This is a genomic window from Rathayibacter sp. AY1E2 (genome assembly GCF_002932325.1).
Classification (GTDB): domain Bacteria; phylum Actinomycetota; class Actinomycetes; order Actinomycetales; family Microbacteriaceae; genus Rathayibacter.
Genome location: NZ_PSVO01000008.1, coordinates 1 through 55,091 on the forward strand (window position 1 = coordinate 1; position 55,091 = coordinate 55,091).

A 55,091-nucleotide genomic window follows, 5' to 3' on the forward strand; every position below is an offset into this window, starting at 1 on the left:
GGATGGGGGTGCGGGGTAGGGGGGTGTGTGGCGGGCTCCACGATCGGTAGGCCTGCCCTTGCCGCGTGCCGGGCCGGATCGTGGGGTGCCCCTGAGCGGGGCCGCTGTCTCTATCCGTCCGGCCGCCGCTCTTGACACACGAGCGAAGTAAGTGTTCGATCAGTCACATGCCTTCCCCCTCCTCCCGCTCCACCGCCGAGGCGCAGCGCGAGCGGATCACCGCGGCGGCGCTCCACGTGTTCGCGCGCACCGGCTACGCCGCGACTCCGATCACCGAGGTCGCGGCCGAGGCCGGCGTCTCGCCCGCCTACGTCTTCCGCCTGTTCCCGGGCAAGCTCGGCGTCTTCGTCGCAGCGGTCGACCGCTGCTACGAGCAGGTGGCGTCCACGCTCGCGGCGGCGGGGAAGGCCTCGCCCTCCTCGGACCCGGCCGACCGGCTCGAGGCGATGACCGTCGCCTACATCGACCTGATCGCCGACCGCGACCTGATCATGCTGCAGTCACAGGCGCAGAGCGCGTGCGAGGTCCCCGAGATCCGCGAGGCGGTGCGCCGCGGGATCTCCGCGGTCGTCCGAACGGTCACCGTCGTCTCCGGAGCCGACGGCCCGGCCGTGCAGCGCTTCGTCGCCTACGGGCAGCTCTGCCACCTGATCGTGCAGACCGACCTCGGCGGCGTCGACTCCGAGTGGGCCCGCATCGTCTCCGACGGCATCCGGCACCGCGACTGAGCCCGCGGTCCTCCCGCCTGCTCCTCTTCTTCCTCCCCTCCTCCTCTTCGCCACCCTCTTCCTCATGCCCGCCGTTGTGACTGTCCAGTCACTCACTACAAATTCCAGGAGCCCCTCATGTCCACCACCCTTCCCCGCACCACCACCCGCGTCGTCCTCCCCGGGATCGTCGAGCCGTCCGGACTGCTCCTCGAGCAGGCACCGGTCGAGCCTCCCGCGGCCGGCGAGCTGCTCGTCGCCGTCGAGGCCACCGGCATCTCGTTCGCCGAGCAGTCGATGCGCCGCGGCCGCTACTTCGCCCAGCCGCCGTTCCCCTTCACGCCCGGCTACGACCTCGTCGGCCGGGTCCTCGCGGTCGGCCCCGGCGGCGACGCGTCGCTCGGGGGCCGCCGTGTCGCCGCCCTCACCAAGACCGGCGGCTGGACGGGTCACGCCCGCGTCGCCGCCCGCGACTGCGTTCTCGTCCCCGACGGAGTCGCGTCGGAGGACGCCGAGGCCGTCGTGGTCAACGGAGTGACGGCGTGGCAGATGCTGCACCGCTCGGCCCGGGTCTCCCGCGGTGACACGATCCTCCTGTTCGGCGCGAACGGCGGAGTCGGCGGCCTCGTGCACCGCCTCGCCCGCCTCGAGGGGATCCGCGTGATCGGCGCCGCCTCGCCCCGCCACCACGAGGCCCTCCGAGCGGCCGGAGTGGAGCCCGTCGACTACGCCGATCCCGACCTCGCCGCTCGCGTGCGCGAGCTCGCTCCCGGCGGAGTGCAGGCCGTGTTCGACAACGTCGGCGGAGCGACGACCCGGCTGGCGTGGTCGCTGCTCGCGCCCGGCGGCACCCTCGTCGCCTACGCGATCGTCAGCGCGAGCACCGGGAGCATCTGGCCCCCGTTCCTCCGCCAGCTCGCGCGGATCCAGGCCTACCAGCTGGCCCCCAACGGCCGGCGCGCGGCCTTCTACGACCTCTGGGCGGGCCACTCGCTGCGCCCCGCGCGCTTCCGTGCGCGGCTCGAGGAGGACCTCGGCCGCGTGCTCGGACTCCTCGCCGACGGCTCGCTGACGGCCAACATCGCCGCCCGCTTCCCGCTTACCGGGATCGTCGAGGCGATGGAGCTCGCCGAGTCCCGGACGCTCGACGGCAAGGTGATCCTGCTGCCGTGAGCGGGGTGCGTCCGGGGGAGGGTGATTCCGGCGCGGAGGCGCCCGGGCGGCGAGCAGGGGAGAATGGCGCGGTGGACACGGGACTGGTCGAGGTGCTGAAGGCGCTGGGCAATCCCACGCGACTGCAGATCATGGAGTGGCTCCGCTCTCCCGAGGCGTCGTTCAGCGAGTTCGAGCCGATCGCCGACCGCGCCGAGTTCGGGGTCTGCGTCACCCATCTCGCCGCGAAGAGCGGTCTCGCGCAGTCGACCATCTCGTCGTACATGGGATCCCTGGAGCGCGCGGGCCTCGTCCGCTCGACGCGCGTGGGGAAGTACACCCACTACCGGAGGAGCGACGCCGACGTCGACGGGCTCCTGAAGCGGCTCGGAGCCTCAATCTAGCGACATATCGCGAATCGTCGATATGATCGGCGGCATGACCGATGCTTCCGAGGCTGCTCCCGCTCGCCGCGCTCTGCTCGTCCACGCCCATCCCGAGGAGCGGTCCTTCTCCTCGGCGCAGGCGGACGCGGTCCTCGAGCAGCTGAGGGCCGACGGCATGGAGGTGCGCCGGCTCGACCTGTACGCCGAGGGCCGGGACCCGGTGCTGCACCGCGACCAGTTCGCGCCCGGCTCCGGCTACTTCAAGCCGCAGGCGCAGCAGATGACCGCGGTCCTCGAGAAGACGCTCGGGGAGCCCGTCACGAGCGATCTCGACGAGCTGATGCAGGCGGATCTCCTGGTGCTCTCGTTCCCCCTGTGGTGGTTCTCGATGCCGGCGATCATGAAAGGCTGGATCGACCGCGTCTTCGTGATGGGCGCGACGTTCGGAGGCGAGCACGGCGTCTTCGCCGAGGGCGGCCTGCGCGGCAGGAGCGCGATGCTCCTGCTGACGACGGGCGGCGGCGAAGCGGCCTTCGCGCCCGGCGCCGCCGACGGCTACGGCGACCTGCAGTCGTTCCTCTTCCACATCCATCGCGGGATGCTCGAGTTCGTCGGGTACGACGTCCTGCCCCCGGTGGTCACCTACGGTCCCGCCCGCCTCGACGCGGCCGGACGCGAGGACGCCCTGCAACGGGCTCGAGCGCAGGCGTCCGCATCGTCGGCCCGGCTGCGCGGCGCCTAGCATCCGTCGCGCGCCCGGCAGGAGTCAGCTGCCCGCTCGAAGCGCCGCCACGAGCTGATGCAGTTCGGACGCGTGGTCCCGCTTCCACTCGCGGAACGCCGGAGTCGTGCTCGAATCCTCGGCTACGGAGACGTACTCCACCACGGCCACCTCGAGGACGGTGGCGAGCACGTCGTCGTCCGGCTCCGTCGACGTGCCGGCGACACCGACCGTCGCGGTGCGATCGATGCCTGCTCCGGAGAGGGTGATCCTCCACAGCTGGATCGGGCCGTCGGGAGTCCGGGTCGCGTCACCGGTCCTCGAGTGGACGACCTCGATGACGACTCCGCCCACCGTGCGCTGCATGTCCCGAGCGTACTCAGCGGATCCGCGCGCGGCCGAGCGTCTCGGGCGGCCGACCGCCGATGCCGCGCCGGGAACCCGGTGGCCGTCCGGTCGCGACGCCTCCCCTGCGATCATTGCCCTCGCACTCGACGCTCTTCGGAAAGGCTGGACATGGCAGAGAACCGATCGTGGACGGGATGCGTGTTCATCGGCACGAGTCTCGACGGCTTCATCGCGCGACCGGGCGGAGACCTCGACTGGCTCACCGATCCCGCCCCGCGACCTCACACCGCGGAGACGACGGCCCACCCCGCGCTCATCTGGGAGACGTTCTTCCCGACGATCGACACCCTCGTCATGGGGCGCTCCACCTACGAGACGGTCCTCGGCTTCGACGCCTGGCCGTTCGAGGGGAAGCGGGTCGTCGTGCTGAGCACCACGATCGAGGCGGGCGGCAGAGTGGGGGTGGCTCACTCCGTCGAGGAGGCGGTGCTGCTGCTCGACGCCGGAGCGGCAGACCGCGTCTACATCGACGGAGGCCGCACCATCCAGGCGTTCCTGAGGGCGGGCCTCGTCGACGAGCTGACCGTCTCGATCGCTCCCGTCCTGATCGGAGAGGGTCACCGCCTCTTCGGCGACCTCACCGGCGACGTGCTCCTCACTCTCCGAGGCCATCACAGCAGCGAGGGGGACGGGCTCCTCCGGGTCACCTACGACGTGCGACCCCGCTAGCTCGACGGCGTCCGCCTCCAGGCCGCCCTCAGTCCCGCGACCGGCTCGCGTGCGCCCGGGCCTTCATCCGGTTGCCGCACGTCGCCATCGAGCACCACTTGGCGGTGCCGGGGCGGCTGCGGTCGAGGAGGAAGAGGTTGCACTCGTCGTTCGCGCAGGCGCGGAGCCGCCCGGGGAACCGGGCGTTCACAGCGGACCAGGCGAGGACCGCCTGCACCGCGAGGCGATCCGGCTCGGGAGCGCTCAGCTCCCACACGACGCCTTCACCGGTGATGCGCGGGGTGCGCACGGCGTGCGCGACCAGGTCCGCGAGCTCCGCGACGGCCGCGGGCGCGCCCGAGCGCACGACGGCCTGGAGCGCGTCGCGGGCGCGGCGCAGCTGCTCGAGCTCGTCCTCGGTGCCGACTCCGCCCCACCGCCGGGCGAGCTCGCGACCGGCCGCGTCGCCGAGGTCGTCCGTCGGCCGTCCGTCCACCACCGGCGCGCTGTTCAGCACCGCCAGGAGCAGCTCCTCGTCCCGATCCATCGCTCCCCGTTCTCCCGCCGTGCGGCCCGTTCGATCCATGCTAGCGTCCGGCTAACCAGTAAATCTATCGTAAAGGGTTAGCCATGGTCGTCGTCCATCACCGCACCGTGTCCGTCGACGGACTCGACGTCTTCTGGCGGGAGGCCGGTCCCGTCGACGCGCCCGTCCTCCTGCTGCTGCACGGGTACCCGAGCAGCTCGCACATGTTCCGCCACCTCCTCCCCGCCCTCGCCGGCCACTACCGCGTCATCGCCCCCGACCACATCGGCTTCGGACGCTCGTCCGCGCCCTCCGTCGACGACTTCGACTACACGTTCGCCGCCCTGACCGCGGTGACCGGCCGCTTCCTCGAGACCATCGGGGTGACCCGGTACACGATCTACGTCCAGGACTACGGCGCCCCCGTCGGCTGGCGCCTCGCCCTCGCCGATCCGTCCGCGGTCGTCGCCGTGATCTCGCAGAACGGCAACGCCTACGAGGAGGGCTTCGTGCCCGGCTTCTGGGACCCGATCTGGGCCGACGCCGCCGAGCGGACCGCCGGGACGCACGACGCCCTCCGGCCGGCTCTCGGCCGGGAGGCCGTCGAATGGCAGTACACCCACGGTGTCCCCGACTCCAGCACCGTCGATCCGGACGCCTGGGAGCACGACCTCGCGCTCCTCGCCCGCCCCGGCCAGGACGACGTGCAGCTGGCGCTCTTCCGCGACTACGCCACCAACCGCGAGCTCTACCCCGCCGTGCATGCGTGGATCCGCGAGTCCGGAGTCCCCGTCCTCGCCGTCTGGGGCCGGAACGACGAGATCTTCGCCCCCGCCGGCGCCCAGGCGTTCCTCCGCGACGCGCCTCACGCGCGCATCGAGCTCGTCGACGGCGGGCACTTCCTGCTCGAGTCCCACCTCGACCGCGTCGTCAGCGCGATCACGGACTGGCTGCGCCCGGCGTGATGCCCGAGGACGGGCGGGAGGGTCTCGTCGCCCGCCCGACCCTCCTCAGCGGACGGTGGTGGCAGCGGTGTCGGCGTTGCTGCGGATCGACGGATCCGGAGTCCTCACGGAGAAGGTGGTTGCGAGCGCTGTGCCCGTGCCTGCGCTCACGGCCGTGACGGTGATCTTCTCGGTGGATGTCCGCCCGTTGCCGAGGCTGGAGCGCTGGAAGACCACGACGCTGCCGATGCGGGTGTACTTCCCCGTCGCGGAGACGAACCGCACCCCCGGCGGGAGGATCACCTTCGAGTAGACGGACGTCGACGCGGAGGGTCCGGCGTTCCTCGTGATGAGCGTGTACGTGAACGTCCTCCCCTTCACCGCGGTGGTCGGAGCGGAGACGTCGATGCGAAGGTCGGCCTTCGCGGTCGCGGACGCAGGGGACACGGTGAGAGTGCTCTGCGCGGTCGCGGTTCCGGCGGTGCTGGCGGCCTGCACGGTGAAGACGTAGGCGCCGGTCCTGGTCGGAGTGCCGGTGAGGCGCCCCGTCGGATCGAGGGTGAGACCCGGGGGAAGGGCGCCCGACGACACGGTCACGACGGGCGCCGGAGTTCCCGCGACCGCGTAGGTGAAGTCGTAGGCCGAGTCGACGACGCCGGCTGCGACGGTTCCGCTGATCGTCGGCGTGACGGGTGCAGGCGGGGCGGCCTCGACGGTGATCCGCCGGGAGGCGGTGGTGGTCGTTCCGAAGGAGTTGGTCGCGGTGACGGTGAAGTCGGAGGTTCCGGGTTCTGCGGGCGTGCCCGTCACGAACCCCTCGGGAGTCAGGGTCAGTCCGGGCGGGAGCGTCCCGCTGGCGAGGGTGTGGTCCGCGAGGCGCGCATCCCCTCCGAAGGCGAAGGAGAACGGAGTGCCGACCGTCGCCGTGGGAGGCGCGGCAGCCGTGAGGACGGGACGGGTCCCGGTGGCGAGGGTGAAGCCGTAGCCGGCGTCGATCGAGGTGACCCCCTTCAGTCCTGCGGGAACCGTGGACTGGCCGGCACCGTCGTCGCCCCAGGCGGCGACGGTGCCGTCCTCGCGGAGCGCCACGCTGTGCCCGTACCCGGCGGCGACCGCGACGACACCGGTCAGCCCGGCGGGGACGTCGCTCTCTCCGTCCCTGTCGCTCCCCTCGGCGACGACGCTGCCGTCGGCGCGGACGGCGAGGTCGTGGGTCCGTCCCGCCGCGACCGCGACGATGTCGGAGTAGCCCGCGAAGATGTCGTCGGGGCCGTCGTAGCCCCAGCTCACGACGCTGCCGTCGCTCGTGACGGCGAGGGTGTGGAAGGACGCGGCGGAGATCGCCACGACGTCGTCCAGACCGGGAGGCGCCTCCAGCACTCGCCCCTGGTCGTATCCCCAGATCGCCACTGTCCCGTCGTCGCGGAGCGCGACGCTGTGGGTGCCGCTCGAGTCGATCGCGGTGACGCCGCTCAGCCCCGCCGGCGGCTCGGTGTACCGGTCCTCCGGGGGGAAGAGCGGCGCGACGGTGCCGTCCTCGAGAAGCGCCAGATCGGGGGAGACGGCCGCGACGCCGCGGAGGTCGTCCGCCGGGATGGGGCCGCCCTCGAGATTGTCACCCCAGACGGCCACTGTGCCGTCGCTCCTCGCCGCGACGCCGTAGTACTGGCCGGCCGCGATGGAGACGGCGTCGGTCAGATCCTCGGGGGCGCTCGCCCGACCGTCCTCGTCGTATCCCCAGCCCACGACGCGCCCGCCCGCGACAGGAGCGTCGGCCGCGTGAGCCACGGCCGCGGTGCCGGTGAGCGGCCCGTCGAGGGCGGCGAGGCCGGTCCCGAGGAGGAGGGCGCCGGTGAGGAGCGCAAGCGGGCGGACAGTGCTTCGGAGGCGCATGGGGTCTTCCGGTCGGGTCGGCCGTCGTCGGCCGCCCTGCGACCGTGACAGCTGCGAGCGCCGTGGGCAACGCCCTCTTCCGGCCATGTCCGGAAGAGGGCGCCCGGGCGGACGTCCTTCGTCGGCCCCGCTCGGCTGATCCTGTTCACGACGGAGGAATGATGAGGCTCCGGCGCCCGTTCCGCGCGGATCGCGGGGTCCTGGAGCAGATCCATCCTTCGTTGTGAACACCGTCTGGACGAGGTCCTGCGTCGGCGATGCTCCGAAGCCCGGCTTCGACCTCGTCAGGACCCGAACCCGGCTCCCGTCGGCTCCTCGGCGTTCCGGATGACGGTGAGCAGGAGGTCGTTCAGCTGCTGGGCGGCGGGGGCGCTCAGGCCGACGTCGCTGAGGTCGTTGGTCGCGAGCGCGACCGCGCGCGCCGCGGTGAGGACGCGCTCCCCGTCGGCGGTCGTACGGATGGGTGTGCGTCGGCCCTTCCCGCGGACTCCGACACGCTCGATCAGCCCTCGCCGCTCCATGCCGTCGAGGACCTCGGACATCGTCTGCGGGCGGACGAAGACCGCGCGGGCGATCTCGGCCGAGGTCAGCTGCGCTCCGCCGGTGAGGCAGGAGAGGACGCCGAACTGCACCAGGCTCACGTCGTGCTCCGCGAGCCCGGCGGTGATGCGCGCGCCGATGATCCGCGCGACCTTGACCGCGTTCCAGCCGAGGACGGCCTCGAGTCCCTCGTCGTCGTCCACGCCGACATCCCTCCCGGGTGATTCGAAGAAACAGGAACCTGCTTCACGAGGTAGCCTGCAGGGACCTGCTTCTCCAGTCCCCTCCCTGGAGTGTGCACCACACCCCGGACCAATCCGAAAGGACATCCCATGACCGGCACGAAGCTCCCCGACGACCGAGGCCGATGGGGCGCGGAGGACGAGCTCGGCACGCTCACCCTCATCGACGACGCCGCACGGCGACGTGCCGCGGAGGAGGTGAGGACCGGCCGCTGGGTCTCGCTCGCCCTCCCCGTGGCTCCCGCGTCGATGCTGGGTGGCCCCTTCGCGCCCGCCGCTCCGCCGTCGCCCCCGGTGCAGCAGGCGCTCCTCTACACCGGTACCCCTCCGATGGGCATGTCCGAGGTGCTGATCGTGACTCCGCACCACCCGGCGATGACCCACCTGGACGCGTTCGCGCACCTGCCCGTCGACGACGGAGTCGTCTACCCGGGCCGGCCTCTCGCCGAAGCCGTCACCGCCGGCGGAGTGATGCACGGATCCACCTCCTCGTTCGCCGAGGGCATCGTCACGCGCGGAGTCCTCCTCGACCTCGCGCCGCAGGGGAGGCTGCCGGCGGCGCACGCGATCGTCGCCGCCGACCTCGACGCGGCCGAGCGCCGGGGAGGCGTCCCCCTGCAGTCCGGCGACGCGCTCGTCGTCCGCAGCGGGTGGGGCTTCTCCTGGGACTCGGAGGAGCAGGCCCCCGGCATGACCGTCGACGCCGTGACCTGGATGCACGAGCGGGGCGTAGCGCTCTACGCGGGGGACGTCGGCGACAGCTTCCCCCCTCACGATCCCGAGATGCCGATGCCGATGCACATGGTCGCGCTCGCACGGCTGGGCATGCCCCTCATCGACAGCGCGGACGTGGAGCAGCTCGCCGTGGTCTGCGCCGAGCTGTCCCGCTGGTCGTTCCTGCTCAGCGTGGCCCCACCGCGCCTGCTCGGGCTCACCGGCGTTCCGGTCAATCCGATCGCCGTCTTCTGAGGTGCCGCCGCCCCGCGGATCGCCGCGAGGTCCGCCGCTCGCCCCTCAGCGGCTGAGGAGGGCGACGAGGTCGGTCGCGATGCGGTGCTCGACGTCGGCCGGGACGGGCTGCACGACGGCGTCGAGGTCCGCGGTGACGACAGCGGCGAGGCTCCGTGCCTGGAGGGTCAGGCCGAGGTCCATCGCCTGGATCGGATTCCCGCCGGCGGCGGTGAGGTTGATCATCCGGCCGTTCTCGAGGCGGACGATCCGCTTGCCGTTCTTCAGGCGGATGCCCTGCCGGCGCTGTCCGTCGGCGAACTCGGTGGTCGACTCGGTGGCGGCCGCGAGGGCCTCCTCGTCGATCTCCCACGGGAAATGGCCGACGCCCGCGATCACGGCGCCGTCGGCGAACGCGTCGATCTCCGCGGCGCCGATGACGCCGGGTGCGCCGGTGGCGGTGAAGACGAACTGCGCGTCCGAGAGGACGTCGGCGACGGGTCCGACGCGGTGGCCGCGGAGGATCGCCTGCAGCGAGCGGATCGGGTCGACGTCGGCGACGGAGACCCGCGCTCCGAGCTGCGCCAGGGTGTCGGCGACTCCGCGTCCGCACGGGCCGTAGCCGATGACCGCGGCGCGCGTGCCGGGGATCATGAGGTTCGTGGCGTTCATGAAACCCTGGACGACGCTCTGGCCGACCCCGTACTCGTTCTCGACGATCAGCTTGAGGGGCGAGTCGTTGATGACGACGACCGGTCGTGAGAGAGTCGCGCTGTTCTCCCGCAGGCGGATGCCGCCGGTGGTGGTCTCCTCGGTACCGCCGAGGTAGTGGTCCGGGACGCCCGAGTCGATGAGGCGGAGAGTCAGGTCGGCGCCGTTGTCGAGGGTGAGGTCGGGGTCGTGCTCGAGCACCTTCTCGATGTTGCGGAGGTGCTCCGCCTCGCCGTCGCTCTGCTTCGTGTGGACGTGCACGCCGAGGGCGCGGAGGTCGTCGGCGACGTCGTCCTTCGTGGTTCCGGGCGAGCCCGTCAGAGCGATGTCCATCCCGGCCTCGACGAGGAGCGACACGAGGGCGGCGGTCTTCGGTTCGACGTGGAGGCAGATCGCCAGCTTCTTCCCGGAGAGCACCGGAGCGAGCTCCCGGACCGCCTGCGCGGTGAGGGGCATGTGGTCGAGAGCCCAGCGGCTCGCCGGGTGGGAGAGGGAGGAGGTCATGGCGGGTCCTGTCTGGAGTGGGTACGTGGGCGTCGAGTGGGGGCGTCGTGTGGCCGGCGGCGCGGGAGTCGCGTCAGGGCGCTCGGCCCCCGGCGGGCTGCCGTCGCGCCCGGCGTCCCGCGTGCGTCGAGTGCGCTGCCCGGTACGGAAGGTCTTGAGGAGGCCGATCGCCGGGGACGGCCGCGAGAGGCCGCACTCGCCTGCTCGCTGCGAGATGGAGCCTGAGGTGCATCTCCTCACGACGGGCCGAGGTCGGCACGGCGCGGATCGTCATCGGTGAGGACACCAACCCAGTCTGTCGACCCGGACGAGCCCTCGCTCGGATGATCGTGCTCGGCGGCGGCACCTCGGGAGAGGTCGACCTGTCGTCAAGTGACGTCCTGCGCGGCCCCACCAAACGCCACCGCTACCCTGACGCCATGCGCCGCAGCCTCGACGACCCTCTTCGGAACCGCGTCCGCACCGGCTCTCCGTCCGTCGCGTCCGTCTGATGGAGCGGCGACGGGCGGACCGCTCGGAGCCGGTTCGCGAGTTCCGGCCCTCGAGGGCCCGGCAGAAGAACGAGTCGCGACGGCTGAGGCCCGTCGCCGTCCTCCCCGCGCTGGTCCTGCTGGCGGGGAGCGTCTGGGGAGTCGTGATCGCCGACGACCGCGGTGCCGCGCTGGCCGTCTACCTCGGGCTGTTCGGCTTCGCCACCGCGGTGGCTCTGGTGATCGTCGGAGTGCTGGCGCTCCGCAACCGGCGCTTCCTCGCCACCGCGTCCCTCCGGATCTCGGACCGGGCGATCGAGTGCACAGACGCTCGAGGCAGGGTCGTGACCTTCGAGCGCGCCGACCCGTCGGTGAAGGCGCTGCTCGCGTGGGTGCCCGCCGGCCCCAACAGTGAGGGGATCAATCTCCCCCCGTCGCTGATCCTGTTCCTGTCGGACGGGAGCCGGTCGCTGCGGCTCCGCGGGGCGGACTGGGAGCTCGAGGATCTGCGGGCCGTCGTCGCCGCCGTGACGACGCCGCTCCTGCCGGCGGCGCGTGGCGTGCACACCGGTAGCCGGAGCGTGTGGGCGCGCCTGACCGGAGCCGCTCGTCGGCAGGAGATCGAGGCGCCGCCCGCCGCGGAGAAGACGCTCAGCCCCTCCGAGATCAACGAGCTGATCCCCGGCACGATGAGCTTCCGCGAGACCCGTCCGCTGACGTTCGCCCTCCTGATCGGGTTCGGCTCGGTGGCTCTCGTGCTGGGCGTCGTCGTCGGGGTCGCCTTCGTGGTGGTGCCCGGGTAGCGGAGGAATTCGGCGCCGTGCCGGGGACCGCTGAGCGGGAGACGCGGGCGACAGGCCCACGCCCCCGACCGGCGACCCCGCCGGGGGGATCCTCCCCGCGCCCTAGGCTCCACGCATGACACTCACCCAGGACTCCGGTTGGATCTGGTTCGGACTCGCGATCGTCACCGCCGGTCTGGCCGAGCAGAAGGGCCGCTCGCGCTGGCGCTGGTTCGTGCTGGGGCTGCTGCTCGGGCCGATCGCGACGGCCCTCGTCGTGCTGTGGGCGCGTCCCGAGGGCGGAGTGGCGACGGATGTGCGCTGGAACTTCGCGATCGGCGCCGGCGTCGCCGCGGCGGCGCTCGTCCTCGTCGCCGTGACCTCGGCCCTCTGGTTGCTTCTCATTCCGGCGGCGATCGCGGCGCTCGCCGCCGGGCTGCTCGCCTGGCTGAGCCGCCGCGTCCCCTATGAGCACCTGCCCCGCTGACGACCGCCGCCTGGTCGAGCCTCGGAACTCGAGATCTCGCGGCCCGAGGCGGGAGGCGCCTCACTTTTCGGACAAGGTCGATGACCTCGCGAGGATCGGCCGGCCGCGGCGTCAGCGTTCCGGCCAGGCCTCCCACACTCGACTGAAGGGCGCGGTCAGCTGCTGCCCGTCGTGGCCGATCCTGTGATGCACCCCGACGTCGTTGCTGTAGCCGCTCGACCAGCCGAGCTCACTGCCGCTCCCGATGCGGTAGCCGACGATGATGCCGTCCTTCCCGGCGGCGATGCTCTCCTCGTAGCGGCCCGCGACGACGTCGAAGACGGTGCGCTCGAGGTCGTCCGCGAGGGCGGTCCACTCGTCGTCGCAGGCGTCGCAGCCGCAGACGGGGTAGTTGAAGCGGTGCAGTGCTCCGGCGCGGAGGAGGACGCCGGGGAAGACGGTCCAGACGATCGTCAGAGGTGCGGCGTCGACCGACCGCGGCGTCACGCGGACGGCGCGGGCGGCCCAGGAGATCTCCGCTTCGTCTCGTGAGGCCAGGGCCGGGTCGTCCTCGACCGTGACGTCGTAGGTGCGCTCGAGGTGCTCGAGCAGGGCGTCCGCGACGGTGTGCAGCGGCTGGAAACGCTCGAGATCTCTCGTGACGGAGTAGCTCTCGTCCGGAGGCGACTCACCCTGCCAGCGAGTGCCGTAGGGGATGGGTCGGCCGTCCTCGCCGATGAAGACGCGGTCCGCGACTGCCGGTCGGGCGTAGTCCGTCATGGACGAGAGGGTACGACGCGAGCCGTCCCGCCGTCAGGCCGGCGACTTCCTGCCGACGGGTGCCGCGCCACCCAGCCGCACATCCCCCTCCGGATACGCGTCGTGCGAGAAGCGCAGCCGCACCCCCGCCGCCTCCACCCGCTCCAGCATCTCGGATGTCCGCTCGTGCGCCCGCGCGTCATCGCTGATGAACCGCGGCAGCCGGCGCAGGCGCCCGGACCAGCCGAGGAACTCCCGCCCCCACGCCGCGTCTCCGGCCACCAGCACGCGCCCCTCGACGAGCGCCCCCAGGTGCCCGCGTGCGTGCCCCGGGAGCGGCACCACGAGCAGCGATCCGTCGCCGAACAGGTCGAATCCGGTCAGCCCCTTGATCGTCGTCGCAGGCTGCTCGTCCGCCACGATCCCGGCCGCGAACCACGGCGGCAGCAGCGCGCGGAAGATCCCCTCGCGCACCCGGTTCCGCCGTACGGAGGCGACCTGGCCCGACGACAGCACGAACGTCGCATCCGGGAACCAGCGCACGCCGCCCACGTGGTCCGGGTGCAGGTGCGTGAGCACCACGAACTCCACGTCGGCCGGGGTCAGGCCGAGAGCGAGCAGCCGCTGGTCGACGGTCTCGTCGTCCGGCACCGTCGCGGGCAGGATCCGCTCGTACAGCCGTCCGACGAGGCCTGTCCCGCGGAACGTCGGCGGGTAGCCCGTGTCCACGAGCACCCGTCGGCCGCTCGCGTGCGTGTAGAGGAAGACGTTCGAGGGGAAGACGCGGCGGGGGAGCCCCTTCCCGCGGAACACCCGGGACAGCGGGAAGACGGTGCTCCCGCACGCCATCACCTGCAGCGACGACTCAGCCACGCGTACCCCTCAGGTGCTCGCCGACCCGGCGGATGCCCTCGGCCAGCGGCACGGTCGGCTCGTAGCCGAGCTCGGTCCGCGCCCTCGTGATGTCGAGGGTCTGCGCGTAGGCGAGGGTCGCCACGGTGTAGCGGGTGAACGGCGGCTCGCGGCCGGGCAGCAGCCGGTAGACCCGCTCCAGGGTCTCGGCGAGCGCGGTCAGCACGCGCAGGTCCACGCGGATGAAGCGCGGCTCCTCGCCCATCGCGGCGAAGAAGCGTTCGAGGAGGTCGCCGAGCGGAGCGGGCTCGCCGTTGGTGATGTTGTAGACGCCGCCGTCGGCGACGGGAGCGTCGGCGGCGAGCACCAGCGCGTGCGCGGCGTTCTCGACGCAGGTGATGTCGACGGGGTTCCGGCCGCCGTCGAAGAGGGGGATGCCGCGGCGGCGGCTCGCGGCGACGAAGCGGGGGAGGAGGCTGGGGTCGCCGACGCCGATCAGGCCGCGGGGGCGCAGGATCACGAGCTCGGGGATCCGGCCGGCGCGGTGCGCCTCCTGCAGCAGCCGCTCCGCCTCGATCTTGCTGCGGATGTAGAGGCTCATCCGGCTGCCGGTGTCGACCTCCTCCTCCCGCACCAGGTACTGGTGGCGCCGGGCGGAGTAGATGCTCGGCGACGAGACGAAGACGAAGCGGCGGATCCCGCAGCGCTCGGCCAGCGCGATCATCGCCTCGGTCCCCGCGACGTTCGCGCGCTCGAACTCGCTCCACGTTCCCCACGGGCTCGAGAGAGCGGCGGCGTGCACGAGCACGTCGGCCTCGACGTCCGTCGCGCCCAGCTCGGCGAGGTCGGCGCGGAGGACCGTGGCGCCCTCCTCCTCCAGCCGCGCCAGCGCCTCGGGGGCGCGACCGGTGGCGAGCACGTCGTCGCCCGCGGCCAGGAACTCGCGCACCGCGTAGCCGCCGAGGAAGCCCGTCGCCCCGGTGATCAGCACGCGGCGCCGGCGCTCAGCGGACATCGACGACCTCCAGCCCGCGCTTGCGGCCCCAGTACCAGAGCAGGATCCCCAGGTACCCGAGCGCCTTGCCCTTCCGGATCGACATCAGCACGACCGCGTGCTTGTCGAGCAGCGCCTCGCTCCGCCCGATCACCTGGCAGACCTTGAGGTGCAGCTCCAGGTCCTCGTCGGTGTCGTCGATGCTCGAGCGCGGGAAGCCGTCGACCTGGAGGTACAGCGCGGCGTCGATCGCGAGGTTGCAGCCGGCGGCCATGAACATCCGGTACCGCTGGCCGGGGCGGCGGTAGAAGACGGCCGGCGCGTGCTCCATCAGGCGGATCAGCGCGGTGCCGAGCACGCCGTCGTACCAGCGGTAGACGGCTTCGTCCCGCCGCGGGGACAGGCGGCCGCCGACGAAGCGGGCGCCGCCGCGGAGGTCGGCCTTGAGGCGCGCCACCCAGTCGGCGCTCGGCAGGCAGTCGGCGTCGGTGCGGGCGACGGCCGTCGCGCCCTCGGCGATCGCGTGGCGGAAGCCGGTGTCGGAGGCGGCTCCCGTGCCCTTCTGCGCCTCGTCGATCACGGCGACCTGCCGTTCCGGGCACCGGCGGCGGAACTCCTCGATCACGGCGCGCGAGCCGTCGGTGCTGCCGTTGTCGACGAGCAGGAGGGTGAAGTCCGGATCGGTCTGGCGGGCGAGCGCGTCGAGGGTGCCGCCGAGCAGCTTCTCCTCGTCGAGGAAGGGCACGACCACCCAGAATCCGCGCGCGTCCATCCGTCCCCCGCTCCGGAACCATGGTGTCGGCGGGGGCCCGTGCCGTCAAACCGCGCCGACACGGCACGCAGAAGTGCAGAGGCGCGCTATACAGGGATTCGCTCCGCACGTCCCGGGGCAGGAAGGGGCCCGCGTGCCCGACCTCCTCCCGCTCCGCGTCCTCGGCACGGGCGAAGCGCTGCCCGAGCGGATCGTCACGACCGCCGAGGTCGCCGCGCTCTGCGGCCTGCCCGCCGAGGAGGCAGAACGCCGCTCCGGCGTGCGCACCCGCCACTGGGTCACCGACGACGAGGACCCGCTGGAGCTCGGCCTGCTCGCCGCCCGCCGGGCGCTCGCGGCGGCCGGACTCGACACGGTCGACGTGGTGCTCAACGCCTCGGGCACTCAGCTGCAGGCGATCCCGGACGGAGGCGCACTGCTCGCGGCGGGACTCGGCCTTGACGACGTCTCGGCGTACAGCGTCGGCGCCACGTGCCTGTCGTTCCTTCTCGCTCTGCAGGAGGCGGGATTCCTCCTCGCCACGGGTCGCGCCGACACCGTGCTCATCGTCTCGACCGACTGCGGCAGCCGCGGCATCGACCCGGGCCAGCCCGAGAGCGCCCTGCTCTTCGGCGACGCGGCCGCCGCCGTCGTGATCGGCCGCGCCGAGACTCCGGGCCAGGGCCTGGTCACCACGCACTTCCGCACCCGCCCGAGCGGTGTGCGCCACGCGGAGCTGCGCGGCTTCGGCTCGCGGATCCGCATCGAGGAGGCGCCCGACCGGCTCGCCGACTTCCGCTTCGACATGCAGGGCAAGGCGCTGCTCGTCGACGCATTGCGGCACTTCCCGGCGTTCCTCGAGGAGGTGCGGCCCGGCCTCTCGAGCGGGCTCCCCGGCATCGACCGGGTGGTCCCGCACCAGACCAGCGCGGCCGGGCTCGAGGGCATGGCCCGCCTCTGGGGTCGCGACCGGATGACGATCACGCTCGGCGAGGTCGGCAACACGATCGGCAGCGCGATCCCGCTGGCCCTGCACCGCTCGGACGTGCAGCCGGGGGAGTCGGTGCTGCTGGTGGGCACGGGCGCGGGCACGCACTACGGCGCGGTGGTCCTGCAGGCGTGAGGGGCGGACGGCCCGGAGGCCCCGGTCGCACGGCCGCCGCGGAGCCGGTCGCGGCGCTGCTCGCCCTCGTCGGGACGATCGGAGGGGTGGTCGCCGGTGTGCTCGCCGGGCTCGGCGCCGCCGTCAGCGGACTGCTCCTCGCCGGCTGCGCGAGCACCTACCGCAGCACATTCCTCGAGGTCCAGGATCCGCCGATCGACTGCCTCGCCGGGCCGGCGTGGCCCTTCCTCCAGTGGTCCGCCGTCGTGGGAGTGGGCGCGGTCCTCGCCTTCGCCGCCCTCGTCATCGGCGCCTACCGGCCCCGCTGGTCCGTTCCGATCAGCGTCGTCCTGGCCGCTGCGACCGCCGGATTCGCGATGCTGATGCTCCCGGGCGGCAGCGCCTAGCCGAGGAGCGACAGGGCCGAGAGCCCGAGGAACGGCGCCATCACCACGAGGCAGACCGCGGCTGAGGGCAGGAACCCGTGGAAGGAGTCCCGCCCGCCGACCAGACGGGCGAGCAGCCCTGTGACCAGCGGCGGGAGCGGGAACAGCAGCAGCCACGGAGCAAGGACGTCCGCGCTCGGGGCCGTCCAGTCGGGCTGGTCGTCGCGGTCCAGCGGAGGGAGCCGCACGAGGAGGAACGCGGCCGTGAGGACGATCGCGGGGAGGACCGACAGGCAGGTGAGCGTGATCGCGGTGAACCTCGCCCCGTCGTCCCGGGAGTACCGGCCGCGGTCGGGGTCGGGCGCAGGTCCCCGGTCGGTGTCCTCGTCCCAGCCCGGACTGCTGATCGGATGCGTCCCATGAGGAGATCCTGCCGTTCCGCTGCGGTCTACGGCGCGAGGGCGACGGAGCCGAGCGACGGGTAGTCGGGCCCCTGGTAGTCCATCACGGTGAGCGTGCGGATCTCCGGCATCGTCGCAGCGCCCGGGATCGGGATCTCCTGGTCGGGACGGTCCGGGTCCAGCGCGGCGATCTCGAAGGAGTAGCCGGCGGTGTCGACCCAGTCGCCGGATTCGTCCTGCTCGAGCGCACCCTCCTTCAGGGACAGCCGGAGGTCGGAGGCGTCGCCGGTCGAGAAGCCGGTGAGGACCGCCCACGTCGATCCGTCCGTCCGGCGCTCGATCCGCACCGAGCCGGTCGTCCCGGTCTGCTGGCTGACGAAGTCCCCCGAGAGGGGGAGCTGCTGCTCGAAAGCGCTGAGCGACGACTCCTCGGAGGAGGGCGTCGCCGACGACGTGGCCGGCGCGGCGTCCGCCGGTGCCGACGGCCCGGTGGTCGGCTCACCTCCGGTGCAGCCGGAGAGCAGCAGCGCGCCCGCCAGCGCCGTGACCGCGACCGAGATCCGTGCTCCGCTCATCCCCACGGACCGATTCTGGCACCCGGGCGCCCGGTGCGCGCGGTTCTCCAGCGTCGACGGCACCGCGAGGTCCGCAGCCCCGCCCCGGCGTCCCGTCATCCCCGCCGCTCGACCAGCGCCCGCAGCGCGTCGCGGACGAACCGGGCGCCGGCGACTCCGCCGTAGTGCGCCGAGAACCGCTCGTCGTCGACGTACATCTCGCCGAGCCCGAGCAGGTACTCGTCGCTCGGGCCGCCGGTCGCGTCGCGGGGCGTGCCCGGCACCTCGGCGAGCCAGGCGCGGTGCCGCTCGGCCAGCGCGAGCGCCTCCTCCCCGGTCGGATCCGCACCGCTCGCCGCCGCGGCGGTCCACGCGTCGGCGAGGTCCGCCTGCCGCCGCTGCCACTGCTCGCGGTCCTCCGCGCTCATCGAGCGCCACCAGCGGTCGCCGACGGCGTACGCCGGGGCACCCCAGCGACGCTCCACCTCCTCGCGGTGCTCCGCGTGGTCGAACCCGTCGAACATCTCCTCGGCCATCGGCCCGTTCCCTTCTCTCATCGTGGTGATCGTCCCGGTGACCGCGCGGATGCGGCGGTCGAGCCGTCGGCGCTCCTCCTGGAGCACGTCGAGGTGCCGCTCGAGAGCGGCCACCGGCTCCGCGTCGCGCCGCAGGATCCGCCCGATCTCGGGCAGCCCGAGACCGAGGTCGCGCAGCAGCAGGATCCGCTGCAGCGTCACGAGCGCGGCGGCGTCGTAGTAGCGGTAGCCGTTCGCGCCCACCCGGCTCGGCGGCAGCAACCCCTCGGCCCCGTAGTGCCGCAGCGTCCTGCTGGTCGTGCCGGCCAGCCGCGCCACCTCGTGCACGGACCACTCCTGCTCCACAGTGCCCTCCGTCTCCGCGTCGTCGGTGACTCCGGCGGCGATGGAAGCGACGGTACGGGTTGACGCAGCGTCAACGTCAAGCGGCGGGGACGGATCCCCTAACGGGCGCCGATCCTGCGGGTTCCCACCCGGAGGACGAGCTCGGTCACCGGCACCGCGGCGATCGAGCAGCAGGCGGCGGGCGCCACGGTCAGCAGCGCGACGACGGCGTCCGTCCCGTCGCCCGCGTCGGTCCACGCCGCGATCGAGACCACGATCCAGGCGATCGCGAGGATGCAGACCGTGGAGGCCGGCCAGAGGACCGGCCAGGGCGCGCGACCCCGTCCCGCGGAGTAGGGGAGCCCGCCGACGGCCGCCGTCACGGCGGTCGCCAGAAGCGCTCGGGCCAGCGGGAGGAGCAGCTCGCCGGCGTCCCGGCCGGTGTCGAGGGAGGACAGGGCGAACAGGACCGAGGTCGTCGCGAGCGAGAGGACCCCGGCGACGGCGACGAGCGTCAGCAGGGTCCGGATCAGGAGCCTCACCGGTCGCCCCCCGCGAGGAACGCGCCGCGCTCCTCCAGCAGCCGCCGCAGGTGCCGGTCGAGCACCAGCCGCTCCGCGATCCGCCCGAGGACGCCGAGCGGGGCGGAGTACTCGAGCCGGTCGATCATCACGGAGCCGGAGCCGGAGCCGTCGGACTCGAAGCGGTGCTCGTGCCGGAAGGTCGCGAAGGGACCGCGGGTCTGCTCGTCGACGAAGGAGTGCGGGGCGTCGAGCGCGGTGACGGTGCTGGTCAGCCGGAGCGGGACGCCGAAGTGCCGGGCGCTCCAGGTCACGTGCTCGCCGAGCCCGATCAGCCCGGTGGTCATCCCGGACACCGCGCGCTCGCGAGCGCCGGCCTGCGAGGCGGTGTGCAGATCGATGTCGCGCGCCCGGTCGAACATCTCGGCGGCCGGGCGGGCGGAGCGGGTCACGACCTGGAGGAGCACGGTGTCGATCCTGCCCGCCGCGCCCGCGGCCGGTCGCGGACGCGCCGGTCCGCCGGCCTCACCAGCTCGTCACCACGGTCCGCGTGATCACCCACCCCTCGTCGCGGCGGACGAGGCGGCTCGTCAGCTGGAGCCGCCAGGTCGCGTGCAGGCGGCCGATGGTCGCCTCGGTGATGGTGCGGGAGGTGAGCACCGGGTGCGCGGCGCCGCCCGAGAGGGCGCTCTCGACGTGGTCGATCTCGTGGTACTCCTTGCGCGCCTCGTCGATGTCGGCGAGCCACTCCTCCCGCGACTGCACCAGGCCGGTCGGGTGCTCGATCACGAAGCGCTCGTCGAGCAGCGCCTCGAGCGCGGGCAGGTCCACCAGCTCCAGCGCGTCGAAGAGGGCGGCGTGCACGGCGGTCGGGCCGTCGTCCTCCAGCTCGTCGCCCGTGCCGGCGGTCCCGTCGCCGCTCATGCCGGCGGTCCCGTCGTCGCGCGGCGGACGAGCTGCGTCGGCAGCTGCACGTGCAGCGAGCGCGGCTCGCGCCCGGCCATCAGGGCGATCAGCATCTCGGCGGCGGTCGCTCCGAGCGTCTGCATCGGCTGGCGGACGGTGGTCAGCGGCGGATCGAAGCGCGCGGCCTCGGGCACGTCGTCGAAGCCGATCACCGACAGGTCGTGGGGCACGGCGAGGCCCAGGTGCGCGGCGGTCTCGATGATCGCGAGCGCCGAGACGTCGTTGGCGGCGAAGACCGCGGTCGGCCGGTCGGGCAGCGACAGGAGCGAGGAGGCGGGCCGCCGGGCGGTGTCGCGGTGGTAGTTGCCCACCCGCAGCAGGCGCTCGTCGAAGGCGATGCCGGCCTCCGCCAGCGCCGCCCGGTAGCCGGCCTCGCGCAGCCTCGCCGAGCGCAGGTCGCCGCGGCCCGCGACGAAGCCGATGCGGCGGTGCCCGAGGGCGACGAGGTGGCGGGTGGCGAGCAGGGCGCCGCCGAAGTTGTCGGACTCGACGGTCGGCAGGTCGGCGCGGCCGGTGTGCGGGTCCACGGCGACGAGCGGGATGTCGGAGGGGGCGCTCACCACGCTCGGCGTCACCATGATCGCCCCGTCGATGAGGGTGCCGCTGAGCCGGCTGAGCGAGCGCCTCTCCCAGCCCTCCTGCTCGCCCTCGTGGGAGCCGGAGTAGGCGAGCAGGTCGAACCGCGACTCCGCCAGCACCGACCCCACGCCCTTCAGGATCTCGGCGCTGAACGGCTCGAACCCCGCGACGAGCACGCCGATCACGCCCGTGCGCCGGGAGCGCATGCTGCTCGCGACGAGGCTCGACTCGTAGCCGAGCTCGCGCACGACCTCGAGCACGCGGGTGGCGGTGGAGGGGGCGATGCCGTACCGGCCGTTCACGGCCTTGGACACCGTCGCCACCGAGACGCCGGCGGCAGCGGCGACGTCGTGGATGGTCGGTCGGGTGGTCATGTGGCCGACTGTAACCCGTGCTTCGAAAACCATTTCGAAAACGTTTGACCACTTTCGCAAGCACTGCGGACACTGACTCCACCCGCGAAGGCGGGAACCCCCACGGCGCCGGTGCACCAGGCGGCGCCCTCGATGAAGAGAACGGTTGGACGATGAAGTTCAGGAAGATCGCAGTGGCGACAGCAGCCCTGCTCGGCACGGTCGCGGCCCTCACCGGCTGCTCGGCCCAGGACTCGGGATCGAGCGACGGCACCGTCGCGATGACCCTCTGGCAGAACTCGACCACGGGCCCCGGCCAGGAGTTCTGGGACAAGACGATCGCGGACTTCGAGGCCGCGAACCCCGGAGTGACCATCGAGTCGCAGGCCATCCAGAACGAGGACCTCGACGGCAAGCTCCAGACGGCGCTCAACTCGGGCGACGCCCCCGACGTCTTCCTCCAGCGCGGAGGCGGCAAGCTCGCCGCCATGGTCGCGGGCGGACAGCTGAAGGACCTCACCGACGGCATCTCGGACCAGGCGCGCAGCGAGATCCCCGAGGGCTCGTTCTCGGCGAACACGCTCGACGACAAGGTCTGGGCGATGCCGGTCGCCGTCCTCCCGGGCGGCCTGTTCTACAGCCAGGACCTCTTCACGGCGGCGGGCGTCACCGAGACGCCGAAGACCATCGACGAGCTCGACTCGGCGATCACGAAGATCAAGGGCAGCGGAGCCCAGGCCGTCGCGCTCGGCGCGAAGGACGCCTGGCCCGCCGCGCACTGGTACTACTTCTTCGCGCTCCGCGAGTGCAGCGCCGACACCATGGCCGAGGCGGCCGACACCAAGGACTTCTCGGACGACTGCTGGGTCCGCGCGGGCGAGGACCTGCAGGACTTCGCGGCCACCGAGCCGTTCAACGAGGGCTTCCTCACGACCGCCGCCCAGCAGGGCGCGGGCAGCTCGGCCGGACTCCTCGCCAACCACCAGGCGTCGATGGAGCTCATGGGCGCGTGGGACCCGGGCGTGATCGCCTCCCTCACCCCCGACGAGAAGCCGCTGCCCGACCTGGGCTGGTTCCCCTTCCCCGAGATCGACGGCGGCGACGGCGAAGCCGGCGCGATCATGGGCGGTGTCGACGGCTACTCCTGCTCCGCGGGCGCTCCCGACGAGTGCGTCGACTTCCTCAACTACCTGGCCACCTCCGACGTGCAGAAGGAGTACTACGCGGCCTTCAACGCGCCCCCGGTGAACACCGTGGCGCAGGAGGCGGTCACCGAGCCGTACCTGCAGCAGATCCTCGAGGCCTACAACTCGGCCCCGTACGTCTCGCAGTGGCTCGACACCGTCTACGGCCTCAACGTCGGCAACGCGCTGAACGTCGGAGTCGTCGACCTGCTGGCCGGCAAGAGCGACCCCGAGCAGCTGGTCGAGGCCGTCAACGCCGCCGCGGCGAAGGCCTAGCCACCATGGCACTCCGCGAGAGCCCGCTCCTCGGAGTGGATGAGCCCCGCGGGACCGCGCGCACCGGAGGCGTCACCTCGACGCCTCCGGTGCGCCGGCGCCGCCGCAGCGTGGGCTGGGCGGGGCGCTTCGAGATCGCGCTCCTGGTCGGCCCGGCGCTGATCGTCTTCCTCGCCTTCGTGATCTTCCCGGTCGTGATGGCGGCCTACTACGGCTTCTTCAGCTGGCAGGGCTACGGAGTGCCGACGGACTTCGTCGGCTTCCGCAACTACCTGACGATCCTGCAGGACCCCACCTTCCACGACGCCCTCGCGCACAACGGCATCATCGTGGTGCTCTCGCTCGTGCTCCAGGGGCCGGTCGCGATCCTCCTGGCGCTGCTGCTGAACCGCAAGCTGCGCGGGCAGTCGATCATCCGCGTCCTGATCTTCGTGCCGTACGTGATCTCGGAGGTCGTCGTCGGCACCGGCTGGAGCCTGATGCTCCAGACCAGCGGCGCGGTCAACGGCCTGCTCGAGAAGGTCGGCCTCGGCGCGCTGAAGCAGGACTGGCTCTCGGATCCGGCGATCGCGATCTGGACGCTGATGCTGATCATCACGTGGAAGTACATCGGCTTCGCCGTGATCCTCTTCCTCGCGGGTCTGCAGGGCATCCCCGAGGAGCTGTCCGAGGCCGCGGCCATCGACGGCGCCTCCTACTGGCAGGTGCAGCGGCGGATCACTCTGCCCCTGCTCGCGCCGACCCTGCGGATCTGGGCGTTCCTGTCGATCATCGGCGCACTGCAGCTGTTCGACCTCGTCTACATCATCTGGGGCCAGTACGTGTCCTCGACCGCGGGCACCTCGACCATGGCGATCTACCTGGTCACCAACGGCCGCAACGCCGGCAACTACGGGTACGGGAACGCCGTCGCGGTGGTCCTGTTCCTGATCTCGCTCGTGGTGGCGCTGCTCTACCAGCGCTTCGTGCTCCGGCGCGACACGGCGGGCGCACTGACGGGAGACAAGCGATGACCGGCACGACGATGACGGCCCCGCCGATCACTCCGGAGACCCCTCGGCCTCTCGCGGTGAAGCGGCGCCGGCAGCCCCTGGGCCGCGGCACCACGATCGCCTACGTCGTGGCGATCGTCGTGATCGCGCTGATGCTCGCCCCGGTGGCGTACATCATCCTCGGCGGCTTCCGCACGAACGCGCAGATCACCACCGACCCGGCGGGCCTGCCCTCGCCGTGGAACGTGCAGAACTACCTCGACGTGATCACCGGCGGCGTCTTCTGGCAGGAGGTCGGCAACTCCACCATCGCCGGCCTCGCGACGACGCTCGGCGTGGTCGTGCTCGGCCTGATGGCGAGCTACGTCCTGGCCCGCTACGACTTCACCGGACGCGGCGTGTTCTACGCGCTCTTCGCCGCCGGCCTGATGTTCCCGATGACCGTGGCGATCACTCCTCTCTACCTGGTGATCAAGAGCCTCGGCCTGATGAACTCGCTCGCCGGAGTGGTGCTGCCGCAGATCGCGTTCGGCCTGCCGACCACGATCATCATCCTGGTGCCGTTCCTCCGCGCGATCCCGGACGAGATCCAGGAGGCGGCCTTCATCGACGGCTGCAGCCGGATCGGCTTCTTCTTCCGGATGGTCGTGCGCCTGGCGATGCCCGGCGTGATCACCACGGGGATCCTCGCGTTCATCGCGAGCTGGAACAGCTACTTGCTGCCCCTGTTCATCCTCAACAACGAGTCCACCTTCACGCTCCCGCTCGGAGTCCAGGCGTTCTCGTCGCAGTACTCGGTCGACACGGCGAAGGTGCTCGCCTTCGTGTCGCTGTCGATGATCCCGGCGCTGATCTTCTTCAGCGTCTTCGAGCGCCGCATCGTCGGCGGGCTGACGGGGGCGGTGAAGGGATGAGCGGATCGCTCCGCCCGTCCGCCGCGTCCCCCGTCCCGTCCGCACCCGTCGCCCCACCCGCAGAGAGGGTCGCACCGTGACCGCACCGCACGCACCAGAGGATCCCCAGGCCCCGTCCGCCCGCACCACCGAGCTGCTGGGCCGGATGACGCTGGAGGAGAAGCTCTCCCAGCTGGTCGGCTACTGGGTCGACCAGGGCGGCGAGGTCGTCGCCCCGCTCGCCGGCGAGATGGCCACCTCGACCGGGTACGCCGAGGCGACCCGCGAGGGGATCGGCCAGCTGACCCGCGTCTACGGCACGCGCCCCGTCGATCCGCTCGAGCGCGCTCAGTGGCTGTGGGCGGAGCAGCGCCGACTCGTCGAGGAGACGCGGCTGGGCATCCCGGCGATCGTCCACGAGGAGTGCCTGACCGGGCTCGCCGCCTGGCAGGCCGCGACGTTCCCGACTCCGCTCGCCTGGGGCGCCTCCTTCGACCCGGAGCTCGTGGCCGAGCTCGGCGCCGTGATCGGCGGTTCGATGCGCGAGCTCGGGATCCACCAGGGCCTGGCGCCCGTGCTCGACGTGATCCGCGACCCCCGCTGGGGCCGGGTCGACGAGTGCATCGCCGAGGACCCGTACGTGGTCGGCACGATCGGCACCGCGTACGTGCAGGGGCTGCAGTCCACCGGCGTCGACGCGACGCTGAAGCACTTCATCGGCTACTCCGCCTCCCGCGGCGGCCGCAACCACGCGCCGGTGCACGCCGGACCGCGCGAGATCGCGGACGTGCTGCTGCCGCCGTTCGAGATGGCGATCCGCGACGGGGGCGCCCGCTCGGTGATGAACTCCTACGCCGAGATCGACGGGGACCCGGTCGGAGCGACGCCCGCCTACCTCACGGGCGTGCTGCGCGAGCGCTGGGGCTTCGACGGCGTGGTCGTCGCCGACTACTTCTCGGTCGCGTTCCTCCACCTCATGCACGCGGTCGCCGCCGACCTGGGCGAGGCGGCCGAGCTGGCGCTCGCCGCGGGGATCGACGTGGAGCTGCCCACGGGCGACGCGTTCCTCGCGCCGCTGGCCGCGCGCATCCGGGCCGGGGCGGCCGACGAGGCGCTGGTCGACCGGGCCGTGCTGCGGGTGCTCGCGCAGAAGGAGCGGCTCGGACTGCTCGACGCGCGCTTCGACGACGCCCCCGAGTCGATCGACCTCGACTCGCCGGCCCACCGCGACATCGCCCGCCGCCTGGCCGAGGAGTCGGTGGTGCTGCTCGCCAACGACGGCGTCCTGCCGCTCGCTGCGCCGCGCCGCCTCGCGCTCATCGGCCCCAACGCCGACAGCGCGCCCGCGCTCATGGGCTGCTACTCCTTCGCCAACCACGTGCTGGCGCACCACCCGGGCGTGCCGCTGGGCTTCGAGATCCCGACGGTCGCGGACGCGCTGGCCGGCGAGTTCGGCTCGGCCGAGCTGCTGCTCGCCGAGGGCTGCTCGGTCGAGGGGGACGACGCCTCCGGGATCGCCGAGGCGGTCCGGGCGGCCGCCGACTCCGATGTGGCGATCGTGGTCGTCGGCGACCGGGCGGGCCTGTTCGGCCGTGGCACGGTCGGCGAGGGCAACGACGTCGAGAGCCTCGAGCTCCCGGGCCGCCAGCGCGAGCTGGTCGAGGCCGTCGTGGCGACCGGGACCCCGGTCGTGCTCGTGCTGCTGACCGGCCGCCCCTACGCCGTGGGCTGGGCGCTCGACGGGCCGTCGGCTCCCGCCGCCGTGCTGCAGGCGTTCTTCCCGGGGGAGGAGGGCGCCGGCGCGATCGCGGGCGTCGTCTCGGGACGGGTCGACCCCTCCGGCCACCTGCCGGTCTCGCTGCCGCGCTCGGCCGGGGCGCAGCCGTTCTCGTACCTGCACCCGATCCTCGGCGGGCCGTCGGACGTGACCTCCGCCGACAGCACGCCGGTGCGGCCGTTCGGCCACGGCCTCTCGTACACGGCCTTCGCCCGGACGGAGCTGGCGGTCGAGGAGTCCGCCCCGACGGACGGCTCCTTCACGGCGACCGTGCGCGTGCGCAACACGGGCGAGCGGGCGGGCACCGACCTGGTGCAGCTGTACGCCCGCGACGTGTTCGCGAGCGTGACCCGGCCGGTGGCGCAGCTGCTCGGCTACGCGCGGGTCGCGCTCGAGCCCGGCGAGGAGGCGGAGGTCCGCTTCGAGGTCCCGGCCGCGCGCCTGGCCTTCACCGGACGCGAGGGCGTGCGGATCGTCGAGCCCGGCCGCGTCGAGCTGTGGGTGGGCCCGGACTGCGCGACGCGCGAGACGGAGGCGGCGCTCGAGCTGGTCGGCCCGGCCGCCGCTGTCGACGCCTCCTCGCAGCGCCTCGTCGGCACCCGGGTTCAGCGGGCGGGAGCGGGCGTCCCGGCCTGACCCCGTCCACACCGCAGGAGGGATCGCTCGCGCGGCCCGTGGATCCGAGGATCCCGGTGCCCGTGGGGCGATCCTTCCTGCGGTCTGAGCACGGCGCGGCTCCGGCACCGCTCCGGCACCGCTCTGGCGCGGCTCGGACGGGCGCGGCAGGCTGGGGGGATGAGCGACGACGCGAAGCAGACCCTCCTCCGCTACCTGCAGGAGGGGCGCGACGCCCTGCTGCAGAAGCTCGACGGGCTCGACGAGTACGACGTGCGGCGGCCGCTGGTCTCGACGGGCACGAACCTGCTCGGCCTGGTGAAGCATGTGGCGGGCACCGAGGCGGGCTACCTCGGCGCCGTGTTCGGGCGGCCGTTCCCGGAGCCGATGCCGTGGATGGAGGACGAGTCGGAGCCGAACTCGGACATGTGGGCGACGGCCGACGAGTCCCCGGCCGACGTCGTCGCGCTGTACCGCCGCGTGTGGGCCCACTCCGACGCGACGGTCGCGGCCCTCCCGCTCGACGCTCCCGGGCAGGTCCCCTGGTGGACGAACCGCGACGTGACGCTGCACCGGATCCTCGTCCACATCACCGCGGAGACGCACCGGCACGCCGGCCACGCCGACATCGTCCGCGAGCTGATCGACGGGCGGGTCGGGCTCCGGACGCCCGGCGACAACCTCCCGCCGGTGCCGGAGGAGTGGTGGCCGGAGTACCGGGAGCGCCTCGAGTCGCTGGCGCGCGCCGTCCGCGACCGGGCCTGACGTGCCGGCGTCCGTCGGCATCGCGGTCACGCCGGCACGCGCGGCGCGGCTGCTCGACGACCTCGATCCCGCGACGGAGGCGGCGCTCGATGCAGCCCTGGGCGGTCGCGGTCGCGGCCGGGCCGCCCTGCAGCGGCGCCGCGACGGGGCGTCGCCGGAGGAGCGGAGGCAGCGGGCCGCGCTCGAGCGCCGGGCGTTCAGCGCGGAGGCGGACCCCGCGGCGCTCGAGGAGCTGGCACTGCTGCGCGCGCAGCTCCGCGAGCGGGAGGAGGCGCTCGACGCCGCGGTCGTGGGTCTGGCCGTGCCCGCCGGACCCGCAGCGGCACAAGGCCGGATCGGCCGCGCGGCGGCGAGCGGCCCGGGCGGGACGCGCCGCGACCGGACCGGTGGGGACGAGACCGGCCGGCACGAGTCGGGCCGAGGCGAACCCGGCCGGGACGCGGCGCCCGGCTGGGGCGAGCGCAGCGAGACCACCGGAGGCGACGACGCCGACTCCCGCACCTCCGCCCCGCCCCGCCCGCGTCGCCGCCTCGGGGTGATCGCGGCGCTCGTCGCCGTGGTCGGGCTCGCCGCCCTCGGCACGGCCGCCTCCGTCGCGCTGGCCCCTCGCCCGTCTCTGGAGGTCTTCACCGAGCCCTGGGCCGTCCCCGACGACGTCGCCACGCGCCCGCTGTCGACCCTCGCGAGCCTCCGCGTCTTCCACTGGGGGCCGACGCGCTACCTGGGCAGCATCGCCGGAGTCGACTACTTCGCCACCCTCAGCCTCGACTCCTTCTCGGCCGCGGAGCTCGCCGACGAGTCCGTCTGCCTCTACGGGCTCGCGCGCTCCGACGGCGACGTCGTCGTCACGGACTGCGCGGCGACCGCCGACTTCATCGCGAGCGGCATGACCCTCTCGCCCGACGACTACCAGGGCGACGCGGGCGGCGCCGGAGTCGCCTGGGGTCCGACCGGAGGGATCCGCTCGGCCGGCTGAGGCGGCTGGCCCGACTCCACCGGGCCCGCCCGCCGTCCCCGATCAGCCCGGCCCTGGCCCCGCCCCGTCAGACCCGCCGCGTCGACGCCCGCTCCACCAGCGGCATCGGAACCAGCACCCGCTCTCCCGGAGCGCCGCTGAGCAGCAGCTCGACCGCCCGGCGGCCCATCTCCTCGTGCGGCAGCGCCACGGTCGTCAGCCCGGGGCGGAGGTAGGCGGCCAGCTCGTCGTCGTCGAACGACACCACGGCGACGTCGCCCGGGATCGAGAGCCCCGCCTCCGCGACCGCCTGGTAGGCCCCGAACGCCATCCGGTCGTTGAGGCAGAGCAGGAGACGGATGTCGTCGCGCCGCGCCAGCAGGTCGGCGACCGCGCGGTGGCCGTGCTCGGGCTCCCAGTCGGGGATCGACTCCTCGGCGACGAACGCGAGCCCCTTCTCGGTCATGGCGTCGCGGATTCCGGCGACGCGCTCGGCCACCGTCGCCGAGCGGAAGCGGTCGCGCTCGACCTCGTCGTTCTGCCCGATGAGCGCGATCCCGTCGCGGTAGCCGTGCGCGTGCAGCAGCTCCACCGCGGCGCGCCCGCCCGCGTACTCGTCGGGCAGGATCGACGCCGGGTGCTGCGAGTTCGTCGCGTTGAGCATCACCACGGAGGTGGAGGCGGGCAACTCCGGCACGTAGAACTCGCGGGAGCGCATCGAGGCGAAGATGATGCCGTCGACCTGGCGGTCGAGCACCGCGTCGACGGCCTCGGCCTCGCGCGCCGGATCGCCGCCGGTCTCGAGGAGCAGGACGACGTGCCGGGCCGCCTCGGCCGCCGTGAGCGCGCCCTTGATCAGGCCGCCGGCGAAGCGCGTGGTCGCGATCTGGTCCGAGATGAAGCCGATCGTGCGGGTCTTGTCGGTGCGGAGCCCGCGGGCGGCGACGTTGGGCCGGTAGTGCAGCGCCTCGGCGGCGGCGAACACCCGCTCGTGGGCGTCCTTCGACAGTCCGGTCTCGGGCTTCCCGTTCAGGATCATCGACGCGGCCGAGATCGACAGCCCGGCCTCGCGGGCCACGTCGGCGAGCGTCACGCGCTTCTTCGCCATGCCCGCCGCCTCCCGCCGTCGCCCTTGACAAGTCTTCCGTGTGCACAGACTATATCCACACCTGAAACCTTTTAGTCCCCCGCTCAAAGGTTTCAGGCGGCCGTCCGGAGCCGCGGCTCGAGCCCCTCCGGGCGGCCGGGCACCAGCAGCACCTGCACCCACGACGAAGGAGTCACCGCATGTCTTTCCCCACCCCCGGCGCGCCGATCGGCCGCAGGACCGTCCTGGTCGGCGCCGGCTCGGTCGCGGCCCTGTTCACCCTCGCCGCCTGCGCGCCCGGAGGCTCGAGCGCTCCGGCCGCGAGCTCCTCGGTCGACGTGAGCACCGAGCTCACCAGCGACTCCGTCGAGCTCGTCATCGCCGACGAGACCGGCTTCCCCGTCACCGACAAGCTGACGGAGGAGTTCACCAAGCAGTTCCCGAACGTCACCTTCACCATCAACCGCGACACCTTCGCGAACCTCACCGCCAACTCGCCGAAGCTGCTCGCGAGCGACACGCCCCGGACCTCATCCGCCTCCCCACCATCGGCGACACCGTCAAGGACGGCCTGCTCGCGAACCTCGACCCGTGGTTCGACGCCTACGGCTGGGACGCCTGGTCGGCCTCGCAGCTCGCCCCGCTCCGCGTCGACTCCGACGGCGTCCGCGGGAAGGGCTCGCTCTACCAGCTGGGCCTGGGCTACAGCGTCACCGGCATCTACATGAACCTCGAGCTCGCGAAGCAGCTCGGGATCGACGCCCCGCCGACCACGCTCGCCGAGTTCGAGGAGGACCTCGCGAAGGCGAAGGCCGGCGGCGTCCTGCCGATCATGGCCGGCGACAAGGACGGAGTGGTCAACTTCGTCGTGCAGGCGGCGATGAACCAGTACGCCGACAAGCAGGAGATGGCCGACTGGATCTTCACGGTCCCCGGCGCCACCTACGAGACCGACGGCAACGTGAAGGGTGCGGAGCTCGTCCGCACCTGGGCCGACGCGGGCTACTTCCCCTCGGACATCAACGCGATCGACTACTCCTCCTTCGTCAGCCGCTTCCAGGGCGGCGAGGGCCTGTTCGCCTTCAACGGCAACTGGGCGGCCGCCGACACGCAGACCAAGATGGGCGACGGCGTCGACTTCTTCCTGGTGCCCCCGGCCGAGGAGGGCGGGAGCCACGTGGCCATGGGCGCCGCCAACTCGTTCTCGGTCGCCGCGAAGTCGTCGCACCTCAACGAGATCGTCTTCTTCCTCAACTGGATCCACACGAACGAGGCCGCGCGCCAGATCGTCGTCGACGTGACCGGTGCCGCTCCCGGCGGCGACCCGGCCCAGGCGCTCCCCGAGGTCGAGTCGGGCTCGCTGCTCGAGCAGGCGCTCGCCATGTCGGCGCAGATCGGCGCGGAGGACGGCCAGGTCGACTTCATGTCGAACGCGACCGCGGGCATCTACGCGGGCGCGATCATCCCGGAGTCGCAGCTGCTGGTGACCAGCCAGATCTCCGGCCAGGACTTCGTCACGGCCGTGCAGGAGTTCTACGCGAAGGAACTCGCCGGATGACCGCGGCCGGCCCTCTCGTCTCGAGCGCCGTCGACCGCGGGGGCCGGAGCGGGACGCCGCGCCGCAGGAGCACTGCGGCGCGGCGGGCGACCCTCGTCGGCTGGCTCTTCGTCGTGCCGGCCCTGCTCGTCTACATCGCGTTCGTCATCTATCCGCTGATCACCGGGGTGCAGTACTCGTTCTACAAGTGGAACGGCGTCGGCCCCTCCGAGTGGGTGGGCTTCGCGAACTACCTCCGCGTGTTCACCGATCCCGACCTGCTCGGCTCGATCGGCAACGCCTTCGTGCTGATCCTCTACTTCACGGTGATCCCGGTCTCGGCGGGCCTGGTCCTCGCGAGCCTGCTGCGCTCGATGCGCCCCGGCGTCTTCTCGAGCGTGTCGCAGACGATCCTCTTCCTGCCGCAGATCATCCCGCTCGCCGCGGCCGGCATCGCCTGGTCGTGGATGTACTCGCAGACCGGAGCGGTCAACCAGATCCTGCAGGCCGTCGGGCTCGGCTCGCTCGCGCGGCCGTGGCTGGGCGACTTCCAGACCGCCCTCCCCGCCGTCGGCCTGATCGGCTCGTGGGTGCTCACCGGGCTCTGCACGGTCCTCTTCCTCACCGGCATCGGCAAGATCGACGTCTCGCTCTACGAGGCCATCCGTCTCGACGGCGGCACGTGGCTGCGGGAGTTCTTCACCATCACGGTCCCGGGCCTGCGCCAGGAGATCTCGGTGCTCACCACGATCACCGTGATCGCAGCGCTGAGCAGCTTCGACATCATCTACACGACCACGCTCGGCGGGCCGGGCCGCTCGACCCTGGTCCCCGGCATCTCGATCTACCGGATCGGCTTCACGCAGAGCGACGTGGGGCTCGCCTCCGCCTTCGGGATCGTGCTGATGGTGCTCGTGCTCGCCTGCGTCCTCCCCCTCCAGCGCCTCTCGAGAGTGAGCGACCGATGATCGTCACCAAGTCCGAGGTCGTCATCGGCCGCGTCGTCCTGATCGTCGTGCTCGTGCTGACCGTCATCCCGCTGGTCAACATGCTCTCGGCGGCGCTGCAGCCGGCGGACGTGAATCCGACCGGCCTCACCTGGCCGACGGACCCGCAGTGGGGCAACTTCGCCCAGGCCTTCGAGACGGGGCACGTCCTGCAGCTGATGGGATCGAGCGCCCTGATCGTGCTCGGCGTCGTCCCGATCAGCCTGCTCTTCGCGACCCTCGCCGGCTACGCGCTCGGCAACCTGCGCATCCGCGGCGGCGGGTTCGTCTTCGTGTTCCTCATCCTCGGGCTCACGATCCCGTTCGAGTCGCTGATCATCCCGCTGTACTACGAGATCCAGTCGCTGGGCCTGCTGAACACGCAGTGGGCGATCATCCTGCCGCTGATCGGGCTCTACATGCCCTTCAGCGTCGTGTGGATGCGCGCGCACTTCGTCCGGATCCCGTCCGAGCTCTCGGAGGCGGCGCGCGTGGACGGCGCGACGACCTGGCAGGAGTTCCGGCGGATCCAGCTGCCGCTCGCGCGCCCGGCCCTGTCGGCGCTCGCGATCCTGCTGTTCCTCTGGACCTGGAACCAGTTCCTCCTGCCGGTGGTGCTCGTCTCCGATCCGCTGGACCGCACCGTCGCCGGAGCGCTCACCTTCTTCCAGGGGCAGTACAGCAACAGCATCCCGCTGCTCAACGCGGGCGCGCTGCTGATCATCGTGCCGACGATCCTGGTCTTCGTGATCTTCCAGCGGCAGTTCATCACCGCTCTGCTGCAGGGCGCGGTGAAGGGGTGACCGCGGTGCACGGAGTCGTGGAGCCCGGGTTCGAGGGGGTCCGCGACGCCTTCGCCGAGGCCGTCCGGCCCGGCTCGGGAGCGGCGGTCGCGGTGCGGCTGCACGGCCGGCCGGTCGTCGACCTCTGGGCGGGAGAGGCGGGGGCGGAGGAGCCGTGGCGGGAGGACACCCTCAGCGTCGTCTTCTCGTGCACGAAGGGCCTCGTCTCCCTCCTCGCCGCACGCCTCGTGCAGGAGGGGCTGCTCGACTACGACGCGCGGGTCGCCGAGTACTGGCCCGAGTTCGCCGCGGCGGGCAAGGCCGACGTGCGCGTGCAGGACCTGCTCGCCCACCGGGCCGGGCTCTCGGCCCCCCGCCTCCCGCTCACGACCGCCGACCTCGCCGACTGGGACCTCGTCACAGGGCGCCTGGCCGAGCAGGAGCCCCTGTGGGAGCCGGGCACGGGGTACGCCTACCACCCGATCACGCACGGCTGGCTGATCGGCGAGGTGATCCGCCGGGTGACCGGGCGGAGCGTCGGCGCCGCGTTCCAGGAGCGGATCGCCGGACCGGTCGGCGCGGAGGCGTGGATCGGGCTGCCCGCCTCCGAGCAGGGCCGCGTCGCGACGATGCTCGTCGGTCCCACCCTCGCCGAGCTCACGGCGGCGCAGGCCGCGGCGCGCACCCCCGGAGTCGTCGACTGGGGCGAGCGGGCGATGACTCTCGGCGGTGCGCTGCCCGTCGAGCTCGTCGGACCGGGCACGGGCTTCAACGACCCCGTGCTGCAGGCCGCCGAGATCCCCGGAGCGGGCGGCATCGGCTCGGCCCGGGCGCTCGCCGCGATCTGGTCGGCGGCGTTCACCGAAACGGACGGCGTGCGGCTGCTCGAGGACGCGACGATCGAGCGGGCCACCGCTCCGCTCAGCAGCGGCCCGCCGGTGTGGCCGGTGCCGGGCCCGTGGCCGGCCTGGGGCTGCGGCTTCCAGCTCGGCACGGACGCGCGCCGGTACCTCACGCCGAGCGGCTTCGGGCACGACGGCGCGGGCGGACAGGTCGCCTTCGCCGACCCGGACGCGGGAGTCGGCTTCGCGTTCCTCACCAACCGGATGGAGGGGGTCGGTGACGTGCGCGCGACCCGCGTCGTCGAGGCGCTCGCGACCGCGCTGGGACTGCCCGTTCCGCGCGGACTCTGACCCCTCCGCGCGGACTCTGACCCCTCCGCCCCACCCCCGTCAAGGGGTGGGGCGGCCGGTCGGCGCCGTCCTAGCGTCGGGGGACGGGCCGACCGGAGGGGCGGTCCGGGATCCAGGGGAGGGCGAGATGCAGAAGCTGTACTACGCGAGCGGATACGTGCTGCTGGGCGACGAGGTGTGCTCGGCGGTCGTCGAGTACGCGCAGGCGCTGGCGAACGTGGGGAAGTCGGACCTGGTCGTGGTGCCGTCGCTCTCGGACGAGGGGCTGCGCGGCGAGACCCGGTTGCTGGTCGGACCGGCCAGCCAGCTCTTCACCAGCCCGGCGCTCGACCGCGGCGTCGACCTCGACGACCCGGAGGCGGTGGAGTCGATGCGCGAGAAGACCCGACGGCTCCAGCCCGCGCGGCCGACCGTGCAGCCGCGCGGCGAGGGCGATGACAACGAGGACGACGGCGGGACCGACTACCTCTGACGCCTCAGGTGTCGAGCGTGGTGCTGGGGCGCTCGCCGAAGCGGTGGGCGTACGAGGCCGAGAACCGGCCGAGGTGCGCGAAGCCCCAGCGCCGTGCGACCTCGCTGACGCTGACGACTCCGGACTCGCCCGCCCGCAGCTCCTTCTGCACGCCGTCCAGCCGGATCCTCCGCAGGTAGTCGACCGCGGTGAAGCCGAATTCGCGCCGGAACTCGGTCTGCAGCGTCCGCAGGCCCATGCCCGCCGCGTCGGCGATCTGCTCGGTCCGGAGCGGCTCGTGGGCGTGCTCGTACATGTACTCGATCGCCTGGCGGAGGCGCCCCGAGCGGGGCACTCCGAGGTCGCCGGGGGTGTCCAGCGTCGAGTGCGGGAAGGTCTCGAGCAGGGCGACGGCGACCGCGCGGTCGGCCTCGCGGCGCAGCAGCGGCGAGCTGTCGGCGTCGTAGATCACCCGGGCGACCGTCGCGACGGTCGCCGACCAGCGTCGCAGCGCCGCGCCCTCGGGCCGTGAGGTCGTGTCGAAGAGGAGCGGGCCGCGGGTGCCCTCGACCTCCTCCGCGATGCCCTCGAGGTACGCGCCGTCGAAGTGGATGAGGTTCTGGCGGTAGTCGTGGAACTCGAACCGGCTGGGGCGGTCGTTGACGAAGATCGCCGGCTGCCCGAATCCGAGGGTCACCGCGTCGCCGTCGAGATCGGTGACGCCCGCGCCGGCGGTCAGCCACGAGACGACGTACTCGCCCTCGGTCTGGATCGAGCCCTGCACGGAGCCGGCGAACTGGCTGCCGCGGAGCGTCACATCGCCGTCGCCGACGGAGGTGTAGCGGTACGAGAAGTCCTCGCCGGGCTCGACGACGAAGCGGTGCCCGTTGTACGACTGCTCGAAGAGGGCCCGCGCCTGCTCGATGTCACGCCCGCCGATGTCGGAGCGCATGACCTCGTCCTTCTCGTTCATCCCGATCAGGGTCGCACGAGGAGCGCTCCTCACCGCGTGCCCCGAACGGGGAATTCGTTAAGCGGATAAACCAGTCGCGGGTCCGGCGGCGCGGGTCATGGCCTGGACGGTCGCCGCCTGGAACTGCGTGAGCAGCACCACGGTGTGCCGCGCTCCGGCTTCCACGGCGAGCGAGAAGGTGGCGCCGGCCGGAGTGGCCCGCCAGGAGCGGATGTCGCGGGTGCCGACGCGGGTCGAGTCGCCGGTGCCGGCGCTCCGCAGCACCAGGGAGTCGGGCAGCACGCAGAGCGCGCCCGTCACGCCGTCGACAGTGGAGGAGCACTCGAAGCCCGCGTCGTCGTGCACTGCACCGGCGAGCTCGACGAAGTCGGTGACCTCCATCGGCTCGTCGTCGTCGCGCCTGGACACGGCGCGCTCAGGCAGCGTGCGTGAGCCCGGAGGACTCGGGCTGCTGCGCCGGCTCGGTGACGATCCGCAGGCCCCGGCCGCTGTTGGCCTCCTCCATCAGTGCGCGCACCCAGGTGGCGTTGATCGCCGGCATGCGGCTTCCGTGGAACGAGAACTGGAGGGGGATGGTCGGGTGCAGCCAGAGCGTCTGGCGTCCGGTGCCGTGCGCGCTCGAGGCGTCGAGCTGGAAGGCGAACGCCTCGTCGCGGCGGAACTTGTTGATCATGACGATCTGGAGGTGCGCGAGTGCGCGGTCGTCGATCTCGTGCGAGGTGGGGGGAGTGCCGTAGAGGAGAGCGCCCATGGTGCGTGCCGCCGTTCTGTGCTGTGTCGCGGGTGCCGGCCGCGACGGTGGGGTGCCCCGGCGAGTGCCGCCGAGTCGAGTGTCCGGAGTGTCGATCCGGGGGTGCCGGGCTCCGGGATGTCGAGCCCGGATGCCGTCGCGCCGAGCCGTCGATCCCCGCTGACGCCTGCTCTGCAGGCCCGTGGAGTCGGGCGGTCGGGCCGTCCCTCCGGCTGTTCTCCGAAAGTACGCCCCTCGTTCGGAGGGCACGTGCCGCTATCCGGAATGCGAAGCAGTGGCCCCGGCCGCCGGGCGGACTCCCAGCCGGGTGACTCCGGGGCTCAGTTGCCGGGTGCCTCCGGTGGGCGGGGCGGCTGCGTCGAGACGGCGCGCTCGTGCGCGAGACGCCGCCTCGGCGGCGGTGTCCCGGCGAGACGGCGGTGTCTCGGCGTGTGCGGCCGGGAGGGGGAGGAGCGCTTCTGAGCGAGTCGTCGCGCCGCCGCTCCGGCGGGGCGCCGACGCTCAGAAGGCGTAGCGGACGCGGCAGTAGGGGAGGCGCTCGGCGAGGAGGGCGCGGAAGCGGTCGAGGGCCGCGCGCTTGAGGTCGCGCCGGTAGCGAATGTTGACGGCGCCGTTCTCGGAGACCTTCTGCTCCTGGCGCCCCGGCTGCCAGAGCAGCGACTCCGCCCTGGGGTGCCAGCCGAGGTTCACCTCGTGCAGGCCCTCGTTGTGGGTGAGGAGGATCACCTCGGCCGCGAGCTGCGCCTTCGCCCGCGGGTGGAGGGCGGCGTCGAGCTGGTCGAAGAGCTCGGTCCAGTCCTGCTGCCAGGTCTCGGTGAGGATCACGGGCGAGAAGTTGACGTGCACCTCGTAGCCGGCGTCGACGAAGTCGTTGATCGCCGCGATCCGCTCGGCCATCGGCGAGGTGCGGATGTCGGTGACCTTCGCCGTCTCGGCGGGCATCAGCGAGAAGCGGATGCGCGTGCGCCCGAGCGGGTCCCACTCGAGGAGCTCGCGGTTGACGTACTTGGTCGCGAAGGACGCCTTGGCGGTGGGCGACATCCGGAACAGCTCGCAGAGGTCGCGGACGTTCTCGCTCAGCAGCGCGTCGACGGAGCAGTCGCTGTTCTCGCCGATGTCGTAGACCCAGGCCTCCGGGTCGCACTGGTTCGCCTCGGCCTTGGGGCCCTGCTTGGCGATGTGCCGGGCCAGATGGCGCTGGATCTGCTCGATGTTCGTGAAGAGCGTGATCGGGTTGCTGTAGCCCTTCCTCCGCGGCACGTAGCAGTAGACGCACGCCATGGCGCAGCCGTTGGCGGTGGAGGGGGCGATGAAGTCGGCCGAGCGGCCGTTCGGGCGCGTGACGAGCGACTTCTTCACCCCGAGCACGAGCGCCTCCGTCTTGATGCGCACCCAGCGCGCGACGTTCGCCTCGTCGCCGTGCACCTCCGGGATCAGCCAGTGCGACTCGACGGGCACGATCTCGGCGCCCGGCCACCGCGCCACGACCTCCTGCCCGCGGGGCAGCTCGAGCGCGGCCGGCTCGGCGTAGATCCGCCGGACGTCGAGCAGGCGCCGCTCGCGGACCTGCGCGGACGCGGGGCTCGAAGCGGTGTCGGACATGCGTCCGTTCTACCGGCGACCACCGACATCCGCGGGGACGGGGTCGTCGCCCGCCGCTGGGATCCTGCGGCCTCCTGCAGGAACCGTGGCGCCGCTCCCTCAGGATGGAGGCATGCCCTCCTCCGCCGACCGCTTCCGCCGCGCCGCCGTCGAGCTCGCGCAGACCTCCGAGCGGCAGGTCGAGTGGGCGCTCGCCGTCGCGGAGGATGCGCGCCTCCTCGCCCTGATCGACGAGCTGCCCGCGCAGCACCGGCAGCCGTCCCTGCTCTTCTCGGTGGCGCGGCTGCTCGGCGTGCCCGACGTCGACGGCGCCGGATTCGCCGCGTGGCTCCGGAGCGAATGGGCGCGGGTGGCACCGATCGCCGCCGAGCGGAGGACGCAGACCAACGAGGCGCTGCGGTGCGCGCCCCTGGTCGCAGCGCTGGAGCGGATCACGGAACCCGGTGAGCCGGTGGCGCTCGTCGAGATCGGCGCCTCCGCGGGGCTCTGCCTGGCGCCGGAGCGGTACTCCTACGCCTTCACGGCGAGTGACGGCGAGACCCGGCTCGGGTCGGGCGCGCCTCTGCTGCGGTGCGCGGTGAGCGGAGGCGCGGCGCCGGCGCGGCTGCCGGTCGTCGCGTGGCGCCGGGGTCTCGACCTGGCGCCGCTCGACGTCCGCTCGCCCGAGGACGTCGCCTGGCTGGAGGCGCTGCTCCCGCCCGACCGCCCGGAGCGGACCGCGCGGCTCCGCTCGGCCGTGGAGACTCTGCAGGACGACCCGCCGACGATCGTCGCGGGCGATGCGGCCGCCGAGCTGCCCGCCCTGCTCGACGCGGTGCCGCCGGGTCTGCGGACGGTCGTCGTCTCGCTCGGGACCCTGGTCTACCTTCCGCGGGCCGCGCGCGAGAGCGTCCTGGCGACGGTCGCCGATCGCGGCGCGAGCCTGGTGACGCTCGAGGCGGAGGCGCTGCTCCCGCACCTCGTCGCCGCGCGCGGGGACCGCACGGCTCCCGAGCCGACGCCGTTCCTGCTCGCCGCCGACGGCGTCCCACTCGCGAGCGCGGCCGCCCACGGCGGCACCCTCTCCTGGCTGGCCTGAGCCGCGCTCCCGCGCCGGGTGCGGGGTGCCCGAAGCCCGGGAGGTGCCCGGCGCCCGGTGACCGGTGCCCGCTCCGCCCCGCTCCTCCGCCCGCTGTTCAGAAGTCGTCGCACTCGGCGTCGAGTGCGACGACTCCTGGACTCTCGCGGAGGAGCGAGCGTCGAAGCCCGAAGCCCGAAGCCCGAAGCCCGAAGCTCTGAGCTCAGGCGCTCTGCCCGATCCTCCGCCCACTGTTCACGAGTTGTCGCACTCAGCGTCGAGCGCGACAACTCCCGGACAGTCGCGAAGGAGAGGGCGTCGAAGTGCAGAGCTCAGAGCTCGGAGTCCCGGCGCTCGACCCGCGCCCACTGTTCAAGAGTTGTCGCACTCGGCGTCGAGTGCGACGACTCCTGGACTCTCGCGGAGGGGAGGACGGCCGAGCGCAGGACTCAGAGCTCAGAGCCAGAGCCAGAGCGCCCAGCGCCCCAGCGCCCTACAGTCCGTCGACGACGAGCTGCGTCGCGCGCGGGACGTACGAGGTGTTCGTGGTCGGGTCCCAGCCCACGAGCGCGACCGCGTCGCCGCCGACGCGCGCGGTGATACCCACGAGCGAGAACGGCTTGCCGCCCACGGCTCCGGACACCTTCCAGCCGAGCGTCTCGTCGGCGCCGGTCAGCGTCTGCTCGGTGCGCTCGACGGTCGTCTCGACCGGCACGCCCTGCATCGCGAAGAGCGTCGAGCCGGAGGCGCAGCGGGTGGTCGCGTCGGTGGCGCTCGCGAGGAGCGAGGCGGCCGCGTCGGCGGTGCCGGTGCTCGACACGACGGCGGTCATGGAGCGGTCGGCGCTGGTGCCGTACGAGAGTCCGGCGGCGGGCTGCGCGGTGTCCCAGCCCAGGCCGAACGGCGAGAGGCAGCTCGCGTCGGTCGCGGTGAGGCCGGGGTAGATCGAGTCGAGCATCTCCTGGATGCTCGCGTACTCGCCGGGCACGAACTGCACCCCGGTCAGCACGGCGGCCACCTGCTCGCCGGTCTTCTGAGCGGTGTCGGCGGTCGGGGCGGCGGCCGTCGCGGTGGCGGACGGGGCGGCCGACGACGAGGGGAGCGTCGGAGTGAACGGGCGGAGGGTCGATCCGCTCGTCGCGGTCCCCGCGCAGCCCGAGAGGGCGAGCAGCAGCGCGCCTCCGATCAGAGTCGTGCGCAGCAGTGTCCTGGACATCATGTCTCCCCCTTCGCCCGCCGGCGCCGCACCGGGGCGCCTGAGGCTAGCAGAGCCTCGCGTCCCGGAGGCGGCCCGGCGCCGCCCGCAGGACGGGGGTGACCCGGTGGCGCCCGCAGACCGGAGGCGGTCCGGCAGCGCGTGCAGATCGGAGTCGGCCCGGCCCCGCCCGCACGACGAAGCCCGGAACCCCGAACCCACGCCTCCGATGGCCGCTCGCGCCTCCGCTCCGCAGCTCAGATCTCGGTGTGCCCGAGCTCGGCTCCCGCGAGCAGGCGGATCTCCGGCTCGACGATGCCCTCCAGCTCGAGCACCACGACGCGGTTGCGGCCGGCGCGGGTGACCGGCGAGGGGACGATCAGCGTCCGCTGCGGTCCGCGGCGCCAGTAGCGTCCGAGGAGGAAGCCGTTCACCCAGACCAGTCCCTTGCCCCAGTGCAGCGTGTCCACGTACAGGTCGGCCTGCTCGTCGAGGTCGAACGAGCCGGAGGCGAGCTGCGGCCCGGCCGAGAACGCCGGTGCCGCGACGGCCAGGTCGGGGAGGCACTCCAGCGCGAGGGCACGCGCCGCCCAGCCGGTCAACGGGGCGCCGTCGAGCGTCACGCCTCCAATCAGGCCCTTGTGCTCGCCGATGCGCGTGCCGTAGTTCACCCGGCCCTGGTTCTCGACCAGGATCGCGAGCTCGCCCCGTCCGCTCGGCAGCGTCAGCGCCCGCTCGTGGTGGTCGCGCGCCAGCACGCCCACCGGCACGCCGTCCAGCAGCACCCAGGCGCGGTCGCGCACCTCCTCGCCCACCACGAGGCGGGCCGGAGCGGAGGAGCCGTCGAGCGTCGTCGTGAAGAGCACGAAGCCGTCGTCGTGGCCGAGGTCGTCGAAGCTGGCCATCGCGTCGAGGTGCGCGGCCGGTCCGAACGCCTGGCCGAGGCCGAGCAGCGCCGGGCCGGGGACGAGCGGAGCGGTCAGGGCGGGGGCCGGCGGGCGCACCGCGGGCACCTCCTCCGGCACCGGCGCGTAGCGCGCGATGACGTCGCGGAACGCCCAGAACTTCGCGGTCGGGTCACCGCCCTCGTCGAGCGGGGCGTCGTAGTCGTAGCTCGTCGTGATCGCGGCGTAGCGGCCCTTGTCGTTCGCGCCGCTGGTCAGGCCGAAGTTGGTGCCGCCGTGGAACATGTAGATGTTGACCGAGCCGCCGGCCGCGAGCAGCGTGTCGAGCTCCTGGGCGGAGGCGTCGGCGTCCGTCGTGTGGTGCTGGGTGCCCCAGTCGTCGAACCAGCCGCACCAGAACTCCATGCACATCAGCGGGCCGGTGGGCTGGAACTCGCGCAGCGTCGCGAGGCGCTCCGTGGTCCGCGAGCCGAACGAGCCGGTGAGGTGCAGGCCCGGCAGGCTGCCGTCGGCGAGCATCTGCGGAGTGGGCTGGTCGATGGTGGTCAGCGGCACCGTGATGCCGGAGTCGCGGGTCACCCGCACGAGCTCGGCGAGGTACTCCTTGTCGGAGCCGTACGCGCCGTACTCGTTCTCGATCTGCACGAGGACCACGGGCCCGCCGGCATCGATCTGGCGCGGGGCCACGATCGAGTACACGCGGCGCAGGTAGTCGCTGACCGCGGCGAGGTAGTTCGGCTCCGAGCGGCGCACGCCCACCTCGGGGTCGCGGAAGAGCCAGGCCGGGAGGGCGCCGTTGTCCCACTCCGCGCAGATGTAGGGGCCGGGGCGCACGATCGCGTGCATGCCCTCGGCGGCGATCAGGTCGAGGAAGCGGCCCAGGTCGAGCCCGGCGTCCTCGCGCCACTCGCCGCGGCGCGGCTCGTGCGCGTTCCAGGCGACGTAGGTCTCGATGGTGTTCAGGCCCATCAGGCGGGCCTTGCGGATCCGGTCGGCCCAGAGGTCCGGGTGGATGCGGAAGTAGTGCAGCGCCCCCGACAGGATGCGGTGCGGGCGGCCGTCGAGCTCGAAGTCGGCGGCGCCGATGGCGAAGCGGCTCTCGGGAGCGGTGGTCATCTGGATCCCCCTCAGGATCGGTGCCCGGTGTGTCCGAGCGTGAGAACGACGCGGGGCCGACCGGAGCGATCCGGCCGGCCCCGCGTCGAGCAGTGGTGCTACTCCGAGACGGTGAAGCCCTGCGCGTTGCCGTACTGGACGAGCTTGCTCTGCCAGTCGGCGAGGCCCTGGTCGAGGCTGGTGCCGTTGGCGTACGCCTGGCCGACGGTGTCGCCGAAGACGCTGTTCGCGTAGACCTGGTAGGGCAGGTACGACCAGCCGGAGCGGACGTCCTTCGAGGCCTGGGTCAGCACCTCGTTGATCTTCTGGCCGCCGAAGTACTCCGACTCCTGACCGGTGAAGTCCGAGCTGTCGAGGTCGGCCGTGGTCGACGGGAATCCGCCGCTCTGCAGGAAGACGTCGACCGAGGCCTGGTCGCTGTTCAGCCAGCGCAGGAACGCGGCGGCCAGCGCCGGGTTCTCGCTCTGCTTGGTGACGGACTGGCCGCCACCGCCGTTCTCGGCGCTGACGGCGGTGCCGTCGTAGGTCGGGATCGGCGCGACGGCCCAGTCGCCGGAGGCGTCGGGGACGCTGGACTCCAGCACGCCGGGCATCCAGGCGCCGGTCACCAGCGAGGCGATGGAGCCGTCGGCGAGACCCTTGTACCACTCGTCGCCCCAGGCGGGGGTGTCCGAGAGCAGCTTCTTCTCGACGAGCTGGTTCCAGACGCCGGTCCACTTGGCGGTGCCCTCGTCGGCGAGGTCGATCTTCACGTCCGTGCCGTCGGTGGTGAACGGCTCGCCGCCCGCCTGCCAGATCATGCTGGTCGCGAAGCCGGCGTCGCCGGTGTCGGCGGTGATGTACTTCGACGGGTCGGCGGTGTGCAGCTTCTCGGCCGCGGCCACGTACTCGTCCCAGGTGGCGGGGACGGCGATGCCGTACTGGTCGAAGACGGTCTTGTTGTAGAACAGCGCCATGGGGCCCGAGTCCTGCGGGAGTCCGACGAGCTTGCCGTCGATGTTGACGCTGCCCCAGGTGGAGGCGGAGTACTTGTCCTCGAGGTCGCCCATGCCGTACTGCGACAGGTCGAGGAGCGAGTCCGACAGCGCGAACTGCGGCATGGCGTAGTACTCGATCTGGACGACGTCGGGGGCGCCCGAGCCGGCCTTGATCGCGTTCTCGAGCTTGGTGTACTCGTCCTTGTTGGTGCCGGCGTTGACGAGCTCGACGTCGACCTTCGGGTAGGCCTTCTCGAACGCGGCGACCTGCGCCTCGGCGCTGGGGGTCCAGCTCCAGTACGTGATCTTGCCACCGGCCTCGAGGGCGGAGTCGAGGTCGGCGGCGGAGCCGGCGCTCGTGGTCGTGCCGCCACCGGAGGTGGACGAGCAGGCCGCGAGGGAGCCGGCGGCCAGGGCCGCGACGGCCGCGACCGTCAGGGTCCGCCTGAGGGCGGAACGGGCGATCTTCATGGTGGTGTTTCCCTTCACTTCTTCGTGCTGCGGGTGCTGTGGACGGGGCAGGACGCTCCGGCCGGGGGATGGGTAGGGGGAGGGCTCAGCCCTTGACGCTGCCGGCGCTCAGACCGGACTGCCAGAAGCGCTGGAGTCCGAGGAAGGCGACGACGATGGGGATGATCGTGAGGAGCGAGCCCGTGATCACGAGGTTGTAGATCGGCTGCGCGCTGACGCCGGTGGCCTGCGCGTTCCACTGGTTGAGGCCGACGGTGAGCGGGTACCAGGTGGGGTCGCTCAGCATGATCAGCGGGAGGAAGTAGTTGTTCCAGGTCGCGACGACCGAGAACAGCAGCACGGTCACGATGCCGGGGGCGAGGAGGCGGATGGAGATGGTGAAGAAGGTGCGGAACTCGCCCGCCCCGTCCATCCGCGCCGCTTCGAGCAGCTCGGTGGGCACCGACTCCACCGCGTAGACCCACACCAGGTACAGGCCGAACGGGCTGATCAGCGAGGGGATGATGATCGCCCACGGGGTGTTGGTCAGGCCGAGCTGGCTGAACATGAGGAAGGTCGGGACGGCGAGGGCCGTGCCGGGCACCGCGATCGCTCCGAGCACCACGGCGAAGACCGCCTTGCGGCCCGTGAAGCGGAACTTCGCGAGGCCGTAGCCGGCGAGCGTGGCCAGGAGCGTCGCTCCTCCGGCGCCGACGACGACGTAGAGCAGGGTGTTGCCGAGCCAGCGGAGGAAGATCCCGTCGCGGTAGCTGAGGGTGTCGGCGATGTTCTGGAAGAAGACGAAGTCGCCGTCGAACCAGAGGCCGAAGCTCGAGAGCAGGCCGGCCTGCGTCTTCGTCGCGTTGATGACCAGCCAGGCCAGCGGCACGAGGCTGTAGAGGATGAAGACCGACATCAGCAGGGTGAAGGCGATCGACTTCTTGGGCTGCACCGAGGAGCCGCGGCGGGCGGCCGGGCGCTTCGGGGCGCGGGCGGGCGTCCGGGGAGCGGTCGCGAGGGCCATCAGTTCTCCTTCCGCGCGCCGCGGAGCTGCACGACGTAGGCGATCACCGCGGTGATCACGCCCATGACGATGGCGACCGTGGCCGACGCGTTGTACTGCTGACCGGCGAAGGACAGGTTGTAGGCGTACATGTTCGGGGTGAAGTAGGTGGTGATGATGTTCGGCGCCAGCGTCCGGAGGATGTTCGGCTCGTTGAACAGCTGGAAGCTGCCGATGATCGAGAAGATCGTGGCGATGACGATCGCGCCGCGCAGGGCGGGAAGCTTGATCGAGCGGATGACGCGCATCGGGCCGGCGCCGTCGATCTCGGCCGCCTCGTAGAGCTCGCCGGGGATCGTCTTCAGCGCGGAGTAGAAGATGAGCATGTTGTAGCCCACGAACTCCCACGTGACGATGTTGCCGATCGAGGCGAGGATCCAGTCGCGCGAGAAGGGCTGGACGACGTCGGAGCCGAGCAGGTCGTTGACGTTCGCGGCCAGGCCGAAGTTGTCGCCGTAGATGAAGCCCCACATCAGCACCGCGACGACCGCGGGGACGGCGTAGGGGAGGAAGACCACGATGCGGAAGAAGCCGGTGCCGTGGAGGCGGCCGCTGTCGATCGCGAGCGCCGCGACGAGGGCCAGCACGAGCATCACGGGGACCTGCACGACGAGGAACAGCAGGACGCGGCCGAAGCCCTCCCAGAAGTTCGGGTCGGTGAAGATCGCGGTGTAGTTCGCGAAGCCGACGAAGGAGTTGCCGCCCACCAGCTGCTCGCGGAAGAGGCTGAGGTAGATCGAGTAGACGACCGGGGCGATGAAGACCAGGAGGAAGACGACGAGGAAGGGGGCGACGAACGCCAGGCCCTTCCACTCGCTCTTCGCCCGCGACTTCGGGGCCGCGAGGGGGGACGCCGGAGGGGCGACCTCGCTCAGCGGGACGGGGGGAGACGTCGTCGTCATGGGATTCCGTTCGGGGAGTAGTGCGGGCCCGCCATGTTCACGTCAACATGGCAGAGCGTCACCGTAGCATGTCCACGTCGCCACCCGCGACTGTTCCTGCGTCACGGTTCGGCGCACGATGCACCACGGCTGACGGGCGGCGCGCTATAAAGGGAAGCCCATGTCACTCGAGACCGACCGCCCGTCCCCGTCCGCCCGGCCGCGACGCGGCGTCTCGATGGCCGACGTGGCCCGGCGCGCGAACGTCTCCGGCCAGACGGTCTCGCGGGTGTCGAACGGCAAGCAGAACGTCGACGGCGAGACGCGCGAGCGGGTCCTCGAGGCGATGCGGGCCCTCGGCTACCGGCCCAACAGCGCGGCGCGGGCCCTGCGGACGGGCCGCTTCCACAGCATCGGCGTGATCATGTTCACGCTGTCCTCGTTCGGCAACATGCGCACCCTCGACGCCATCGCGATCGCGGCCGCCGACGCGGGCTACTCGATCACCCTCATCCCCGTCTCCCACCCCACCCAGGGCGAGGTGTCGGTCGCGTTCCACCGGCTGAGCGAGGAGGCGGTCGACGGCGTCATCATCATCGTCGAGGCGCACCTGCTCGACGAGGCCGACATCGTCCTCCCGCCGGACCTGCCCGTGGTGGTCGTCGACTCCGCCGGCGGCGAGAAGTACCCGGTGGTCGACACCGACCAGATGTCGGGCGCCCGCCAGGCCGTCGAGCACCTGCTCGGACTCGGCCACCGCACCGTGCACCACATCGCCGGTCCCGACCGCTCCTACTCCGCCGAGCGCCGCCACGAGGCGTGGGAGTCGACCCTGATCGAGCGCGGCGCCCCGGTGCCGGAGGTGCTGGTCGGCGACTGGTCCACCGACTCCGGCTACCGCCTCGGCAAGCGGCTCGCCGCCGATCCGGAGGTCACCGCGATCTTCGCCGCCAACGACCAGATGGCGCTCGGCGTGCTGCGCGCCCTGCACGAGGCCGGACGCGCCGTGCCCGGCGAAGTGAGCGTCGCGGGCTTCGACGACATGCAGGAGTCGGCGAGCTTCTGGCCGCCGCTGACGACGGTGCGCCAGTTCTTCGGGGACACGGGCCGCCGCTCGGTCGACATCCTCCTGCGCGAGCTCGAGTCCGGCGAGCGCACCGGCGTCTCGCTCGTGCCGACCCGCCTCATCGTCCGCGAGAGCACCGGCCCGGCCCCCGCCGCCTCCTGACGCTTCCGCGGAGCCCGCCCGCCCTTCACGCTGATCGAGGAGCCGGCCCCGCCGGCGTATCCAGATCCTCTCCACCGGACCCCCTCCGCCGGGCCCACGCCCCTCCCCGTTCCCGCTCGACCGCGGAGCTCGCGATACTGTGAGCCCTCTCACCTCGGACCTCCAAGGAGACGCACATGTCGGTCGGCCTGCTCGCGGTTGTCGATGACATCCTCACCGCCGCCCTGAAGGCGAGCGCCAAGACGGCGGGCGTCGTGATCGACGACGCGGCCGTCACCCCGCAGTACGTGCAGGGCCTCACGCCCGCGCGGGAGCTGCCGGTGGTCGGGCGGATCGCGCTGGGGAGCCTGTTCAACAAGTTCGTCATCATCATCCCGCTGGCGCTGCTGCTCTCGGCGTTCGCGCCGCAGGTGCTGCCGTACCTGCTGATCCTCGGCGGCGCCTTCCTCTGCTTCGAGGGGGCGGAGAAGGTGCTCGAGTGGTTCGGCGTCTCGCACGGCGGCCACGAGACGGAGGCGCGCGACGAGAAGAAGCTCGTCTTCGGCGCCATCCGCACCGACCTCATCCTGAGCACCGAGATCATGCTGATCGCGCTCGACGGCCTCGACCCCGACTTCGGGATCTGGCCCACGCTCGGCGCGCTCCTGGTCGTCGGGCTCGGGATGACCGTGCTCGTCTACGGCGCCGTCGCGCTGCTCGTGAAGATCGACGACGTGGGCCTGCGCCTGATGAAGAACGCGGCTCGCGGCGTGCGGCGCACCGGGGCGAGGATCGTCGCGTCGATGCCGGTCGTGTTCCGCGCGATCAGCATCATCGGGACGCTCGCCATGCTCTGGGTCGGCGGGCACCTCGTCGTCGCGAACCTCGCCGAGACGGTGTGGCACGGTCCGTACGACCTCGTGCACGTCGTCACCCACGCGGTCGAGGGCGCGGGCCCGGTCGTCGTGTGGCTGGCCGACACCTTCGTCTCGATGATCTTCGGCCTCGTGCTGGGTCTGGTCATCGCGGCCGTCGTGATGGGCGTCTCGCGTCTGCGCACCCGCGACGAGGCGGCCGCGGGGCACTGAGCGGGGTCTCGATACGCCGCGTGCCGCGGCTGGTCGACCGGCATAGGGGTGCGCGGTCGCTCCACCGGCACGGAGGTGTGCGGCTGCCCGACCGGCACGAATCCATGTCGATCGAGTAGCCCGCGCCGCGGGCGTGCAGAGATATAACGACGCGCCGCCCGCGCAGCGCCGCTCCGACGGCGAACGGCGAACCGCCCCCGTCCCCGGAGGGGCGGAGGCGGTCCGTGTCGGAGGGGGCGTCAGCAGCTGCGGGCCGCGTACGCTCCCGTCGCCACCGAGGTGACCTGCTCACCGTCGACCGTGCCCGTCGCGGTGACGGTGGCCTGGCCGGCCGGCACCGAGGCCGCGCGCGTGGTGAACGCGGCGCTGCCGCTCGCGCCGGGCGCGACTCCGGTGACCTGCTTCGACCCGGAGGGCGTCGCGATGGTCATCGAGACCGGCACTCCGGACTCGTTCTTCGCCGCGACGGTGAGCGTCACCTTGCCGGCGATGCAGCGGGTGGTCGCCGTGACCGCGACCGCGAGGGCGGCGGGCGCCTTCAGGGTCACCGTCACCGTCGTGGTCGAGGTGACGGAGCCGTCGGCCGCGCGGACCGCGATGGTCGCGACTCCGCCGTTCGCCGTCGTCGGCTGGGTGATCCGCACGGTGGCCGCCGAGTCGGTCGCCACTGCTCCGATCACCGGCATCGCCGTGCCCTCGACGGTGACCGCGTAGGAGGTGCGGGCCGGGTCGAACCCGGCGATGCCGGCTCCTCCGACGCGCAGGGCGCCCAGGGTGGTGACCGCGGCGGGCGAGGCGACCGACTCGTAGAGCTTGGTCTCGGCCACGATCAGGTGCGTGTTGTCGTAGGCGTTCATCACGACGCGGAAGGCCTTGGCCGTGACGGGCGCGAACGACGCGACCAGGGTCGGAGCCGTTCCACCGGCCGGCGACGCGAGGGCCACGGCCGACTCGTAGCCGGGGACCGCGGTCCAGGCCGTGCTGTCGGCGGCCTGGTACTGCAGCTGGTAGGTCTGCGCCCAGCTGGTGCCGCCGTCTGCGAGGAACTGCACCGACACCTTCTCGACCTGGTGCGTCGAGGGGAAGGTGTAGGTCAGCGAGCTCTGCGCGGCCTTGGTGCCGTTGGTCCAGTTCGACCAGCCCTTGTCGCCGTCGACGCCGTTGCGGGTGCGCTCCGGTCCGTAGCCCGACTCCGACGACGACGCGGTCGCGACGATGCCGGCGTCCGGGTTGAAGTTGCGGAGCGTGCCCGTGGTGACGAGCACCGTGAGCGTGGCGGGGAGCGTCGCGCCGTCGGCGGTCGCCGTTCCCGAGACCGTCACCTGCCCGGCCCGGGCGAGGGAGGCGGTGGTGAGCGGCGTCCAGTCCCAGACGACCGGCACCGGGAAGGTGCTGGCCGAGGCGCCCACGCGGGCGGGGACCGTCGTCGGGGCCGAGGCCTTCACTCCGGCGACCGAGGCGCCCGCGGCGGCCGTGACCGACACGGGGTCGGTCGCGGTCAGTCCGCCGACGTCGACGAGCGCGGTGACCGTGATCGTCTGGCCGTAGAGGTCGGTCGCGGTGCCGGGCACCTCGACGCGGCCGGTCGCGCCGTACGCCGAGTCGGCGGGGCGCTGCCAGGTGACGGCGAGCGGTGCGCCGGCTCCCCAGGAGTACTGCGGGGTGATGCTCGCGGGCAGGGTCGGAGCGACGCCCGCGGTGGTGCGGACGGCGATCGTCTGGCCGGCGGTCGGGGCGAGGTCGCGGAGGGACCACGACTGGTTCGCTCCGCCGTTGGAGGTGTAGACGCCGACCGACGCGTTGTCGGCGCTGGAGCCGCCGTTCACGTCGAGCGACTGGGCGATGGACTCGTTGACGAGCGAGAAGTTCACGCCGTCGGTGGTGTTGACGATCCAGCGGGTCGCGGCGGTCGTCTTCGCCGCGTCGACGGACAGCGAGCGCAGGTCGGTGCCGGCGGTCGTGGCTCCGAGCACGCGTCCGTCGCCGTTGACGAGGACGACGCGGCGGGTGGCCTCGCGCTCGCCGGCGGCGACCTCGCGGACCGTCCAGGTCTGCTTGGCGGCCGTGGCGGAGTCGGTGGCGAGGCCGGTGATCGTGGTCGCGGCGCCCGAGGGGTTGCCGGTCAGGGCCTTGCCGCTCTGGGTGCCGACCAGCTGGTAGCGGTGGCCGTCGCGCAGGGCGGGGGCGGAGTCGGCGACTCCCGAGACTCCGTCGATCGAGAAGCTCGTGACCGACTTGGCGGGCACGGTGATCGTGGCGGTGCGCGAGATGCGGTCGACGCTCACCGGCGTCTTGGCGACCAGGGCGTTGCTCGTGGGAGCGGCTGCCGAGGAGGCCTTCGTGGTGACGTAGGGGGTGACCGTCGCGGTGTCGGCGATGGTGCCGAAGCGGGAGAGGTCGAGCACGACGGTCTTCTCGGTCGCGGTGCTGTTGGTGTGCACGACGGTCGCGCCCGAGCCGTCGCCGCGGACGGCGGCGGTAGAGGAGCTGTCGTTGGAGGGCATCAGGTGGTCGCCCTCGTGGATGAACTTGGTGAAGTTCCGGATGGTGTTGAACTTCGAGTTCGTCTCGACGCCGCAGACCGGGGCCTTGGTGGAGTCGCCACCGGCGTCGGCGACGCGGCGGACCGACTTCCAGACCTCGGTCCCGTTCTCCTGGTACGGCTTGCAGTCCAGGTCGATGTAGACGGAGCCCCAGTTGAGGTTCTCGCCCTTGGGCTTGGGCTGCTGCATGTTGTAGTAGTCCTCGACGGGCTGCCAGAGCACCCACGCCTTGGGCTCGAGCTCGCGCAGGTCGTCGTTGATGCGGCCGGCGATGCCGAGGCCGTTCTCCATGTTGGTGGGATCGAAGCCGGTGACCCAGTTGCCCTCGATCTCGCTCATCCACAGGTCGGTGTCGGCCTGCTTCGCGAGGTCGCGGACTTTGAGGCGGCCCGAGGTGCCGTAGGTGTGGACGTTCATCCGGTCGACCTCGGCGCGGATCGCGGCGGAGTAGGCGGCCCAGTTCGTCGCGAAGATGTCGGGGTTGGTCTCGTCCATCGCGGCGATGCCGGCGTCGGTGGTCGAGGCGTCCAGCGCGGCGGCGACGTCGGGGATCAGACCCGCCTGGCGCGTCGGTCCGACGTGCATTCCCTCCTGGCGTCCGCCGGTCGGGACGCCGTTGGAGAGCTGCGTGCCCCAGTAGTTCGTGTTCGGCTCGTTGAAGGGGTCGAGCGTGTCGAACTCGATGCCGTACTCGTCCTCCATGTGCTCGGTGACCTTCACGAGGTACTTCGCGAACTGCTCCTCGGCAGCGGGCTTCAGCTGCTCGCTGTTCGCGTCGAAGCCGCCCGAGACGTAGCCGCTCTCGGTCATGAAGTACGGGGCGGAGTTGGAGAACGCCTCCCAGTGCGAGATCTGCTTCTCCTCGGCCAGCCTCTCGACCCACCAGCGCTGCGTCTCGTCGGCGGTCCAGTCGTAGGAGGCGGGGTCGTCCGCGTTCCACTTGGCCAGGAGCGCGTCGCGGTCGGCGAGCTTCGTGGAGGTGCCGCCGTAGGTCGACGCGTCGCCGGCCGGGTTCGGCTTCCACCAGCCCTCGACGGCGCCGCCCGGGCGGAGGTAGTCCTTCACGTCGGAGGCGTTGCCGCCGCCGATGTTGTAGCGGGCGATGTTCAGGTCGAGGCCGCTGTCGCCGAAGACCTTCTGGTAGAGGTCCTCGCGGAGGGCCTCGGGATAGCCGCCGGTCGCGTTCGCGAACCAGACGAGGCTGGTGCCCCAGCCCTCGAACGCCTCACCGGCGGCGGCGGGGTTCGGCGTGATGCGGAACGCGTCCGCGGCCTGAGCGGGGGCCGCTGCGGCGGGGATCGCCAGCAGTGCTCCTGTGGCCAGGGCGGCGCTCGTGGCGAGCGCGGCGACCCTTCTGAAGGACATCGACATTGATGCGGTCTCTCTTTCGCCATCGAAATGCGGGCATGTTCACGTGAACGCGCCCTGACGGCCGACTGTACATGTTCACGTCAACAATCGGAAGGTGCTCAGGGGTGCGCGGGGCCCGCGTCGGCGAGAGGCCGGGAGTCGTCGCAGTCGGCGCCGAGTGCGACGAGTCCTGGAGGGTCGTGGGCATGCGGAGGCGTGCGGGTGTGTAAGCCACCCCCGCGCTCAGACGCGATGCGTCGTCTCCGGGAAGGCCTCGGGCTCGCACTGGATGGTCGCGTGGTCGATGCCGTGGCGCTCGCGGAGCACGGCGAGCACCCGCGAGAGCGCGGTGCGGTAGTCGGCGTCGGGGGCGACGACCACGTGGCCGGTGGCGCTCTCCATGCCCGAGGTGATCGTCCACACGTGCAGGTCGTGCAGCGCGAGCACGCCGGGGACGGCGCAGACGTCGCGCTCGAGCGCTGCGAGGTCGACGTGCGCGGGCGCCGACTCCATCAGGATCCCCAGCGCCTGCCGCGTCAGCGACCAGGTGCGGGGAAGGATCAGCAGCCCGATCAGCACGCCGACGATCGGATCCGCCCACGCCCAGCCGGTGGTGAGCAGCACGATCGCCGCGACGATCACGCCGATCGATCCGAGTGCGTCGCCGAGCACCTCGAGGGACGCTCCGCGGAGGGTGATGCTCTCCTTCGCCCCGGCCGACAGCAGGCGCAGGCTCACGAGGTTGACCGCCAGGCCCACGACGGCGGTGATCAGGAGGGGGCCGCCGGGCACCGCGGGCGGCTCGGCGAAGCGGCGGACGGCCTCGACGATCACGAACGCGGCGACCGCGAACAGGAGCAGGCCGTTGGCGAGGGCGGCCAGCACTTCGAGGCGGTAGGAGCCGTAGGTGCGGCCCTTCGCGGCGGGGCGGGCGGCGAGCGAGATCGCGGCGATCGACATCCCGAGCGCCAGCACATCGGTGCCCATGTGCGCGGCGTCCGAGAGCAGCGCGAGCGAGCCCGTCGCGACTCCGACCGCGAACTCGACGACCATGAACGCCGCGGTCAGCACGAAGGCGGTCACGAGCGGACGCCGGTGCCGTGCGGCGGCGGAGCCGATTGGAACGCCGTGAGAGTGGCCCATCGGCTCCTCCGATCCCCTGTTCGTATAAACAGTCTTGCATGCGTCCGGAGGCGAGCGCGAGGGCCCTCAGCCGACCAGCGGGTCCAGCGCCTCGCCGAGGTAGGGCGCCAGGGTCCGGGCGTACGACTCGGTGAGGTGCCCGAGGTCGCGGTACACCTTCACTCCGCCGATCACGAGGGGGCAGCCGCGGTCGTCGCAGAACCAGCGGGTGAGGTCGACGGCGGCGGCGCCCGGCCAGCCCTCGGCCGCGGCGGCCATCAGCTCGCGGTCGGCGAAGGCCTCGTCGAGCGGCACGCTGCAGTCGGCCGCGGAGCCCGGCTCCTCGGCGCAGGCCAGCAGGGAGAGCGAGGGCAGCACCGGATTGTCGCGGATCGCGACCACCGTGGATCCGCGGGCGATCAGCGGCGCCCACGACTCGTGGAACCCGTCGATGCCGGCCTGCTCGTCGGGGGTGCCGGACGCGTCGACGAACACGGACTTCTTCGCGGAGTAGGCGGTGACGACGAGCGCGTACGGCTCCTGGCCCGCGAGCTCCTCCTGCAGCTTCTCGTTCCAGACGTCGCAGGAGCGCCGGGAGGAGGCGGAGTCGTCGCGCCGCTCCGCGGTCGAGAAGACGCAGCCCGTCTTGTAGTAGGTGTGCAGGTCCCAGCCGCGCTCCTCCGCGACGCCGCGCAGCGCCGGGAAGAACGACGCCGCGTGCGAGTTGCCGATGAGCAGCACGCGGAGGCCGGCGGGATCGCCGAAGCGGCACTCCTTGAGCGCGGTGCCGGAGTTGCCCGTGCTGCACTCGTCGGTGTTCAGGGCGGAGCCGTCCTCCGAGGCGTCGACGGCGGGCAGGCTCGTGGTCCAGGAGTCGGGGCAGGCGTTCGCGAGCGCCGCGGCTCCGACGCAGCCCTCGGTCGAGACGGGGAGGGCGTGTGCGCGGGTGAGGTCGGCGGCGATCGCGGCGTTCGTTCCGGTGAGGCCCGTCGCTCCGACCAGGGCGGCGACGGCCAGCAGGGCCGCCGGGGCGAGCGCGCGGAGGCGGTGCGGGCGCTCGGCGGGGGCGCGGCGGTGGAGGGGGTCCTCGAGGAAGCGCTTCGAGGCGGCGGCCAGGAGGATCGCGGCGGCGATGACGCCCAGGCCCGCGAGGGCGGTCGGGTCCTCGCCGGTGCTCTCGCGCCAGAAGACCAGGAGTGGCCAGTGCCAGAGGTAGATCCCGTAGCTCAGGCCGCCCAGCCACACGAGCGGGCGCAGGGCCAGCAGTCGGCCGACGCCGCGCTCCGGGGCGGGGCCGGTCCCGGCGACGAGCACGAGCACCGCCGAGAGGGTCGGCCAGAGCGCGGCGGCGCCCGGGAACGCGCTCGAGACCTGGAGCACGAACCCGCAGGAGACGACTCCGATCAGCCCCAACCACCCGGCGACCGTCCGCAGGGCCGCCGGGATCGCCAGTCCCGGGAGCACGAGGGCCGCGAGCGAGCCGAGCCCGAACTCCCACGAGCGGGCGAGGGTGCTGTAGTACGCGGTCGGCTGGTCGATCCCGACCAGCACGACGGAGAACGCGAACGAGAGGACGGTGAGCGCCGCGACGAGCGCCAGCAGGAACCGCGGCAGCTGCGCGCGGCGCCGCAGCAGCACGGCGGCGAGGGTCGCGACGAGCACCAGGGCGAGCCAGACCAGGTAGAACTGCCCCTGCACCGACATCGCCCAGAAGTTCTGCACCGGCGAGTGGAAGTCGTCCTGCGCGAGGTAGTCCACTCCGGCCCGCGCGAGCGCGACGTTCTCGACGTAGAAGGTCGAGGCGAGCACCTCGGTGAAGGTCTGCAGCAGCTGCGAGGGGCGCAGGAGGAGCGGAGCGAGCGCCGCGACGACGACCAGCACCACCGCGGCCGCCGGGAAGAGCCGCGAGGCGAGCCTCCGGAGGAAGGCGATCGGACGCACGCGCCCGAACCGGCGGATCTGGCCGAGGAGGGTCAGGGTGGTGAGGAACCCGGCGATCACGAAGAAGACGTCGACGCCTCCGGAGACGCGGCCCAGCCAGATGTGGAACGTCGCGACCAGGAGGGACGCGATGGCGCGCAGTCCCTCGATCTCGGGCCGGTAGCCGGACGCGTCGGCCTTGCGCACCAGCGCGGACCGGCCTGAGGGGGCGGTGCGGGCGGAGTGGCGGGGCAACGGGTTCCTTCCGTGAC

The 55,091-nt window shown here is 72.4% G+C and carries 54 protein-coding genes; 25 read left to right on the top strand and 29 right to left on the bottom strand.

All coding sequences use genetic code 11. The features are described 5' to 3' along the window. Positions 1-167: 167 nt before the first annotated feature. The 4 genes from C5C49_RS08010 (at position 168) to C5C49_RS08025 (ending at position 2,987) form a co-directional block, all read left to right on the top strand. Positions 168-728: a TetR/AcrR family transcriptional regulator gene (locus tag C5C49_RS08010; protein WP_104345869.1), complete on the top strand. Its 561-nt coding sequence runs from the start codon at positions 168-170 to the stop codon at positions 726-728. Between the two features lie 117 nt (positions 729-845). Beyond that, positions 846-1,880, top strand: a complete 1,035-nt coding sequence (locus C5C49_RS08015; RefSeq protein WP_104345870.1) for a medium chain dehydrogenase/reductase family protein — start codon at positions 846-848, stop codon at positions 1,878-1,880. 71 nt (positions 1,881-1,951) lie between these two features. Beyond that, positions 1,952-2,263, top strand: coding sequence for a helix-turn-helix transcriptional regulator (locus C5C49_RS08020; RefSeq protein ID WP_244230566.1), 312 nt, complete (start codon positions 1,952-1,954; stop codon positions 2,261-2,263). A gap of 34 nt (positions 2,264-2,297) precedes the next feature. Beyond that, entirely contained in the window at positions 2,298-2,987 is a 690-nt protein-coding gene (locus tag C5C49_RS08025) for an NAD(P)H-dependent oxidoreductase (protein ID WP_104345943.1), read from the top strand. Between the two features lie 24 nt (positions 2,988-3,011). Here the strand turns inward: C5C49_RS08025 and C5C49_RS08030 are convergent, their stop codons facing one another. Further along, positions 3,012-3,332 carry a hypothetical protein gene (locus C5C49_RS08030; protein ID WP_104345871.1) on the bottom strand — a complete coding sequence of 107 codons (321 nt, stop codon included), beginning with the start codon at positions 3,330-3,332 and terminating at the stop codon, positions 3,012-3,014. Positions 3,333-3,482: 150 nt separating this feature from the next. Between C5C49_RS08030 and C5C49_RS08035 the strand changes: the two genes are divergently transcribed. Then, the gene (locus C5C49_RS08035; RefSeq protein ID WP_104345872.1) at positions 3,483-4,043 is read left to right on the top strand and encodes a dihydrofolate reductase family protein; all 561 of its coding nucleotides are present in this window, start codon (positions 3,483-3,485) and stop codon (positions 4,041-4,043) included. 28 nt (positions 4,044-4,071) lie between these two features. On the opposite strand, the gene C5C49_RS08040 is transcribed toward C5C49_RS08035, so the two are convergent. After that, positions 4,072-4,569, bottom strand: a complete 498-nt coding sequence (locus C5C49_RS08040) for a CGNR zinc finger domain-containing protein (protein WP_104345873.1) — start codon at positions 4,567-4,569, stop codon at positions 4,072-4,074. 83 nt (positions 4,570-4,652) lie between these two features. On the opposite strand from C5C49_RS08040, the gene C5C49_RS08045 reads away from it, so the two are divergent. Next, on the top strand, positions 4,653-5,513 hold the full coding sequence (locus C5C49_RS08045; protein WP_104345874.1) for an alpha/beta fold hydrolase: 861 nt from the start codon (positions 4,653-4,655) through the stop codon (positions 5,511-5,513). 45 nt (positions 5,514-5,558) lie between these two features. On the opposite strand, the gene C5C49_RS08050 is transcribed toward C5C49_RS08045, so the two are convergent. Both C5C49_RS08050 and C5C49_RS08055 read right to left on the bottom strand, forming a co-directional pair. Next, the gene (locus C5C49_RS08050) at positions 5,559-7,385 is read right to left on the bottom strand and encodes a putative Ig domain-containing protein (protein ID WP_104345875.1); all 1,827 of its coding nucleotides are present in this window, start codon (positions 7,383-7,385) and stop codon (positions 5,559-5,561) included. A gap of 284 nt (positions 7,386-7,669) precedes the next feature. Beyond that, the gene (locus C5C49_RS08055; protein ID WP_104282929.1) at positions 7,670-8,128 is read right to left on the bottom strand and encodes a MarR family winged helix-turn-helix transcriptional regulator; all 459 of its coding nucleotides are present in this window, start codon (positions 8,126-8,128) and stop codon (positions 7,670-7,672) included. Between the two features lie 129 nt (positions 8,129-8,257). Between C5C49_RS08055 and C5C49_RS08060 the strand changes: the two genes are divergently transcribed. Continuing rightward, on the top strand, positions 8,258-9,136 hold the full coding sequence (locus C5C49_RS08060) for a cyclase family protein (protein ID WP_104345877.1): 879 nt from the start codon (positions 8,258-8,260) through the stop codon (positions 9,134-9,136). Positions 9,137-9,181: 45 nt separating this feature from the next. On the opposite strand, the gene C5C49_RS08065 is transcribed toward C5C49_RS08060, so the two are convergent. After that, positions 9,182-10,330 carry an adenosylhomocysteinase gene (locus C5C49_RS08065; protein WP_104345878.1) on the bottom strand — a complete coding sequence of 383 codons (1,149 nt, stop codon included), beginning with the start codon at positions 10,328-10,330 and terminating at the stop codon, positions 9,182-9,184. A 490-nt stretch (positions 10,331-10,820) separates the two neighbouring features. On the opposite strand from C5C49_RS08065, the gene C5C49_RS08070 reads away from it, so the two are divergent. Then, positions 10,821-11,603: a hypothetical protein gene (locus C5C49_RS08070; protein WP_104345879.1), complete on the top strand. Its 783-nt coding sequence runs from the start codon at positions 10,821-10,823 to the stop codon at positions 11,601-11,603. A 115-nt stretch (positions 11,604-11,718) separates the two neighbouring features. Further along, entirely contained in the window at positions 11,719-12,069 is a 351-nt protein-coding gene (locus C5C49_RS08075) for a hypothetical protein (protein ID WP_104226336.1), read from the top strand. 111 nt (positions 12,070-12,180) lie between these two features. Here C5C49_RS08075 and C5C49_RS08080 read toward each other — a convergent pair whose 3' ends face one another. The 4 genes from C5C49_RS08080 to C5C49_RS08095 are packed head-to-tail and all read right to left on the bottom strand — an operon-like array spanning position 12,181 to position 15,425. Further along, positions 12,181-12,828 carry a DUF6226 family protein gene (locus tag C5C49_RS08080; RefSeq protein WP_104345880.1) on the bottom strand — a complete coding sequence of 216 codons (648 nt, stop codon included), beginning with the start codon at positions 12,826-12,828 and terminating at the stop codon, positions 12,181-12,183. A 33-nt stretch (positions 12,829-12,861) separates the two neighbouring features. After that, complete coding sequence (locus C5C49_RS08085) at positions 12,862-13,680, bottom strand: MBL fold metallo-hydrolase (protein WP_104345881.1); 819 nt, start codon at positions 13,678-13,680, stop codon at positions 12,862-12,864. Then, the gene (locus tag C5C49_RS08090) at positions 13,673-14,674 is read right to left on the bottom strand and encodes an NAD(P)-dependent oxidoreductase (protein WP_104345882.1); all 1,002 of its coding nucleotides are present in this window, start codon (positions 14,672-14,674) and stop codon (positions 13,673-13,675) included. Before C5C49_RS08090 ends, C5C49_RS08085 begins: the two co-directional genes overlap by 8 nt. Next, the gene (locus C5C49_RS08095; RefSeq protein WP_104345883.1) at positions 14,664-15,425 is read right to left on the bottom strand and encodes a glycosyltransferase family A protein; all 762 of its coding nucleotides are present in this window, start codon (positions 15,423-15,425) and stop codon (positions 14,664-14,666) included. Before C5C49_RS08095 ends, C5C49_RS08090 begins: the two co-directional genes overlap by 11 nt. Before the next feature lie 133 nt (positions 15,426-15,558). On the opposite strand from C5C49_RS08095, the gene C5C49_RS08100 reads away from it, so the two are divergent. Together C5C49_RS08100 and C5C49_RS08105 are read left to right on the top strand one after the other, a co-directional pair. Next, entirely contained in the window at positions 15,559-16,527 is a 969-nt protein-coding gene (locus C5C49_RS08100) for a 3-oxoacyl-ACP synthase III family protein (protein ID WP_104345884.1), read from the top strand. Further along, on the top strand, positions 16,524-16,913 hold the full coding sequence (locus C5C49_RS08105; protein ID WP_104345885.1) for a hypothetical protein: 390 nt from the start codon (positions 16,524-16,526) through the stop codon (positions 16,911-16,913). The genes C5C49_RS08100 and C5C49_RS08105 overlap by 4 nt, the downstream gene beginning before the upstream one ends. On the opposite strand, the gene C5C49_RS08110 is transcribed toward C5C49_RS08105, so the two are convergent. From C5C49_RS08110 to C5C49_RS08140, 7 genes are all read right to left on the bottom strand, one after another. Further along, positions 16,910-17,140 (bottom strand): hypothetical protein, encoded by a 231-nt coding sequence (locus tag C5C49_RS08110; protein WP_104345886.1) that lies wholly within the window; start codon positions 17,138-17,140, stop codon positions 16,910-16,912. The two genes, C5C49_RS08105 and C5C49_RS08110, sit on opposite strands and share 4 nt — an antisense overlap. A gap of 200 nt (positions 17,141-17,340) precedes the next feature. Beyond that, entirely contained in the window at positions 17,341-17,868 is a 528-nt protein-coding gene (locus tag C5C49_RS08115; RefSeq protein ID WP_104345887.1) for a hypothetical protein, read from the bottom strand. Positions 17,869-17,963: 95 nt separating this feature from the next. Then, positions 17,964-18,728 (bottom strand): TipAS antibiotic-recognition domain-containing protein, encoded by a 765-nt coding sequence (locus tag C5C49_RS08120; RefSeq protein WP_104345888.1) that lies wholly within the window; start codon positions 18,726-18,728, stop codon positions 17,964-17,966. 98 nt (positions 18,729-18,826) lie between these two features. Then, positions 18,827-19,249 (bottom strand): hypothetical protein, encoded by a 423-nt coding sequence (locus C5C49_RS08125; RefSeq protein WP_104345889.1) that lies wholly within the window; start codon positions 19,247-19,249, stop codon positions 18,827-18,829. Continuing rightward, the gene (locus C5C49_RS08130; protein ID WP_308471226.1) at positions 19,246-19,695 is read right to left on the bottom strand and encodes an SRPBCC family protein; all 450 of its coding nucleotides are present in this window, start codon (positions 19,693-19,695) and stop codon (positions 19,246-19,248) included. The genes C5C49_RS08125 and C5C49_RS08130 overlap by 4 nt, the downstream gene beginning before the upstream one ends. Before the next feature lie 58 nt (positions 19,696-19,753). After that, positions 19,754-20,152 carry a nuclear transport factor 2 family protein gene (locus tag C5C49_RS08135; protein ID WP_104239174.1) on the bottom strand — a complete coding sequence of 133 codons (399 nt, stop codon included), beginning with the start codon at positions 20,150-20,152 and terminating at the stop codon, positions 19,754-19,756. Continuing rightward, on the bottom strand, positions 20,149-21,147 hold the full coding sequence (locus C5C49_RS08140; protein ID WP_104224902.1) for a LacI family DNA-binding transcriptional regulator: 999 nt from the start codon (positions 21,145-21,147) through the stop codon (positions 20,149-20,151). The genes C5C49_RS08135 and C5C49_RS08140 overlap by 4 nt, the downstream gene beginning before the upstream one ends. Positions 21,148-21,299: 152 nt before the next feature. Between C5C49_RS08140 and C5C49_RS08145 the strand changes: the two genes are divergently transcribed. From C5C49_RS08145 to C5C49_RS08170, 6 genes are all read left to right on the top strand, one after another. Further along, entirely contained in the window at positions 21,300-22,586 is a 1,287-nt protein-coding gene (locus C5C49_RS08145; protein ID WP_104345890.1) for an ABC transporter substrate-binding protein, read from the top strand. A gap of 5 nt (positions 22,587-22,591) precedes the next feature. Continuing rightward, positions 22,592-23,599, top strand: a complete 1,008-nt coding sequence (locus C5C49_RS08150; protein WP_104226347.1) for a carbohydrate ABC transporter permease — start codon at positions 22,592-22,594, stop codon at positions 23,597-23,599. Continuing rightward, the gene (locus C5C49_RS08155) at positions 23,596-24,492 is read left to right on the top strand and encodes a carbohydrate ABC transporter permease (RefSeq protein ID WP_104224899.1); all 897 of its coding nucleotides are present in this window, start codon (positions 23,596-23,598) and stop codon (positions 24,490-24,492) included. Before C5C49_RS08150 ends, C5C49_RS08155 begins: the two co-directional genes overlap by 4 nt. A 145-nt stretch (positions 24,493-24,637) precedes the next feature. After that, positions 24,638-26,884, top strand: coding sequence for a glycoside hydrolase family 3 N-terminal domain-containing protein (locus C5C49_RS08160; protein WP_104345891.1), 2,247 nt, complete (start codon positions 24,638-24,640; stop codon positions 26,882-26,884). 159 nt (positions 26,885-27,043) lie between these two features. Beyond that, positions 27,044-27,628, top strand: a complete 585-nt coding sequence (locus C5C49_RS08165) for a DinB family protein (protein ID WP_104345892.1) — start codon at positions 27,044-27,046, stop codon at positions 27,626-27,628. 1 nt (position 27,629) lies between these two features. Then, on the top strand, positions 27,630-28,604 hold the full coding sequence (locus C5C49_RS08170) for a hypothetical protein (RefSeq protein ID WP_104345893.1): 975 nt from the start codon (positions 27,630-27,632) through the stop codon (positions 28,602-28,604). A gap of 67 nt (positions 28,605-28,671) precedes the next feature. On the opposite strand, the gene C5C49_RS08175 is transcribed toward C5C49_RS08170, so the two are convergent. Further along, entirely contained in the window at positions 28,672-29,691 is a 1,020-nt protein-coding gene (locus C5C49_RS08175; protein WP_104345894.1) for a LacI family DNA-binding transcriptional regulator, read from the bottom strand. A 40-nt stretch (positions 29,692-29,731) separates the two neighbouring features. Between C5C49_RS08175 and C5C49_RS08180 the strand changes: the two genes are divergently transcribed. The 5 genes from C5C49_RS08180 (at position 29,732) to C5C49_RS08200 (ending at position 34,640) form a co-directional block, all read left to right on the top strand. Beyond that, the gene (locus tag C5C49_RS08180) at positions 29,732-31,228 is read left to right on the top strand and encodes an ABC transporter substrate-binding protein (RefSeq protein WP_258068417.1); all 1,497 of its coding nucleotides are present in this window, start codon (positions 29,732-29,734) and stop codon (positions 31,226-31,228) included. Next, positions 31,225-32,175, top strand: coding sequence for a carbohydrate ABC transporter permease (locus C5C49_RS08185; RefSeq protein WP_104239127.1), 951 nt, complete (start codon positions 31,225-31,227; stop codon positions 32,173-32,175). The genes C5C49_RS08180 and C5C49_RS08185 overlap by 4 nt, the downstream gene beginning before the upstream one ends. Next, positions 32,172-32,996, top strand: a complete 825-nt coding sequence (locus tag C5C49_RS08190; RefSeq protein WP_104239126.1) for a carbohydrate ABC transporter permease — start codon at positions 32,172-32,174, stop codon at positions 32,994-32,996. Before C5C49_RS08185 ends, C5C49_RS08190 begins: the two co-directional genes overlap by 4 nt. Beyond that, the gene (locus C5C49_RS08195; RefSeq protein WP_104345895.1) at positions 32,993-34,168 is read left to right on the top strand and encodes a serine hydrolase domain-containing protein; all 1,176 of its coding nucleotides are present in this window, start codon (positions 32,993-32,995) and stop codon (positions 34,166-34,168) included. The genes C5C49_RS08190 and C5C49_RS08195 overlap by 4 nt, the downstream gene beginning before the upstream one ends. A 127-nt stretch (positions 34,169-34,295) precedes the next feature. Further along, positions 34,296-34,640: a hypothetical protein gene (locus tag C5C49_RS08200; protein WP_104345896.1), complete on the top strand. Its 345-nt coding sequence runs from the start codon at positions 34,296-34,298 to the stop codon at positions 34,638-34,640. A 4-nt stretch (positions 34,641-34,644) separates the two neighbouring features. Here the strand turns inward: C5C49_RS08200 and C5C49_RS08205 are convergent, their stop codons facing one another. The 4 genes from C5C49_RS08205 to C5C49_RS08220 form a co-directional block, all read right to left on the bottom strand. Next, positions 34,645-35,592: an AraC family transcriptional regulator gene (locus tag C5C49_RS08205; protein ID WP_104345897.1), complete on the bottom strand. Its 948-nt coding sequence runs from the start codon at positions 35,590-35,592 to the stop codon at positions 34,645-34,647. Positions 35,593-35,649: 57 nt separating this feature from the next. After that, positions 35,650-36,000: a hypothetical protein gene (locus C5C49_RS08210; protein WP_104223412.1), complete on the bottom strand. Its 351-nt coding sequence runs from the start codon at positions 35,998-36,000 to the stop codon at positions 35,650-35,652. Positions 36,001-36,007: 7 nt separating this feature from the next. Then, on the bottom strand, positions 36,008-36,343 hold the full coding sequence (locus tag C5C49_RS08215) for an ATP-dependent DNA ligase (RefSeq protein WP_104223411.1): 336 nt from the start codon (positions 36,341-36,343) through the stop codon (positions 36,008-36,010). 501 nt (positions 36,344-36,844) lie between these two features. Beyond that, a complete protein-coding gene (locus tag C5C49_RS08220) occupies positions 36,845-37,945 on the bottom strand; it encodes a spore photoproduct lyase family protein (RefSeq protein WP_104345898.1) in 1,101 nt (366 codons plus the stop codon). A gap of 112 nt (positions 37,946-38,057) precedes the next feature. Between C5C49_RS08220 and C5C49_RS08225 the strand changes: the two genes are divergently transcribed. After that, entirely contained in the window at positions 38,058-39,023 is a 966-nt protein-coding gene (locus tag C5C49_RS08225) for a DUF2332 domain-containing protein (protein ID WP_181135737.1), read from the top strand. Positions 39,024-39,495: 472 nt separating this feature from the next. On the opposite strand, the gene C5C49_RS08230 is transcribed toward C5C49_RS08225, so the two are convergent. The 5 genes from C5C49_RS08230 to C5C49_RS08250 all read right to left on the bottom strand — a co-directional run bounded on the left by C5C49_RS08230 (position 39,496) and on the right by C5C49_RS08250 (position 45,610). Beyond that, positions 39,496-40,221, bottom strand: a complete 726-nt coding sequence (locus C5C49_RS08230; protein WP_146084865.1) for a hypothetical protein — start codon at positions 40,219-40,221, stop codon at positions 39,496-39,498. A 233-nt stretch (positions 40,222-40,454) separates the two neighbouring features. Next, positions 40,455-42,218 (bottom strand): beta-galactosidase family protein, encoded by a 1,764-nt coding sequence (locus C5C49_RS08235; RefSeq protein ID WP_104345901.1) that lies wholly within the window; start codon positions 42,216-42,218, stop codon positions 40,455-40,457. A 98-nt stretch (positions 42,219-42,316) separates the two neighbouring features. After that, the gene (locus C5C49_RS08240; RefSeq protein ID WP_104223423.1) at positions 42,317-43,666 is read right to left on the bottom strand and encodes a sugar ABC transporter substrate-binding protein; all 1,350 of its coding nucleotides are present in this window, start codon (positions 43,664-43,666) and stop codon (positions 42,317-42,319) included. A gap of 85 nt (positions 43,667-43,751) precedes the next feature. Beyond that, positions 43,752-44,561, bottom strand: coding sequence for a carbohydrate ABC transporter permease (locus C5C49_RS08245; protein WP_258062773.1), 810 nt, complete (start codon positions 44,559-44,561; stop codon positions 43,752-43,754). 107 nt (positions 44,562-44,668) lie between these two features. Then, on the bottom strand, positions 44,669-45,610 hold the full coding sequence (locus C5C49_RS08250) for a carbohydrate ABC transporter permease (protein ID WP_104226355.1): 942 nt from the start codon (positions 45,608-45,610) through the stop codon (positions 44,669-44,671). A 160-nt stretch (positions 45,611-45,770) separates the two neighbouring features. Here C5C49_RS08250 and C5C49_RS08255 point away from each other — a divergent pair, with 160 nt between their 5' ends. Together C5C49_RS08255 and C5C49_RS08260 are read left to right on the top strand one after the other, a co-directional pair. Then, positions 45,771-46,817, top strand: coding sequence for a LacI family DNA-binding transcriptional regulator (locus C5C49_RS08255; RefSeq protein ID WP_146079327.1), 1,047 nt, complete (start codon positions 45,771-45,773; stop codon positions 46,815-46,817). A 176-nt stretch (positions 46,818-46,993) separates the two neighbouring features. Beyond that, entirely contained in the window at positions 46,994-47,884 is an 891-nt protein-coding gene (locus tag C5C49_RS08260) for a DUF808 domain-containing protein (protein ID WP_104223404.1), read from the top strand. Positions 47,885-48,123: 239 nt separating this feature from the next. Here C5C49_RS08260 and C5C49_RS08265 read toward each other — a convergent pair whose 3' ends face one another. The 3 genes from C5C49_RS08265 to C5C49_RS08275 all read right to left on the bottom strand — a co-directional run bounded on the left by C5C49_RS08265 (position 48,124) and on the right by C5C49_RS08275 (position 55,074). Next, entirely contained in the window at positions 48,124-51,792 is a 3,669-nt protein-coding gene (locus tag C5C49_RS08265) for a glycoside hydrolase (RefSeq protein WP_146084866.1), read from the bottom strand. A gap of 228 nt (positions 51,793-52,020) precedes the next feature. Next, positions 52,021-52,920, bottom strand: a complete 900-nt coding sequence (locus C5C49_RS08270; RefSeq protein ID WP_104260826.1) for a cation diffusion facilitator family transporter — start codon at positions 52,918-52,920, stop codon at positions 52,021-52,023. Between the two features lie 66 nt (positions 52,921-52,986). Further along, positions 52,987-55,074 (bottom strand): acyltransferase family protein, encoded by a 2,088-nt coding sequence (locus tag C5C49_RS08275; RefSeq protein ID WP_104345903.1) that lies wholly within the window; start codon positions 55,072-55,074, stop codon positions 52,987-52,989. Between the last annotated feature and the right edge of the window lie 17 nt (positions 55,075-55,091).

Excerpts from the sequence above, each read along its gene's own strand:
- C5C49_RS08080 (WP_104345880.1), bottom strand. The coding sequence starts at position 12,828 with ATGACGGACTACGCCCGACCGGCAGTCGCGGACCGCGTCTTCATCGGC.
- C5C49_RS08140 (WP_104224902.1), bottom strand. The coding sequence starts at position 21,147 with ATGACCACCCGACCGACCATCCACGACGTCGCCGCTGCCGCCGGCGTC.
- C5C49_RS08270 (WP_104260826.1), bottom strand. The coding sequence starts at position 52,920 with ATGGGCCACTCTCACGGCGTTCCAATCGGCTCCGCCGCCGCACGGCAC.
- C5C49_RS08035 (WP_104345872.1), top strand. The coding sequence starts at position 3,483 with ATGGCAGAGAACCGATCGTGGACGGGATGCGTGTTCATCGGCACGAGT.
- C5C49_RS08070 (WP_104345879.1), top strand. The coding sequence starts at position 10,821 with ATGGAGCGGCGACGGGCGGACCGCTCGGAGCCGGTTCGCGAGTTCCGG.
- C5C49_RS08230 (WP_146084865.1), bottom strand. The coding sequence starts at position 40,221 with ATGATGTCCAGGACACTGCTGCGCACGACTCTGATCGGAGGCGCGCTG.
- C5C49_RS08040 (WP_104345873.1), bottom strand. The coding sequence starts at position 4,569 with ATGGATCGGGACGAGGAGCTGCTCCTGGCGGTGCTGAACAGCGCGCCG.
- C5C49_RS08215 (WP_104223411.1), bottom strand. The coding sequence starts at position 36,343 with ATGGGCGCTCTCCTCTACGGCACTCCCCCCACCTCGCACGAGATCGAC.
- C5C49_RS08145 (WP_104345890.1), top strand. The coding sequence starts at position 21,300 with ATGAAGTTCAGGAAGATCGCAGTGGCGACAGCAGCCCTGCTCGGCACG.
- C5C49_RS08245 (WP_258062773.1), bottom strand. The coding sequence starts at position 44,561 with ATGTCGGTCTTCATCCTCTACAGCCTCGTGCCGCTGGCCTGGCTGGTC.
- C5C49_RS08225 (WP_181135737.1), top strand. The coding sequence starts at position 38,058 with ATGCCCTCCTCCGCCGACCGCTTCCGCCGCGCCGCCGTCGAGCTCGCG.
- C5C49_RS08010 (WP_104345869.1), top strand. The coding sequence starts at position 168 with ATGCCTTCCCCCTCCTCCCGCTCCACCGCCGAGGCGCAGCGCGAGCGG.
- C5C49_RS08075 (WP_104226336.1), top strand. The coding sequence starts at position 11,719 with ATGACACTCACCCAGGACTCCGGTTGGATCTGGTTCGGACTCGCGATC.
- C5C49_RS08060 (WP_104345877.1), top strand. The coding sequence starts at position 8,258 with ATGACCGGCACGAAGCTCCCCGACGACCGAGGCCGATGGGGCGCGGAG.
- C5C49_RS08025 (WP_104345943.1), top strand. The coding sequence starts at position 2,298 with ATGACCGATGCTTCCGAGGCTGCTCCCGCTCGCCGCGCTCTGCTCGTC.
- C5C49_RS08015 (WP_104345870.1), top strand. The coding sequence starts at position 846 with ATGTCCACCACCCTTCCCCGCACCACCACCCGCGTCGTCCTCCCCGGG.
- C5C49_RS08165 (WP_104345892.1), top strand. The coding sequence starts at position 27,044 with ATGAGCGACGACGCGAAGCAGACCCTCCTCCGCTACCTGCAGGAGGGG.
- C5C49_RS08235 (WP_104345901.1), bottom strand. The coding sequence starts at position 42,218 with ATGACCACCGCTCCCGAGAGCCGCTTCGCCATCGGCGCCGCCGACTTC.
- C5C49_RS08090 (WP_104345882.1), bottom strand. The coding sequence starts at position 14,674 with ATGTCCGCTGAGCGCCGGCGCCGCGTGCTGATCACCGGGGCGACGGGC.
- C5C49_RS08150 (WP_104226347.1), top strand. The coding sequence starts at position 22,592 with ATGGCACTCCGCGAGAGCCCGCTCCTCGGAGTGGATGAGCCCCGCGGG.
- C5C49_RS08205 (WP_104345897.1), bottom strand. The coding sequence starts at position 35,592 with ATGAACGAGAAGGACGAGGTCATGCGCTCCGACATCGGCGGGCGTGAC.
- C5C49_RS08260 (WP_104223404.1), top strand. The coding sequence starts at position 46,994 with ATGTCGGTCGGCCTGCTCGCGGTTGTCGATGACATCCTCACCGCCGCC.
- C5C49_RS08045 (WP_104345874.1), top strand. The coding sequence starts at position 4,653 with ATGGTCGTCGTCCATCACCGCACCGTGTCCGTCGACGGACTCGACGTC.
- C5C49_RS08200 (WP_104345896.1), top strand. The coding sequence starts at position 34,296 with ATGCAGAAGCTGTACTACGCGAGCGGATACGTGCTGCTGGGCGACGAG.
- C5C49_RS08160 (WP_104345891.1), top strand. The coding sequence starts at position 24,638 with ATGACGCTGGAGGAGAAGCTCTCCCAGCTGGTCGGCTACTGGGTCGAC.
- C5C49_RS08240 (WP_104223423.1), bottom strand. The coding sequence starts at position 43,666 with ATGAAGATCGCCCGTTCCGCCCTCAGGCGGACCCTGACGGTCGCGGCC.
- C5C49_RS08050 (WP_104345875.1), bottom strand. The coding sequence starts at position 7,385 with ATGCGCCTCCGAAGCACTGTCCGCCCGCTTGCGCTCCTCACCGGCGCC.
- C5C49_RS08095 (WP_104345883.1), bottom strand. The coding sequence starts at position 15,425 with ATGGACGCGCGCGGATTCTGGGTGGTCGTGCCCTTCCTCGACGAGGAG.
- C5C49_RS08250 (WP_104226355.1), bottom strand. The coding sequence starts at position 45,610 with ATGACGACGACGTCTCCCCCCGTCCCGCTGAGCGAGGTCGCCCCTCCG.
- C5C49_RS08030 (WP_104345871.1), bottom strand. The coding sequence starts at position 3,332 with ATGCAGCGCACGGTGGGCGGAGTCGTCATCGAGGTCGTCCACTCGAGG.
- C5C49_RS08065 (WP_104345878.1), bottom strand. The coding sequence starts at position 10,330 with ATGACCTCCTCCCTCTCCCACCCGGCGAGCCGCTGGGCTCTCGACCAC.
- C5C49_RS08255 (WP_146079327.1), top strand. The coding sequence starts at position 45,771 with ATGTCACTCGAGACCGACCGCCCGTCCCCGTCCGCCCGGCCGCGACGC.
- C5C49_RS08190 (WP_104239126.1), top strand. The coding sequence starts at position 32,172 with ATGATCGTCACCAAGTCCGAGGTCGTCATCGGCCGCGTCGTCCTGATC.
- C5C49_RS08135 (WP_104239174.1), bottom strand. The coding sequence starts at position 20,152 with ATGAGCGGCGACGGGACCGCCGGCACGGGCGACGAGCTGGAGGACGAC.
- C5C49_RS08115 (WP_104345887.1), bottom strand. The coding sequence starts at position 17,868 with ATGAGCGGAGCACGGATCTCGGTCGCGGTCACGGCGCTGGCGGGCGCG.
- C5C49_RS08265 (WP_146084866.1), bottom strand. The coding sequence starts at position 51,792 with ATGTCCTTCAGAAGGGTCGCCGCGCTCGCCACGAGCGCCGCCCTGGCC.
- C5C49_RS08175 (WP_104345894.1), bottom strand. The coding sequence starts at position 29,691 with ATGGCGAAGAAGCGCGTGACGCTCGCCGACGTGGCCCGCGAGGCCGGG.
- C5C49_RS08220 (WP_104345898.1), bottom strand. The coding sequence starts at position 37,945 with ATGTCCGACACCGCTTCGAGCCCCGCGTCCGCGCAGGTCCGCGAGCGG.
- C5C49_RS08155 (WP_104224899.1), top strand. The coding sequence starts at position 23,596 with ATGACCGGCACGACGATGACGGCCCCGCCGATCACTCCGGAGACCCCT.
- C5C49_RS08185 (WP_104239127.1), top strand. The coding sequence starts at position 31,225 with ATGACCGCGGCCGGCCCTCTCGTCTCGAGCGCCGTCGACCGCGGGGGC.